This window comes from Nocardioides sp. SYSU D00065, from assembly GCF_017916425.1.
Taxonomy (GTDB): domain Bacteria; phylum Actinomycetota; class Actinomycetes; order Propionibacteriales; family Nocardioidaceae; genus Nocardioides.
The window spans coordinates 1-56,316 of sequence record NZ_JAFMSX010000002.1; the positions used below are offsets into that span (position 1 = coordinate 1).

Consider the following 56,316-nt stretch of genomic DNA (forward strand, 5'->3'; position numbering starts at 1 on the left):
GTACAACCACCACCGGCCCCACACCGCAATCGGCGGGTCAGCACCGATCACCCGGTTGACCAACCTCACCGATCAGTACAGCTAGCCGGGGATTCCAACGTCCGCCCCGCCCCGGCCCCCGGACAACGGGGCGGACGAAGCCCACCGAGCGAGCCCCGACGAACAGCTCAGACCCGGCGGTCGTCGCCCTCGTGACCGTCCGAGCGGCGATCGGCCTCGACCCGGTCGAGCTTCGCGTTGAGCTCGGTGAGCTCCTTGCGCTCCTTGCGGTGGGCCAGGCTCCGCTTGGTGCCCCACTTGAGGATCGAGAAGCCCCACAGGATGGCGGCGCCGGCCGCGACGCCGACGAGGAACGACCCCAGGGTGGAGACGTCGAAGCCCAGCAGCTCGCCCCCCGTGCCGGGCTCGCTGAAGATCGCGGCGAGGATCGCGATGCCCCCAAGGAGGATGAGGGCCAGTCCGAGGATCACCATGGAGGGAATCTAGCCCCTCGGCTGCCGCGGCGCCCCCGCCAGCAAGGCGTCGAGGAGGACGACGGCGCCGTCCTTGTCGAGCGGGTTGTTCTGGTTGCCGCACTTCGGCGACTGGATGCACGACGGGCAGCCGCTGGCGCACTCGCAGCTCGCGATCGCCTCGCGGGTCGCCGACAGCCACTCGACGGCCGTGCGGAAGCCGCGCTCGGAGAAGCCGGCGCCGCCCGGATGACCGTCGTAGACGAAGACCGTGAGCACCCCGGTGTCGGCGTGCCGGGCGGTCGAGACGCCGCCGATGTCCCACCGGTCGCAGGTGGCGAAGAGCGGAAGGAGCCCGATGGAGCAGTGCTCCGCCGCGTGGGCGGCTCCCGGTACGTCGAGAGCGGCCAGACCGGCCTCGGCCACCACGTCGTCGGGCACCGTCCACCACACCGCCGTCGTGCGCAGGGTGCGTTCGGGCAGGTCGAGCGGCTCCTCCGAGAGCACCTCGCCGCCCGGCTGTCGCCGCTTGAGGAAGGACACGACCTGGTGGGACACGTCCACCTCGCCGAGGAACAGCTCGCAGCCGCCCCACGAGGCGCGCTCCCGGGTCGAGACGATGCTGATGTCGGTGACCTCGCGCGCCGTCGTGCCGTACGCCGGCTCGTCGCGGCGCATCATCGCCACGTGGTGCTCGAGGTCGAGGTCCTCGACCAGCCAGGTCTCGCCCTGGTGGACGTACACGGCGCCCGGGTGGGCCTGGTTGTGGGCGCCGCCGGCGTCCACGGTCCCGACCACGCGTCCGGTGTTGGCCTCGACCAGGGACACCGGCGAACCGCCGGCCGAGCGGATGTCCGCGAGGTCGGCCGCCCGGCCGCGGTCGGTCCAGAACCAGCCGCGCGGCCTGCGCCGCAGCAGGCCCAGCGCGGCCAGCTCGTCGACCACCTCGCGCGCCGTCGGCCCGAACATCGGCAGGTCGGCCTCGGTGAGGGGCGACTCCTGCGCGGCCGCGCACAGGTGGGGACCCATCACGTGCGGGTTGGCGGGGTCGAACACCGACGCCTCCACCGGTGCCCCGATCAGCGTCTCCGGATGGGTGACGAGGTAGGTGTCGAGCGGGTCGTCCTTGGCGACGAGCACGCCCAGTGCGTCCTGCGCGCCCCGGCCGGCGCGTCCCACCTGCTGCCAGAACGCGGCGCGGGTGCCCGGGAAGCCGGCGATGAGCACCGCGTCCAGGCCGCTGATGTCGATGCCCAGCTCGAGCGCGTTGGTCGCCGCCAGGCCGACGAGGTCGCCACGGCGCAGCGCTGCCTCCAGCGCGCGCCGCTCCTCGGGCAGGTAGCCGCCACGGTAGGCCGCGATCCGCCCCGGCAGGGAGGGGTCGACCTCGGCGAGCAGGTCGGCCGCGGTGGACGCCACCTGCTCGGCGCCGCGCCGCGACCGGATGAACGCGAGCGTCCGGACGTCCTCCGCCACCAGGTCCGCGAGCAGGTCGGCCACCTCCGAGGAGGCGGCGCGGCGCACGGGCGCGCCGTTCTCCCCGGCGTGGGACGTGAACGGCGGCTCCCACAGCAGCAGCGAGACGCGGCCGCGGGGCGAGTCGTCACGGGTGAGCGCGCCGACGTCGAGCCCGGTCAGCCGGCACGCCGTCACCTCCGGCTGCGCGACGGTGGCCGAGGCGAGCACGAACGTCGGGTGCGCGCCGTACATCGCGCAGACCCGGCGCAGCCGGCGCAGGACGTGCGAGACGTGGGCTCCGAAGACCCCGCGGTAGTGGTGGCACTCGTCCACCACGACGTACTGCAGGGAGCCGAGGAACCGTGCCCACCGGTGGTGCGAGGGCAGCAGGGAGCGGTGGAGCATGTCGGGGTTGGTGAGCACGTACTCGCCGAAGTCGCGCGTCCAGTCGCGCTCCTCACGCGAGCTGTCGCCGTCGTGCGCGGAAAGGCGTACGTCGAGCCCCAGCGACGCCAGGCTCGCGAGCTGGTCGTGGGCGAGCGCCTTCGTCGGCGCGAGGTAGAGCACGGACGCGCCGCGCTCGCCGCGAGGGCCGCGGCCCGACCGGATCGCCGACAGGGCCGGCACCTGGTAGGCCAGGGACTTGCCCGACGCCGTCCCGGTCGCCACGATCACGTGGTCGCCGGCGTGCGCGGCGTCGGCCGCGACGACCTGGTGGCGCCACGGCCGGGCCACCCCCTGGGCGGCGAACGCGCCCCGCACGTCGTCGGGCACCCACGCGGGCCAGTCCTCGTGGACCGCCTCGCGCGCCGGCAGCTCCTCGAGGTGCCGGAGGCGCTCCTCTCGACCCGGAGCCGCGGTCAGCCGACGCACGAGCGTGTCGACCGGGGGCAGGGCGCGGGAAGGGGAAGGACTCACTCCGTGAAGTCTGGCAAACGGCACGGACGGTGGCCGAGGCGGTGAAGTGGTGGGGATCCTGCGCAACCCTTGGGACTCGTGGTTTGATACCACCCGGAAAGACAAGGGGCACGTGGTGTGCCCGCAGACGCACTGTCCGAACGAGTTCGGGGACCGGGGAGCAGTCGTGGATCTCACCCTTGCGACACGCGAGGTGGATGGTCGAGCCATCGTGGCCGTCGGCGGAGAGATCGACGTCTACACCGCTCCCAAGCTGCGCGACTGCATCACCGAGCTCGTCGGTGGCGGCACCTACGACATCGTCATCGACCTCGAGGCCGTCGAGTTCCTCGACTCGACCGGGCTCGGCGTGCTCGTCGGGGGCCTCAAGAAGGTGCGCGCCCACGACGGGTCGCTCGACCTCGTGTGCACCCAGGAGCGCCTGCTCAAGATCTTCCGGATCACCGGCCTGGCCAAGGTGTTCGTCATCCACGACTCGGTCGGCCTCGCCCCCGGCGCCTGAGCCCGCGTCTTTCACCCCTTCGGGTCTCCCCGGAGGGGCTTTCTCGTGCTGCTCGCGAACACCGGGTGTGGCGCGGGTCACCCTGCCCCGTGATGGGGATCACGTCTGCGTAGACTCCGGCGCGTTCGAGGATCAATTCCAGTCCTAGGAGGACGCGCATGACGGGGATCTTGCCCGCGGTCGTGGAGCCGGAGCTCGATGGTGGAAATCTGGTCCTGGTCGTCGTCGTCGCCCTGATCGCGCTCGGCGCGCTCGGGATGGCCGCGATGTTCAGGTCCCAGGTGATGGCCGCCGGCGAGGGCACCGACAACATGAGGACCATCGCCCAGGCCGTGCAGGAGGGCGCCAACGCCTATCTGACCCGGCAGTTCCGGACCCTGGCCATCTTCGCGGCGATCGCGTTCTTCGCGCTGCTCGTGCTGCCGGCCGACGACATGGTCGTACGCATCTTCCGCTCCGTGTTCTTCATCGTCGGAGCCGGGTTCTCCGCCGCCGTCGGCTACCTCGGCATGAACCTCGCCGTACGCGCCAACCTCCGCGTCGCCGCCGCCGCCCAGACCACCGGACGCGAGCCGGCGATGACGATCGGCCTGCGCACCGGTGCCATGGTCGGCATGCTCACCGTCGGGCTCGGCCTGCTCGGCGCCAGCCTGGTGGTGCTGTTCTTCCAGGACGAGGCGCCCCACGTGCTCGAGGGCTTCGGCTTCGGTGCGGCCCTGCTGGCCATGTTCATGCGCGTGGGCGGCGGCATCTTCACCAAGGCCGCCGACGTCGGCGCGGACCTGGTCGGCAAGGTCGAGCAGAACATCCCCGAGGACGACCCGCGCAACGCGGCCACCATCGCCGACAACGTGGGCGACAACGTGGGCGACTGCGCCGGCATGGCCGCCGACCTGTTCGAGTCGTACGCCGTCACGCTGGTCGCCGCGCTCATCCTCGGCTCGCAGGCCTTCGGCGACAAGGGCCTGGTCTTCCCGCTGCTGATCCCCGCCATCGGCGCCCTGACAGCCGTCGCCGGTGTCTACCTCACCAAGCCGAAGTCCGGCGAGAACGGCCTCACGACGATCAACCGCTCGTTCTACCTGTCCTCCGCGATCGCCGCGGTGGCGAGCGTCGTGCTGGCCTACGTCTACCTGCCCAGCAGCTTCTCGGAGTTCACCAACATCGCCGACGGTCTCGCCGGCGCCCAGGGCGACCCCCGGTTCATCGCCGCCTCGGCGGTGGTCATCGGCATCGTGATGTCCGCCGGCATCCTGGCGCTCACCGGCTACTACACCGGCACCGAGTACCGCCCCGTCAAGGACGTCGGCAAGACCTCGCTCACGGGTGCGGCCACCGTCATCCTCTCCGGGCTCTCCGTCGGCTTCGAGTCGGCCGTCTACACCACGCTGGTCATCGGGGCGGCGGTCTTCGGCGCCTACCTGCTCGGCGGTGCCGCGCTCACGGTGTCGCTGTTCGCGGTGGCCCTGGCCGGCTGCGGGCTGCTGACCACCGTCGGCGTCATCGTCGCGATGGACACCTTCGGCCCGGTCTCCGACAACGCCCAGGGCATCGCCGAGATGTCGGGCGACGTCAGCCCCGAGGGCGCGCAGATCCTCACCGAGCTCGACGCGGTGGGCAACACCACCAAGGCGATCACCAAGGGCATCGCGATCGCGACGGCCGTGCTGGCCGCGACCGCGCTCTTCGGCTCGTACGCCACGTCGGTGTTCGAGTCGCTGGAGGAGGCCAACATCGGCGCCGACGAGGCGCACCTGCTCGACTTCAGCGTCTTCAACCCCGCGGTCATCGTCGGCGTGCTGATCGGTGCAGCCGTGGTGTTCCTCTTCTCGGGTCTGGCCATCAACGCCGTCGCCCGCGCCGCCGGCGCTGTCGTCTACGAGGTGCGCCGCCAGTTCCGCGAGATCCCCGGGATCATGGAGGGCACCGGCCGCCCGGAGTACGGCAAGGTCGTCGACATCGTCACCAAGGACTCGCTGCGCGAGCTCGTCACCCCCGGCATCCTCGCCGTGATGGCGCCGATCGCCGTCGGCTTCGGCCTTGGCGCGACCGCCCTCGCCGGGTTCCTCGCCGGTGCCATCGGCGCCGGCACCCTGATGGCGGTGTTCCTGGCCAACGCCGGTGGTGCCTGGGACAACGCCAAGAAGCTCGTCGAGGACGGCAACCACGGCGGCAAGGGCTCCGAGGCCCACGCCGCCACCGTCATCGGCGACACCGTCGGCGACCCGTTCAAGGACACCGCCGGTCCGGCTATCAACCCGCTGATCAAGGTGATGAACCTGGTCTCGCTGCTGATCGCGAGCGCCGTCGTGTCGTTGAGCGTCGGCGAGGACCAGAACGACGTGCTCCGCGTCGTCATCGCCCTCGTGGCCGTGGCGATCATCGTCGCCGCCGTCGTGATCTCCAAGCGTCGCGAGGTCACCATCTCCGACGACACGCCCGCCGCGGTGGCCTGACCGGCGTACGCCCCCGCACGCACGTCGCGGCGGCTGGTTGCTCCGGCAACCGGCCGCCGTGGCGCGTCCGGGGTCTGCGAGGCTGGATCCCATGTCCTCGGACCTCGACTTCACCGGGCCGCTGCGCGACGCGCTGGTCGCCGCCGACTTCACCTACGATCGGGTCGCGGAGGCCCTCGGCGAGGAGGCGCACCGCGCGCTCGGCCGCAACGAGACCCTTCCAGCGCTGCGGCGTACGACGTCGGGCGGCCCGCTCGACACGCTCGTACGGCTCTTCCTGCTGCAGACGACGGTGCCGCGCGCGCAGGCCGACAGGGCTCTCCCCGGCCTCGTCGACCGGCTGTGCACCGCCGGTCTGCTCCAGCAGAGCGTCGGCGAGGTCGCCGCGCGCACGGACTGCCGCCCCTACGCCGCCACCGAGGCGGGCCGGGACCACGACCTGTGGGTCGTCTCGGACCTGACGCCCGGCCTCGACGGGGCGCCGGTCGCCGTCGGTCCGGACCACGTTCTCGGCATCTCCAGCGCCTCCACGAGCCTGGCGCAGCTCACCATGCGCGAGCCTGTCGGCTCCGCCCTCGACCTCGGCACCGGGTGCGGGGTGCAGGCCCTGCACCTAGCCGCCCACGCCGAGCGGGTCGTGGCGACGGACGTCAACGCCCGCGCGCTGTGGATGACGCGGCTCAACGCCGCCCTCAACGAGGTCGAGGTCGAGACGCGCGACGGCTCGTTCTTCGAGCCGGTCGCCGGTGAGCGCTTCGACCTCGTGGCGACGAACCCGCCGTTCGTCATCTCCCCGGCGACGGGCGAGCGGCTGGTCTACCGCGACTCGGGCCTGCCAGGCGACCGCGTCGTCGAGCACATCGTGCGCACCGGGCCCGATCACCTCGCCGACGGTGGCTGGCTGCAGGTGCTGGCCAACTGGGCGGTCGTCGACGGGCGCCCGTGGGACGAGCGACTCGGCTCGTGGCTGCGCGAGGACTGCGACGCGCTGGTCGTGCAGCGCGAGACGCTCGACCCGTCGGCGTACGTCGAGCTGTGGCTCAAGGACAGCGGCCACCACGGCGGGCCCGACTACGCCCGACGCTACGACACCTGGCTGTCGTGGCTGGAGCAGCAGGGGGTCCGCGGCGTCGGGTTCGGCTGGATCAACGTGCGGCGCCGGGGCGAGGGGGAGCGCGCCGCCTCGCACGAGCTCCTCGAATGGCCCTACGACGTCGAGCAGCCGATCGGACCGGCGATCCACGACTGGGGCGAGGCGGTCGACGGCCTGCGCGACCTCGCCGACGACGAGCTGCTCGCTCGTACACTCCGCGCGCGCGACGACGTCCAGCAGGAGACCGTCGGCCGGCCGGGCGCCGAGGATCCCGAGGCGATCGTGCTGCGCCAGCAGCGCGGCTTCCGCCGGGCCCGCACCGCCGACACGGTCGAGGCGGCCTTCGTCGGCGCCTGCGACGGCGACCTCGCCGTCGGCCAGCTGCTCGCCGCCCTGGGTGCCCTGCTGGAGCGCGACGCGGAGGACCTGCGGGAGGCGTACCTGCCCGTCGTGCGCGACCTGGTGAGCGAGGGATTCCTGGTCCTGGGCTGACCCCCGACCCGGGGGATGCGGCCGGGACCATCGGGTACTAGCGCCGCATGACGACACCCAGGATGGCCCCACTGTCAGCGCTTCGCCCCGCGGCGGACCTCTACGGCGACGTCGTCACGGCGTACGTCGACGTCAGCCGCACCAACGAGAACGCCGCCCAGGAGATCGAGCTCCGCGCCGACAACCTGCGCCGCGAGCTGCTCGACGCCGGGGCGGACGAGGCGACCGTCGAGGCGGTCGCCGCCAGGATCGTGGAGCCGACCGGACACGGCGGCGAGACCTCGCGCGTGGTCGTGGCACGTGGCGCCGAGCTCGTGACCGACATGCTGCTCGCCAGCGTGGTGGCCGCCCGGCAGCACCAGGGCCCGATCGCCAACCTGCTCGAGCTGGCCCGCGCCAAGGCCGACGACGTGCGCTACGCGCTGGTGCGGGTGGACCGCTCCGGAGCGGACATCACGGTCGCCGGCACCGTCAGCCCCGCGCAGCGCGAGATGACCAGCGAGGGCGACCACGACGAGCTGACCAAGGTCAAGGTCGGCGGCTGGTCGCAGCGGCGCTACCAGATGCGCGTCGAGGACTCGATCGAGCGCAACGCCGAGACCGTGGCCAAGGACCTCGACCGCCTCGCCGGCAACGAGCGGATCGACCTCGTGCTCCTCACGGGCGACCCCACCAGCGTCGCCAGCGTCCGCGACCAGGTGGGCACCCGCGTCGCCGACCGGCTCGAGGTCCTCGAGCACGGCAGCCGTGCCGAGGGCGCCTCCGACGACCTCCTCGACGACGAGGTGGCGGCCGCCGTCCAGCGCTGCCGCAGCGGGCGCATCGACAGCGTGCTCGACCGGCTCGGCGGCGGAGCCAGCGTGGCCGGCGTCGCCGAGACCGTCGAGGCGCTGCGGCGTGGCGAGGTGGAGACGCTCGTCCTGCTCCAGGGCGTGCTCGACGACCGCGAGGCGTACGTCGGCCCCGAGCCGCTCCTCCTCGGGCACACCGCCGACGAGCTGAAGGCGTTCGGCGTCGATGAGCCCGCACCCGCGCCGCTGGCCGAGGCGCTGGTCCGCGCCGCGATCGGCCAGGACGCCGACCTGCTGCCCCTGTACGCCCCGGTCGGCCTGCTGCCCGACGGGGTCGGCGCCGTGCTGCGCTTCGACACCCGTCCCGACCAGTCCGCGTGAGCCGATCGCGCCACGCCCCGACCACCCGCACGACCGACGAAGGAGTGACCCCTCATGGCTGAGAGCCTGGTGAGCGACGACCTGTGGCAGGAGTTCCACACGATCGTCAACATGACCTCGCGCGAGCTGTCCGACTGGATGCGCACCGAGGCGACGGGCGAGGACGGGCACCTCATCGAGCCGGACAGCGTGCTCCCCGAGCACGAGGTCGGCAACCAGGTGCTCGCCATCCTCGCCAAGCGCCGCACCGACCTCACCCCTGACGACGTGGACACGATGCGGCAGGTCATCGACCAGGTCCGCACCATCCGCGGCGAGGAGCTCGAGCCGGAGTCCTACGGCGACGACGTACGCCGGATGCTGATGTCGTTCGGGCACGACCCGCTGAAGCCGGCTTAGGGACGGCCGCCGCCTGCTGACTTGTGTCGACAGGCGGGCAAAAGTCGTCTGCTCGTTGACGTGACGGTCGTCACGCGCCTACGTTGCAAGTCGCTCCTACTCACTCGGAAAACAGGAGAATCCCCTCGATGAATCACCCCCTCCGCACAGGGCTTGCGGCCGCTGCCGGCGCCGCCCTCTGCCTGCCGCTGCTCGCGGCGACCACCGCGACCACCGCGGCGAACGCCCACGACGGGCACGACCACACCGCCCCACCGCCCTCCAAGGGGGCGTTCCAGAAGGTCACCCTCAACGACCGGCCCGGTGAGCCGGTGGACCTCGCCGTGCTGCCCGACGGCGACGTGCTCCACACCACCCGAGCCGGCGTCATCTGGCACAACGACGCCCAGACCGGCGTCAACCGCGTCGCGGGCCGCATCCCGGTCTACCTCCACGACGAGGAGGGACTCCAGAGCATCGCCCTGGACCCGGGCTATGACGGCAAGAAGAACAAGTGGATCTACCTCTACTACTCGCCGCCGCTGGACACCCCGGCCGACGACCCGACCACCGAGTCGATCAACGAGGGCGATGCCCCGGAGACCGGCACCAAGGCCGACTTCGCGCCCTTCCAGGGCCACCTGACGCTGGCCAGGTTCCGCTACTCCGGCGGGCAGGTGCAGCTCGGTTCCGAGCAGAAGGTGCTCGACGTCCCCGTCGAGCGCGGCATGTGCTGCCACGTCGGAGGTGACATCGTCTTCGACTCCAAGGGCAACCTGATCCTGTCCACCGGCGACGACTCCAACCCGTTCCAGTCCGACGGCTTCGTGCCGCTCGACGAGCGCGCCAACCGCAACCCGGTGTTCGACGCGCAGCGCACCGCTGCCAACACCAACGACCTGCGCGGAAAGATCCTGCGGATCAAGCCGAAGGCCGGTGGGGGCTACACGATCCCCAAGGGCAACCTCTTCCGCCCCGGCACCCCGAAGACCCGCCCCGAGATCTACTCGATGGGCTGGCGCAACCCCTTCCGCATCGAGATCGACCCCGACACCGACGACCTGTGGGTCGCCGACTACTCCCCGGACGCGAAGAAGCCCAAGGCCGGTCGCGGTCCCGCCGGTCACGGCAAGTGGGCGGTCGTCGACGAGCCGGGCAACTACGGTTGGCCCTACTGCGCCACCGCCCGGTTGCCCTACAACGACTACAACTTCGCCACGGACAAGAGCGGGCGACGGTTCGACTGCTCCGCGCCGGTCAACACGTCCGTCCACAACACCGGCAAGCGCAAGCTCCCGCCGGTCACGCAGCCGGAGGTCTGGTACACCTACGACAAGTCCGCGAGGTTCCCCGGACTGGAGAAGGGTGGCATCGGCCCGATGGCCGGCCCCGCCTACCAGTACGACCGCAAGGACACCCGCGGTCGCAACGCCGTGGCCTGGCCCAAGCGCTACGACAACACCCCGCTGTTCTACGAGTGGACCCGCGACTACATCAAGGGCTTCCACGTCAACGGCAACAGGGTCGCGATCGAGGACGTCGTCCCGGGCATCGTCACCGACAACCCGATCGACATGGAGTTCGGACCCGACGGCGCGCTCTACGTCCTCGAGTACGGCGACGGCTACTTCGCCGAGAACCCCGACGCCCAGCTGTCCCGGATCGACTTCGTCGGCACGGGAGGCAACCGCAGCCCCGTCCCGAAGATCGAGGCGACGCCGGCGGCCGGCCGCGCGCCGCTGACGGTGGAGTTCTCGAGCAAGGGCACGACCGACCCCGACGGGGACAAGAAGCTGCGCTTCGCGTGGGACTTCGACAGCGACGGCCGCGTCGACAGCCGCAGGCCCAACCCCACCCACACCTACACCGCGAACGGCAGCTTCCGGGCCAGCCTCAAGGTCACCGACCGTGGCGGCCGCCGGGCCTCGGCCGACGTGGACATCGTCGTCGGCAACCAGGCGCCGGTCGTCAAGTTCGTCACTCCGGTCGAGGACCAGGAGTTCCGCTTCGGCGACACGGTGGCGTACGAGCTGAAGATCACCGACGACGATCCCGTCGACTGCAGCCGAGTCACCGTGACCTACGTGCTCGGCCACGACACCCACGGCCACCCGCAGTCCACGGCCACGGGCTGCACCGGCTCCCTGGTGACCACGGTGCCCGGTGGCCACGACCCGGCGACCGACGACCTCGCCGCCGTCTTCGTCGCCGAGTACACCGACACCGGCTCCCAGCCGGGTCTGACCGGCTCGGCCGAGGTCGTGCTCCAGCCGGCCGGCTGACCACCGACACCCACCGAATCCCCCGAGAAACCCAGGAAGAAGGCACTCATGTGTTACGGACATGACGGCGACGCCGCGCTTCGCGAGTCGCTGGAGAGGAAGGGCGCCAGTCGGCGCGGGCTGCTCCGCGGCGCCGCTGCCGGCGCCGCCGGCGCCGCAGCGCTCGGCGCGGGCTCCACGGCGTTCGCGGCGACGCACCCGGGCAAGGGCCGCGGCCACGGCCACGACCGCAGGCGGGAGGTCCCGACCGACCTCATCAGCATCCAGCTCTACACCCTGCGCGCGGCGATGACGACGGGTGACTCCATCAAGCAGCAGCTCGACCAGCTGGCGAAGTTCGGCTACGAGCGCGTCGAGCGGGCCGGCCTGTACGGCGCCGGGACCGGGCTCGACACGGCGGCCAAGCTCAAGGCCGAGTTCGACGCCCGGGGCCTCTGGGCCTCGTCGAGCCACGACGGCATCAGCACCGTCGACGGTGGCACCGAGCTGGACCGGGCGAAGCTCAACAAGAAGCTGGACGACGCCAACACCTTCCGGCAGAAGTACATCGTGGTGCCCTACCTCAACTCCAACAGCAAGAGCGACTGGCAGAGGTGGGCCGAGCAGATGAACATCGAGGCGGCGGCCGCGCGACGTCGTGGGCTCCGCTACGGCTACCACAACCACGCCCACGAGTTCACGATCGACCTCGGCGGCGGGGTGACCCCGTGGGACATCCTCACCAGCGAGCTCGACCGTCGGCTGGTCCACTTCGAGATCGACCTCTACTGGGCCTACACCGGCGGCGTGAACACCGGTGCCGCCGACCCGCTGCAGTTCGCCATCGACGTGGTCCGCTCCGCGCCGCAGGAGGTCCGGCAGTACCACGTGAAGGACCGCCACGGCGACGCCGCCGCCGCGCTGTACAACCAGCAGCCCGGCGACATGGCCGACCTGGGGCTCGGCGTCATCGACTTCCCGGCCATCTTCAAGAGGCACCAGGTCGAGGAGTACATCGTCGAGAACGACACCCCGGACTTCCACCCGGCGGCCACCGCCAACACGGGCTTCCGCTACCTGGAGGGCTTGGAGTTCTGAGTCCCACCCCCACGGGCCCCACGTCCTCCCGGGCGTGGGGCCCGTGGCTCGTGTGACCACCGGCCGCCGGGTGCCCGCCCGCCGGTCCGCGGGGCGCCCCTGTGGACCGCGAGGAGTGGCGATCTCGGGATGTGGCGCTACGGTTGCGGCGCCGAGCAACACCAGGCAGCAACAAGAGGGAGCACATTCACGTGGCAAAGCTCGTCATCGTCGAGTCGCCTGCCAAGGCCCGCACCATCGGCGGATACCTGGGCAAGGACTACGTCGTCGAGTCCTCGATCGGTCACATCCGCGACCTCCCCAACAACGCCGCGGACACCCCGGCGAAGATCAAGGACAAGCCGTGGGGCCGGCTCGCCGTCGACGTCGACAACGGCTTCGAGCCCTACTACGTCGTGCCGCGTGACAAGAAGAGCCACATCGCCAAGCTGAAGAAGCTGGTCAAGGAGTCCGACGCCCTCTACCTCGCCACCGACGAGGACCGCGAGGGCGAGGCCATCGCCTGGCACCTGCTCGACGAGCTCAAGCCGCCGAAGGGCCTGCCGGTCCACCGGATGGTGTTCCACGAGATCACGCGGCCCGCGATCCTCGCCGCCGTCGAGAACCCGCGCTCGATCAACGACGACCTCGTCGAGGCGCAGGAGGCGCGCCGCATCCTCGACCGCCTCTACGGCTACGAGGTCTCCCCGGTGCTGTGGAAGAAGGTCATGTCCGGCCTCTCCGCCGGCCGGGTGCAGTCGGTGGCGACCCGCCTGGTCGTGGACCGCGAGCGCGAGCGGATGCGGTTCCGCCTCGCCTCCTACTGGGACCTCGACGCCACCTTCGACGCCGGCACCGGGCACGACCCCCGGATGTTCCCCGCCAAGCTGCACAGCGTCGACGGCGTGCGCGTGGCCCGCGGCGCCGACTTCGACAACACCGGCGAGCTCAAGTCCGGCTCGAGCGGCAAGGCCGAGCGCGTCCACCTCTCGCGCGCCGACGCCGAGGCGCTGGCCGCCGGCCTGAGCGAGGCGGCGTACGCCGTGCGCTCGGTGGAGTCCAAGCCCTACCGCCGCTCGCCGTACGCCCCCTTCCGCACCACGACGCTCCAGCAGGAGGCGAGCCGCAAGCTCGGGATGAGCGCCAGCGTGACCATGTCGGTCGCGCAGCGGCTCTACGAGAACGGCTTCATCACCTACATGCGCACCGACTCCACGACGCTCTCGGGCGCCGCGGTGGGTGCCGCGCGCGAGCAGGTGCGCGAGCTCTACGGTGCCGAGTACCTGCCGGACGCGCCGCGCACCTACGCCTCCAAGGTCAAGAACGCCCAGGAGGCGCACGAGGCGATCCGTCCCGCCGGCGACACGTTCCGCACGCCGGCGCAGACCGGCCTGTCCGGGGAGCAGTTCCGGCTCTACGAGCTGATCTGGATGCGCACCGTCGCCTCCCAGATGAAGGACGCGGTCGGCAACTCGGTGACCATCCGCATCGGGGGCGCGGCCAGCGACGGGCGCGACGTGGTGTTCAGCGCGAGCGGGCGCACGATCACCTTCCACGGCTTCCTCAAGGCCTACGTCGAGGACATCGACGACGCGTCCAAGCGGCGCGACGACGCCGAGACCCGCCTGCCCAACCTGACCGAGGGCGCCGCGGTCTCCGCGGCGACGCTGACGCCGGAGGGCCACGAGACCAAGCCGCCGGCGCGCTACACCGAGGCGACGCTGATCAAGGAGCTCGAGGACCGCGAGATCGGCCGGCCCTCGACGTACGCCTCGATCATCGGCACCATCCTCAACCGGGGCTACGTCTACAAGAAGGGCACCGCGCTGGTGCCGGCCTGGCTGGCGTTCTCGGTGATCCGGCTGCTCGAGGAGCACTTCCCGCGCCAGGTGTCCTACGAGTTCACCGCGTCGATGGAGGACATCCTCGACGAGATCGCCAACGGCCGGCGTGACCGGGCCACCGAGCTCGCGGAGTTCTACTACGGCTCCGGTGACGTCGTCGGCCTCAAGACGCTCGTCACCGAGCTCGGCGACATCGACGCCAAGGAAATGGCGACCTTCCCCATCGGCGCGCCGGAGGACGGGATCAACCTCCGCGTGGGCCGCTACGGCCCCTACGTCGAGGGCCCCGGTCCCGACGGCGGCGACGCCGCACCCGTGCGCGCCAACGTGCCCGACGACCTGCCGCCCGACGAGCTGACCGTCGCCAAGGCCAAGGAGCTGCTGGCCAACCCGGCCGGCGAGGAGCAGGTGATCGGCACCCACCCCGACACCGGGCTGCAGATCGTCGCCAAGAACGGCCGCTTCGGCCCCTACGTCACCGAGCTGCTGCCCGAGGACGCGCCCAAGTCGGCCAAGCCGCGCACCGGCTCGCTGTTCAAGTCGATGACGCTCGACACGGTCTCCCTGGAGGACGCGGTCCGGCTGCTCGACCTGCCGCGCGTGGTCGGCACCGACGACGACGGCACGGAGATCACCGCGCAGAACGGTCGCTACGGGCCGTACCTCAAGAAGGGCACCGACTCGCGCTCGCTCACCAGCGAGGACCAGATCTTCGACATCACCCTCGACCAGGCCAAGGCGATCTACGCCCAGCCCAAGCAGCGCGGCCGCGGCGCGGCCACCCCACCGCTCAAGGAGCTCGGCAACGACCCCGTCTCCGGGCAGCCGGTCGTGGTGAAGGCGGGCCGCTTCGGCGAGTACGTCACCGACGGCGAGTACAACGCGACCCTGCGCAAGGACGACACCGTCGAGTCGATCACCCTCGAGCGGGCCGCGGAGCTGCTCGCCGAGCGGCGCGAGCGCGGCCCCGCGAAGAAGGCCGGCGCGAAGAAGACGGCCGCCAAGAAGGCTCCCACCAAGAAGACGGCTGCGAAGAAGACGGCCGCCAAGAAGACCGCGGCGAAGAAGAGCACGTCGAAGAAGGCTGCGGCGAAGAAGTCCTGACGCCGCCCGCCTGTCGGCGTACGCGCTGCCGGCGTACGCGCCGCCTGTTGGCGTACGCGCTGCCTGTTGGCGTACGCGCTGCCTGTCCATCACGGTATGTCGCTAGACGGGCACTTCCCTGGGTCAACTCCGCACGGGAAGTGCCCGTTCGACGACGTACCGTGATCAAGCTGGGGCGGTTGGGGCTACTTGTGGCCAACCGGACCGGTCACCCGACGGGCAGGCCCGCGGCCCGCCACGCCCGAAAGCCGCCGACGAGGTCGGTGGCCCGGTGCACGCCGAGCTGCCGCAGGGTGGCCGCGGCCAGGCTCGAGGAGTAGCCCTCGTTGCAGACCACCACGACGTGGAGGTCGTACGACGCGAGCGGCAGGCGCGCCTCGCACGCCGGGTCGAGCCGCCACTCGAGGACCGTGCGCTCGACCACGACCGCGCCGGGAAGCTCGCCCTCGGTGACCCGGTTGGCCTCCGGACGGATGTCGACGAGGACGGCGCCGGCCGCCTGCGCGTCGTACGCCTGCGCGGGCGTCAGGCGGACGAGGTCGGCGCGAGCCTCGGAGAGCAGGTCGTCGATGGTCCTGGGCGCGGTCGCCATGGTCACCATCCGACCAGCAGGAGGTGCTGGGTCACCACCCCTGAACAGGCGGGCTCCCGTGAGAGCGTCTCTCCCGACCGCTCAGGCCTGCGGAGCTGCCCCGGACTCGGTCTTGGCGTCCTTGAGCTCGAGCACCGAGCCGACCACCCAGGCGATGCCGGCGAAGAGGGTGAGGTAGAGGCCGATGGCGGCTGCGCCGTTCATGTCGAGCAGGCCGATGAGGGCGACCAGCACCGCACACACCAGCGAGGCGATCAAGCCCGCCCGGGCGGGAATCCGCTGCTGCGGAAGGAGCCCGGTCCGCACGGCGAGCGCGACGCCGCCCACCAGCGCCAGGACGAGCGTGATGACGCCGTCACCCCGGATGCCGGCGACGCCGAAGCCGAAGACGGACACCCACGGCAGAAACGCCGCCACCGCGACGACGACGATGGCGATGCCGGAGATGCGCTGCGGCGTGGAGAAGCGGCTGAGATCCATGCGGCGAACGGTAGTGGCGGGTCGGCCGTCCGCGCGGCCGTTTCGCTGAACCGGCCGTGGAGGCGTCGCTGCGCCCTCGCTCACCCGGCCGGCCGTCGCAGACGCGCGGACATTGGTCGTCCGGAACCGCTGCGCCCCTGCGTGGCCACGCCTCGCCGGCGGGGGTTCTGTCCGCGTGTCTACGACTCCGCGCCCGGACAGGCACGAGCAGGCGACGGCTGGGGCCACCGGGTGTGGGCGCCCGCCCGTAGGGTGTGCGCGTGAGTGCAGGGGCGTATCCGGACCGCGGGCTCTTCGTCTGCTTCGAGGGCGGCGAGGGTGCCGGCAAGTCGACGCAGTCGCGCCTGCTGCGCGACTGGCTGGTCGAGCGTGGCCGCACGGTCTTGCTGACGTTCGAGCCGGGCGACACCCCGGTCGGCAAAGAGCTGCGCCGGATCGTGCTCGACCCGGCCACCGGTGACCTGTCCGACCGTACGGAGGCGCTGCTCTACGCCGCCGACAAGGCCGAGCACGTCGACCACGTCGTCCTGCCCGCGCTGGAGCGCGGCGAGGTGGTGATCACGGATCGCTACGTCGACTCGACCCTGGCCTACCAGGGCGCCGGGCGCACGCTCGACGTCGCTGAGGTCGAGGCGGTGGCCCGGTGGGCCACGCGCGACCTGCGACCGCACCTGACCGTTCTGCTCGACCTCGAGCCGCAGGCCGGCCTCGACCGCTTCTCGGGCCGTGACCGGATCGAGGGACAGTCGCTCGACTTCCACCGACGCGTCCGCCAAGGCTTCCTCGACCTCGCAGCCGCGGATCCGGACCACTACCTCGTGCTCGACGCCCGCGACCCGATCGACGAGATCGCCGACGCCGTACGAGCCCGCGTCGCGCCGCTGCTGGAGCGGGCGTGAGCACGCCCACGACCGCGTCGCCGGTCTGGGACGACCTCGTCGGCCAGCGCCCCACCATCGAGGTGCTCCAGCACGCCGCGTCGGGCCGCGGGATGACTCACGCCTGGCTCTTCACCGGACCGCCCGGGTCGGGCCGCTCCAACGTCGCGCGCGCGTTCGCGACCGCCCTGCAGTGCGAGCAGCGCACCGGGTGCGGGCAGTGCGAGGCGTGCCGGCTCGGCATCAGCGGCTCCCACCCCGACATCACCTGGGTGCGGTCGGAGACGTCGGTGCTCTACGTCGACGACATGCGCGACCTGGTGCAGGCCGCAGCCAAGTTCCCCGCGATCGGCCGCTGGCAGATCGTGGTCATCGAGGACGCCGACCGGCTCGGCACCCCGGAGAACCCGCGCACCGGCAACGCGCTGCTCAAGGCGATCGAGGAACCGACGCCCAAGACGGTGTGGCTGCTGTGCGCGCCGACCGTGCGCGACGTCCTGCCGACCATTCGCTCGCGCTGCCGCACCCTGACGCTCGCCACCCCCGGCACGCAGGACGTGGCGCGGTTCCTCACCCGCAACGACCAGGTCTCCGAGACGGTGGCCAGCTTCGCCGCCCGGGCCAGCCAGGGCCACATCGGGCGCGCCCGCGCCCTCGCGCTCGACGAGCAGACCCGTACGCGCCGGCGCGAGGTGGTCAGCATCCCCGCCCGGCTGACCTCGCTCGGCTCGTGCATGACGGCCGCGACCAACCTCGCCGAGCTCGCCAAGGAGGAGACCGAGGCGATCACCGCCGAGGCCGAGAAGCGCGAGCTCGCCGAGCTGCAGGCGATCTTCGGCAGCGAGCGCAAGGACCTGGCGAGCCGCTCCTACAAGGCGGCGCTGAGCGGGCTGGAGAAGCTGCAGAAGCAGAAGGCCAAGCGCCGCGTGCTCGACGTCATCGACCGGGCGCTGATGGACCTCGTCTCGGTCTACCGCGACGCCATCGCCCTGAGCGCGGGAGCCCCCGGGCTGCTGGTCAACGAGGAGCTGCGCGGCGACGTCGCCGTGGTGGCGCGCGCGGCCTCGCCCGAGCAGCTGCTGCGGATGATCGACGCGATCTTCACCGCCCGCGAGCAGATGCTGGAGTTCAACGTGCCGCCCCAGCTCGCGCTGGAGTCGATGACGGTCGCGCTCCGGCTGCCCGGAGGCCGGCAGTGAGGCGCGCCGTCGCCCTCGTGGTCGTCCTGGCGGTCATCCTGGTCACCGTGGTGGCGGTCGGGCTGTCCTTCCAGGGCGGCGGTGGCAGCGGCGACGACCGGCCGGCCGGTCGCCCGACGCCGTCGCCAACCACGCCGCCACCGCCGTCGGTCACCGCGGCGCCGCGCGCCGAGCTCGCCGACCTCTACTCCCAGCGCATCGACTGGCAGCCGTGCGAGAGCAACGCCGACCACGAGTGCGGCATCCTCACCGTGCCCGTCGACTACGCCGAGCCGCGCGGCGAGAGCATCGACCTGGCCCTGCTGCGGGTTCCGGCCACCGGCGAGCGTCTCGGCTCGATGGTGGTGAACCCCGGAGGCCCCGGCGCGCCGGGGACGTCGTACGCCGCTGCCGCCGGGCAGGTCTTCCGCGAGCCGCTGCGCCAGCACTTCGACGTCGTCGGGTTCGATCCTCGCGGAGTCGGCCGGTCCGCCCCCGTCGACTGCCTCAGCGACGCCGAGCTGGACGCCTACCTCGCGGCCGACCCGACGCCGGACACCGCCGCCGAGCGGGCCGACTACCGCGAGTCCGTGCTGACGTTCGGCGCCCAGTGCGTCGAGGAGTCCGGCCCGGTGGTCGGGCACGTGACCACCGTCGAGGCCGCGCGCGACATGGACGTGCTGCGCTCCGCGCTGGGCGAGGAGACGCTGACCTACTTCGGCGCCTCCTACGGCACCAAGCTCGGCGCGACGTACGCCGAGCTGTTCCCCGAGCGGGTCGGCCGCTTCGTGCTCGACGGCGCCGTGGACGTCTCGCTCGACTCGCGGGGGCTCTCGCTGGAGCAGGCCACGGGCTTCGAGACCGCGCTGCGGGCCTACGTCCAGAACTGCCTGGACTCCACCGACAACTGCTTCCTCGGCGACTCCGTCGACGAGGGCCTGGCGACGATCTCAGGGCTGCTGGACTCGATCGAGGACGAGCCGCTGCCGGCCGGCGATCGGGACCTGACGGTCGGCAACGCGTTCTACGGCATCATCACGCCGCTCTACAACCGCGACTACTGGTTCCTGCTGAGCACCGCCCTGGCCTCCGCCCTGGACGGCGAGGGCGCGGCGCTGCTGCAGCTGGCCGACGCGTACGCCTCGCGCAACGCCGACGGCTCGTACCTCGACAACTCCGTCGAGGCCAACTACTCGATCAACTGCCTGGACGACCCGGCGTCCGTGCCGTTCGCCCGGGTGCCGTCGCTGTTCGCGCAGTTCGAGGAGGCGTCGCCGACGTTCGGTCGCGTGTTCGCGTGGGGGATGACGACGTGCCGCGGCGTCGCGGTGACCTCCACCGAGGAGCCGTTGCGCGTCCGCGGCGAGGGCGCCGCCCCGATCCTGGTGCTGGGCACCACGCGCGACCCGGCGACGCCGCTGAAGTGGGCGGTCGCGCTGGCCGAGCAGCTCGAGTCGGGCGTGCTCGTCGAGCGCGACGGCGACGGCCACACGGCGTACAACGCCGGCAACGAGTGCATCGACCGCGTCGTCGAGGACTACCTCATCGAGGAGGCGGTCCCCGACGACGGGACGCGCTGCTGACAGGTTGGCTGAGGCTCAGCCCTCGAGGGACGCGTCGACCGTGATCGGCACGGCGAGCGCCTTGCTGACCGGGCAGGCCTGCTCGGCCTTCTCGGCGGCCTCGGCGAAGCCGGCCGCATCCAGGCCCTCGACCTCACCGCGCACCGTCAGCGCGATTCCGGTCAGCTTGAAGCCGCCGGCCTCCTCGTCGGGGCCGAGCGTCACGTCGGCGGACACGTCGAGCGAGTGCACGGTGCCGCCGCCCTGGGTGACGACGTTGGACAGCGACATCGCGTAGCAGGCGGAGTGTGCCGCGGCGACGAGCTCCTCGGGGCTCGTCGCTCCCTGCGCGTCGTCGGAGGCGCGCTTGGGGAAGTCGACGTCGAACGTGCCGGCGCCGGAGCTGGTGAGCTCGACCTGGCCGGAGCCGTCCTGCAGGCCGCCGTTCCAGGCCGTACGTGCGGTGCGAGTGGGCATGGTGCCTCCTGGGGTGGGGGTGGAGCGATCCCTGCCGAACCTAGCCGGTCCTGCCGACCCCGTGATTTCAGTCCAGATGAACGTCGTCCGTATACTCGCCCGCGGCCCTTCGAGCAGCCCTCGGCAGGCCACGCCGCCTTAGCTCAGTCGGTAGAGCGAATCACTCGTAATGATTAGGTCGTCGGTTCGATTCCGACAGGCGGCTCCGACTCCCCCGGGGACCCGAGACCCCGGGGGAGTCTCCATGTGCTCGTCCGGGACTCGCGACCTGAGACGAGTCGCCTCGTGGGAAGGCTCGCGGCTCAGGACGGTCGCAGGAGACCCCGGCCGATCGCGTCCTGCACGAGGGCGTCGGCGAGTGGGGCCAGAGTCGGCTCGAACGACGCGACCCTGGCTGCGATGGCCCGCTCCTGGTCGGCGGTGATGCCGCGGCTGGCCCACGCCTGTCCCGCGCCCGCCCAGTGCACCAGGATCGGTTGTAGCCGGTCCAGGGCTCGCGCGAACCGCGCATCGAGGGTGGTGCCGTCCTCGAACTCGGACCACAGCTCGTGCAGCGCAGCGCCGCTCGGGGCGGGCAGCTGGCCGAAGATCTCGCGGGCAGCGCGGCGCTCGAGCTCCTCTGCCTGGATGCGCGCCGACTCGTCGAAGATGACGGTGTCCCCGGTGACGACCTCCACGAGGTCGTGGACGAGCAGCATTTTCACGACCCGGTCGAGGCGGACTCCGTCGGGGGCATGATCGGCCAGGACGATCGCGGTGAGGGCCAGGTGCCAGCTGTGCTCGGCGCTGCTCTCGGGTCGGCTGTCGCTGACGAGCCGGTTGAGCCGGGCCACGTCCGCGAGCTCGTGGGCTCGGATGAGGAACCGAACACGGTCGCGCAGGTCGTCGCTGAGGCCGAGGGTCTCGGGGTCGCCGACAGGGCTCCGGACCGGGTCGTGGTCGGGCAAGGTCGCCTCCTTGCTGGGACGGATGCGGGGCGAGCAGGTGCGCGCAGGAGATTGTGTAACAATAACGCGGTGAGAATGGTCTCGCCCGCCGGGTGCGTACTGCTGGCCTCGGCGCTCTTCGGCAGTGCCGGGCTCGCGGTGCGGCTGGCCGAGGACGCCAGTGCGGCGTCCATCGGCTTGGGGCGCATCGTGGTGGGCGGCCTCGTGCTGGCCTTCCTCGCACGCGCTCGCCTCGCGGGGGAGCTGCGAGCGCACTGGCGCTCCCCGGGGCGACGAGGCGTCCTGGCCGCGAGCGTCTGCGCGATGATCGCCTACCAGCCGCTGTTCTTCTTCGGGGTGCAGCGCAACGGCGCCGCGATGGCGACGGTCCTGGCGTTGGGGTCGGCGCCGGTGTTCGCGGGGGCCCTGCAGGTCGTGTCAGCGAGGTGGAGGCCCTCGGGTTCGTGGGTGTTGTGGACCGGCGGCGCGGTGACGGGCCTCGCACTGTCGACCGGCGTTGTGACGGACCTCGGCCAGCTCGACGCCGCGGCAACGATGGCGTCCTTGGCGGCGGGGGCCGCCTTCGCTGGCTATGCGACGGGTGGTGCGCACCTCATCCGGCACGGCGGCACTGCCGCCACGACCATGACGCTCCTGGTCGTGGGGGCGGCGGGCATGGCGGCGCCCTGGTGGCTCACCACCGACCTCAACTGGGTGCTGACGCCGGGCGGCGCGGCCGGTCTGCTGTGGGTGGGGATCGTGACGACCGCCGCGGGCAACCTCCTCCTGGGCCGGTCGTTGGCTGGCATGGCCCCTGCCAGGGTTGCGACCCTGACCCTGGCCGAACCGCTGACGGCGGTGGCCCTGGGCGTCGTCGTGCTGGGTGAGCGCCTCGGCCCGGGGGAGATCCTGGGCTGCGTCGTGCTGATGTGCTGCCTGGTGGGGCAGGCCACTGGACAGGAGTCGAGGGAGCGCCGCCCGATCGATTGGCGCCCGGTCGAGGCGCCGACGCCCGCGCCCTCACGCTCGTCCTCCCGGCCGCGTCGAGCGCGAGCGGCAGCCCTGGACTAGCGTTGCCGCGTGCAGGAGGTGCGCCGGGAGACAGCGGTCGAACGCGTTGCGGCGTCCATCAGGAGCGAGATCCTCGGTGGCGTACGAGCGCCGGGGTCCGCGATCCGCGAGGAACAGGTCGCCGACGACCTGGCCGTGTCCCGACACACGGTTCGAAGCGCCATCGGCGAGCTGCGCGTCGAGGGCCTGGTCGAGACGCAACGATTCCGGGGCGCACGGGTCGTACGCTTCGACTTCGCGCAGGCGTCCGACCTCCAGCTGGTGCGTACCGCACTGGAGGCCGAGGCGGTGCGCATCCTGTGCGAGCGGCACGGGCAGGCGCCGTGGCCGCCGGCCGTCCTCGATGCGGCCGCAGGGGCCGTCGACGCGTTGGAGGCGACGTCGTCATCGGACGTGGTCGCGGTCCAGTCGGCGCACAGCCGGATCCACCACGCGATCGTCGACGCCGCGGGATCGCCACGTCTCAGTCGGCTGCACGCGCAGCTCAGCACCGAGGTGCAGCTCCTGCTCAGCGCGGACAGGCGGCAGTACTCCGTGGCGGAACTGGTGGGACAGCACCGGGCCTACCTCGCCTCCTTGCCAGAGCAAGGCCCTGAGGCGGTGCGGGGCCACATGCAGGCATCGCTGTCCCGCTTGTACGGCGACGAGGCCGGCGCAGACGAGCCGGGCGGCAGCTGAGGACGCTTTCGGCGCGAGTCCCGACGACCGGGCGTCCTCTGCGGTCCCGTGACCGACCGAGAGCCGCCCCCGCGACGGGGGCGGCTCTCAACTTTGGCGGCGGGCGACCGCCGCGCCAGAGGCGTCAGCGGGTCGCGACCGCGATGCCCTCGATGACGACCGGACGCTTGTTGCTCTTCACCTCGATGGTCACCTTTCCGGACCAGGGGGTGGCGAAGGCAGGCACGCGGATGATGCGGTGCCGCTGCGTGGACCTGCTCTTCAGCCGGACGGTCTGCTTCTTGCCGGCAGCGGTGAGGATGATCGTTCCCCCTCGCTTGGTGGTGGTGACCACCAACGCGACCCAGCGAGCGTCCGTGACCGAGTGGCTCAGGCGTGCGCCGCGCTTGGTGGCGCGCGCCTCCACGCCAGCCCAGGCCCTGGTGCTTCGCTTGATGCCGAACCCCTTCCTCTTCATCGCCTTCGCCGAGGCGGGCACCGTGAAGGTGCGGGCGGCGGGCGTCGCATCGACGTGTCCAGCGCCGTCGATCGCTGCGACTTCGAAGGTGTGGGTTCCGGGCGTGACGACGTCCAGCGCCACTGCGCCGTTGCCGCAGGGAAGCGACTGCCCGTCGAGGGTGCAACGCCACGCGTGCGCGGCCTCGTCGCTTGCGTACGTCAGCTCGACGGACCGTCCGAGGACGATCCCATCCTCCTCAGGCCCGCCCGTGATGGCGGTCTCCGGCGCTCGAGCGTCGGGGCCCGGGCCGGGGTGGGGGCCGGGGTTGGGGCCGGGATTGGGGTTCGGGCCCGGATCGGGGTCACCAGGGTTCGGGTCACCAGGGTTCGGGTCACCAGGGTTCGGGTCGCCGGGGTTCGGGTCGCCGGGGTTCGGGTCGCCGGGGTCCGGATCCGGGTCGGGCTGGCCTCCGCTGATCTCCCACGTCCGTGACTCGGGGGTCGGGTCCGGATTGCCGGCGGCGTCGACCCCGCGCACCTCGAGACGGTAGGCACCTGCGCCGAGGCCGTGCACTGCATGCGGTGAGCTGCAGGCTCTCCAAGCCGCCGGCGTGCCGTTCGTCGTGAGTCGGCACTCGAACGTGTCGGCGTCGTCGCCCACGAACGCGATGCGTGCACCGTCGTCGGTGGCGTCGAAGCTCGTGATGGTCGTCTCCGGCGCGATGGTGTCGATGCGCCACTGGTACTTGGCCGGCAGCTGGTCGACCGCGCTCCCGTGGCGGGCGCGGACCGCGAGCTCGTGCAGCCCGCCGCTGAGGGCGGACAGGGTGGTCGTCGGTGCCGCGGAGGTGGCACACGGCCATTCCGCTCCGCCGTCGAGGCTGCACACGTAGTCCTCGGCGTGTGCGCTGGAGAACCGGAAGGTCGGGGACGTGCTGTTCGAGATCTTGCTGGGTGCACCGACGATCTCGGTGTCGACCACGTCGAACGTCGCCGAATGCACGGCGCTCCGGTTGCCGGACGGGTCGACCGCCCGGACGTTGAACTGGTGCTCCCCCTCAGCGAACTGGCCGATCCTGGGCGACGAGCAGGCCAACCACGCACGCTCGTCGAGCTGACACTCCGACGTTGCGCGGTCGGTGGTCCACGTGAAACCGTACGTCCGCTCCAGCAACGGGTGCTGGAGCACGTCGACGGCAGTGATCTCGGGAGGACGTACGTCGACGAAGCGGGCCGTCACCTCGGCTTCGACGCTGTTGAAGGCCTCGGAGTGCACCCCGCACTCGACGAAGCCGTCGACCTCGCGGGTCTCGTGGCATCCGGTCCAGCCGCCGAAGACCCAGTTGTCTGCCGGTGTCGGCGAGGGCTGGGCTCGCAACCACAGCCACGCCTCGAGGATCTCGGAGTTGCGCACGCGCATGCAGGTACGCGTCACCCGGTCGTCCTGCTGGCTGTTGAAGCCGCAGAACGTCGGGCCATCGTCCTCGACGTCCCCTTCGACGATGGTCACTGACCCGGCGCCGCGGATGTGGGTGGTGAGCCCGACCTGGCCGGCGCTCGCGGACCCGGCAGCCGCGAGCTGGCCGCACAGCGTGGCCATGAGGAGTCCGGCCGCGGCGAGCAGCCGCCCGCTCCGACGCGTAGGGCGGCGGCTCATGCGTCTGCCTCCGCGTCGTCCTCGGCGAAGATGACCCACGCCGCGGCCGCCCAGAACGCGGCGACGAGTACGCCGCCGCCGAAGGACGACAGGGGAATGGTGCCGACCCACGTGATGGGAAGGGCGATGGTCAGCGGCCGGGGAAGGCGGGTGAACCGCTTGCTGGCGACAGCGAGTGCGACCAGGCCGCCGAGCCAGAGCAGGTTGGCGGGTGCGGCGATGGCGGCGAAGTAGGCGGGGTCCTCACCTTGCACGTTGGAGACGGTGGCTACCGCGGCGAGGGGCACCATGCCGAGGGCGGCGACAAAGACAGGCCATGTCTTCGTCTGGGAGCCGAGCCAGTACAGGAAGGGCAGCTGCGCGACGAGGAGCACGCTGAGCCCCCCGATCAGGACGTGCTCGACGCCGACGATGGCGACATCGCTCGAGGGCTCGTGAACGACTTGCAGGATGCCGGTCACGGCGGACACCGCGGAGGCGACCGCGGCGGAGGCCACGGCGAGTCTCGACGAGATGGGCGATCGGGTCTGCCCGCTGATCGGCACGGTCGAGGGCTGGGGAGAAGCAGGAATGGAAGTCATGCCGTAATCGTCTGGTCAACGAGCGGTCCACGGCGTCGCCCGTGCTGCTCCTGTCATTCGCCGGTGAATCGGACGTCGGTCATACCTGAGATGGACGTCCGTCACCTTCTCGACCGACGTGGACGGGTCCGTGCCGCACGCCGATAGGCACGCCAGACAAACCGGCCGGGAATTCCCGTCGACGCAATTGGAGGATACGACGAAAAAGGCCCACGCGATAACATGGCCGGTTATGAATAACCGGCCAGAGAACAATGAAGAAGCATTCGAGATCAATTCTATCGGTGCTATTCAAGTGAACGGCGAATGCAGCGATGCCTTGCTGGTCCGGCGTGCCGCGGCGCGTCGCGACTGCGTGCGCAAAGAGACCGAGTCGGCGCTCGCCGACGTCTTGGCCCGCACGACTCACGGAGCAGCAGACGTGGTGGAACGGGAAGCCGACATCGCTCGGCTGCGTTCGAGGCTCGCGGGCCTGACGGCCGCGCTGGGCAACCCAGCTTTCGGACGCCTCGACCTCGTGGACGGGACTCGGGTGTACGTCGGCAGGACGGCCATCACGGCCGACGACAAGACACCCGTCGTGGTCGACTGGCGTGCACCGGTCGCACGCTCCTTCTACACCGCGACAGCCGCGCGTCCGTTCGACGTGCGTCTGAGACGCCATCTCGTCGTCAGGGACGATCGTCTCGTCGCACACGACGACGAGTGGCTGCAGCTCGACGGCGACGCAGCTGTGGACCCGTCAGGTCAGGAGCGAGGGACGCAGCGTGTGGCCCAGCCGGGTCGCCACCTGCTGGACGCCCTGTCCGCCCCCAGAACTGGCCGCATGAAGGACGTCGCCACCACGCTTCAGGCCGAGCAGGACGCCATCATCCGGGCAGACCGGCGTGGAACGCTCGTGGTCCAGGGGGCGCCGGGGACCGGCAAGACCGTCGTCGCGCTCCACCGGGTGGCCTACCTGCTGTACGAGAACCGGGAGCGCTACGCCCGAAGCGGGGTGCTTCTCGTCGGCCCCACGCGCCACTTCCTCCAGTACGTGTCCGAGGTCCTCCCGGCGCTGGGGGAGACCGCTGTGGTCCCTGCGACCATCGGCGACCTGTTTCCCGGCGTGGTCGCCGACGGTACGGAGCGGCCCCAGACGGCGACCGTCAAGGGCGAGCTCGTGATGGTCGAGGTGCTCACCAACGCCGTGGCCGCTCTGCAGCGCGCGCCGCGCAGCGACGTGGAGATCGTGTTCAACGGGACACCGTTGCGGCTCGGACGGGACCAGCTGCGACGCGCACGCGACCGGGCTCGGGCAACCGGCCTGCCGCACGAGCTGGCGCGAGCGACGTGCCGCGACGGCGTCGTCGACGTCGTGACCGATGCGTGGGCGCGTGCGATCGGCACGGATCCGTACGACGGTACGTCGTGGCTCGACGACGACGATCGAGCTGCCTTGCGGGCGGAGGTCGAGGAGTCGGAGGAGCTCGACGGCCTCCTGGACCACATGTGGCCCCGCCTGACGCCGCTCGCGCTGCTGCGCCTGCTGTGGTCCGACGCCGAGCTGCTGTCGACTGCCGCGAAAGACTTGCTCACGCCGCAGCAGCAGGCGTTGCTGCGGCGGGAAGCGGACGCACCGTGGACTGCCTCGGATGTGGCGCTCCTCGATGAGGCGGCGGAGCTCGTGGGGCACGACGACACGGCGCAGCGGTCCGCTGAGGCTCGAGCGCGTCGCGAGCAGGAGGCCTACGCGCGAGGTGTGCTGGAGATCCTCCACGGGTCGCGTGCCCTGGAGGACGATGACGTTGCCGACGAGATCGACTGGGATGATGCGGCCCGCGTGGGCGCGCTCGAGGCGGCGGCGTTGGCCGACCGCTTCACCGAGGAGGACCACCGGACCCTGGCCGAGCGAGCGCTGGCCGACCGGGACTGGGTGTTCGACCACGTCGTGGTGGACGAGGCGCAGGAGCTGACACCGATGGACTGGCGCCTGATCGTCCGCCGTTGTCCATCGCGTTCGATGACGGTGGTGGGCGATCTCGCGCAGACGTCACGGCAGCCCGAGCCGCGCTCGTGGGCCGAGGCGCTCGAGCCGGCGCTGGCGGGGCGGTGGCGCCTGGCCGAGCTCGATGTGTCGTACCGGACGCCCAAGGAGGTCCTCGACGTGGCCGCGCAGGTGCTGGCGGGGTGGCGCCCGGACCTGCGCGCCCCGCGCGCGCTTCGCCGCTCGGGCCGTCCGGTGCAGGTCTGGCGCGCCGTCGACGACGCGGCCGCATCGACGTCGGTCGCGGTGGCTTCGATGCTCGATGACGCAGGATCCGGAACGACGGCGGTGGTCGCGCCGCGGCACCGCATCGCCGACTGCCGGGCGGCGACGGGCGAGCGAGACGTCACCGTGCTGACGCCTCGTGAGGCGAAGGGACTGGAGTTCGACCAGGTCGTCCTGGTGGCGCCCGAGGACATGACACCGGCCGACCTCTACGTCGCACTCACGCGCTGCACGGCACGACTCACGGTCGTCACCGAGGCGCCCGAGCTGCCGTGGGAAGGACCGCGGAACGTGCGGTGATCGGGGTCAGCCGAGCTCGGTCGTCCGGCTGGGGCCGGGGCGGTCCTGGACGTAACGCAGCAGCACGTCGGACCCGTCCTTGTGACCAGCCTCCCGGAACCCGAGCTTGGTGACCATGTGGCGCGAGGCAGCGTTGTCGACGTCGATGTGAGCGACCACCGACTGCAGAGGAAGCTGAGCCCACGCGACGTCGAGCAGAGCCGCGACGGCTTCTGTCCCGTAGCCGCGGCGGTGCCGGTCGCGAGCGAACGCATAGCCCACCTCGGCGACGCCGTGCGCGCTGTCACTGCGACACAGCAGGACCTCCCCGATGACACGGCCCGAGTCGAGCTCCTCGACGGCGAGACTGAGCCAGGCTCCGTCACGATCGAGAGCCGTCTGGTCGACCTTCGTGGCCAACGTCTCCTGCACGGCCTGGAGGTCACGCACGGGCCACGGGAGGTAGCGGGTCACCTCCGGGTCGGAGTGGAACCGCAGCAGGTCGGCAGCGTCGCCGAGGTCGTGCCGGCGAAGGAGCGTGCGGCGCGTGCGGATGCGCAGGGGGAACGCCCATGGGCTCTCCCCACGCGGGTGGTCGGGACCGCCGTCGGACCTGGTCGTCTCTGCCGGGGGCGTGGTGCGCGCGGCAGCGGTTTCGTCGTGGTTCGTCATGCTGCTCTCGTTGATAGTGCGTGAGGTGCCGGTCGGACGAGGCGACACGCGGCCGTTGCCGCGCGTCTCGTCACCGACCACGGGCAGTGAGCGGACCCCCGCTCCGTCCCGGGTGTGGGGGAGACCGGGACGGAGCGGGGGTGGTCAGCGGTGCGCGTCGGGATCAGCGCTTGACGCGGCGCGCGGCGGAGACGGCAGTCGCCGTCTTGTAGCCGTCCCGTCGCACGGTGACGCGTACGGCGATCCGGGCACCGCGGTCGGCGCGCTTGACCGTGTAGGTCCGCGCGGTGGCGCCCTTGATCACCTTGCCGTTGCGCAGCCAGGAGAAGGAGATGCGCTGCGGCTTCACGTTCCAGGTGCCGACAGTGGCCTTCAGGCGAGCGCCGACGACGAAGCGCCCGGCGACCTTCGGCTTGGACTTGGACTGGAACGTCTTCTCCGGAGCGTGCGGCTGCGGCTGCGGGTTCGGCTGCGGGTTGGGCTGCGGCTGCGGGTTCGGCTGCGGGTTCGGCTGCGGCTGCGGGTTGGGCGCCGGAGCAGTCAGCGTGGCGGGGGACCATGCGGGGTCGTGGGCGTTCGGCACGATCTTGGTCATGGTCGTCGACGCGTCGCACGCCGAGATGCCCTGCAGCACCCACAGGTCGCCGGCCTCCTCGTAGGCCACCGAGTCGCTGTCCGGGCCGAAGGCCGGCGACTCGATGACGTTCCTCCCGTTCTGGGCAGGGATGTCGGAGCTGATCCAGCACTGTGGTTCACCGTTGGCCGGACCGGGGCGGCCCGTGGCGGGGTCCTGCCGGGTGGCCGCGGACCCGAAGGACACCGGCCCGAAGCGGAACAGCACACGGTGGCGGTCCGGAGACACGCTCGCGTCGCTGAACCCGACGAAGTCGAACGGGTCGGTCGGGTCGTTGGGGATGAAGTCGTCCTGCCGGAACCAGGGGAAGCTCGACGACGAGCCGAGGTCGTGCAGGTGGACGTCGCCGTTCCGGTTGATCGTGACGCGCTGGTCCGTGACCCACGAGGCGGGGCCGCCGACGACGATGCCGTACTTGTCGACGTCGCTGATCTGCGAGCTGTCCGTGAACGCGGTCAGCGTCTCCGTCACGATCTCGCCGCCGTAGGACTCGGCTCGGCTCTGGGAGTAGGCGATCTTGGAGCCGTCCCGGGAGATGGCCGGGTCGAAGACCGGCGTGATGAACACCGTGTCCTCGTTGGGGACGAAGAGGTCCTTCGCGTCCAGGACGCCCAGGTGCGTGCCGTCCTGGCCGACCCGCACGATGTCGCCGTTGCGGATGGCCACGATGACGCCGGCGTCACTGATCGACGGGTCCTCGTAGGGCGAGGTGGCGGTGCCGTCGGTGGTGACCGCGCGGACGCCGGTGCCGTCGGCGCGGGTGACCCACAGGTTGTGGTCTCGGACGAAGACGATGACGCCGCCGGCTGCGGCGGCCTTCTGCGCCGGCGCACCCGCCTGCCGGGCGGCGGGCGTGGTGAGGTCGGCGGAGGACGCCGCCGCCTGGGCGGGTGCGGCGGCGATGGACAGGGCGCCGCTGAACGCCAGGGTCGCGGCGAGCGAGCAGATCGAGGTGCGCGAGGGCACGGGAGCCTCCTAGGTGACGTGGTTGACGGCTCCAGCCTCGGCGGTCGCGGCCCGCAGACGCATCGACCGCGCGGCGGACGCTCGTGCGACCGAGGTCGTGCTCCCGCGCGACGCGAGGCTCACGCGGCTACACGTCGGCGTTGCCGGGACGGACGAGTCCGGTCTCGTACGCGAGGATCACCGCCTGGGTCCGGTCCCGCAGTCCGAGCTTGGCGAGCACTCGTCCGACGTGCGTCTTGACCGTCGCCTCGCTGAGGTAGAGCGAGGACGCGACCTCCGCGTTCGTCAGGCCCCGCGCGAGCAGCTTCAGCACCTCGACCTCGCGTTCGGTGAGCTCGGCGAGCTGCTGCGTGGCGGCCTCCGGGTCCGGCCCCTCGACGTACCGTTCGACGAGCCGCTGGGTGAGCGTCGGCGCCAGCAGCGTCTCGCCGTCGACCGCGCTGCGGATCGCGTGCGCGATCTCCGAGGGCGGCGCGTCCTTGAGCAGGAAGCCGCTGGCGCCGGCACGCAGGGCGCGATAGACGTACTCGTCGAGGTCGAACGTCGTCAGCACCAGGACCCGGACCTGGGGCTGCTCGCTGGTGATGAGGCGGGTCGCCTCGATGCCGTCCATGCCGGGCATGCGGAGGTCCATGACCACGACGTCGGGGGACAGCTCGCGAGCGGCGGCGACGCCGGCCCGGCCGTCGACTGCCTCCCCCACCACCTCCATGCCGGGTTGCGCACCGAGGATCGCCGAGAGGCCCTCGCGCGCCAACGCGTGGTCGTCGACCACCAGGATCCGCGTCATGCGGCACCCCCGGCGTAGCAGCGGTCGAGGGGTCGTGGTGTCCTCATGCGGGTGATGCCTCCAATGGCAGCTCGGCGCGAACGTGGTAGCGGCCCTCGCGGGGGCCGGCGACAAGTGAACCGTGGTGCAGCCGGGCGCGCTCCTTCATCCCAGGAAGTCCCCGGCCGCTCCCCTCAGCGGCGAGGGGGGTCTCGGGGAGATCGTTGACGACCTCGATGACCACGCGGTCGTTCGCGTAGCGGATGTCGACGCTGGTCGGTACGTCGCCACCGTGCTTGCGCACGTTCGTCAGTGACTCCTGCACGATCCGGTAGGCCGCGAGGCCCAGTCCGGCCGCGAGTGCGGGGCGAGGCTCGTCCTCGTGCAGCGTCACCGGCAGCCCGGTCAGGCGGTGCTGCTCGATGAGCTCCGAGATCTGGCCGAGGTCCGGCACAGGGTCGCCGTCGCGGGGGGTCTGGTGCAGGACGTCGAGCAGTCGGCGCATCTCCACCAGGGCTTGACGCGACGTGCGCCGGACGGCCTCGAGATGGTGGTCGGCCTTGTCGATGTCCACTCGCAGCAGGCTCTGGGCAGCACCGGCTTGCATGGTGACGATCGACAGCGAGTGCGCCACGACGTCGTGCAGCTCTCGGGCGATGCGCTCTCGCTCGGCCGTCACCGCGTCGCGCACGGTGAGCCGTGCCAGCTCGTTGGTCGCTGCCAGCGCGCGCCGCTCGGCCTCGACTCGACGGCGCAGCAGCCAACCCGCGGACCACGTCGTGGCGAAGATGAACGTGATCACGGCGTAGTCGGCGAGGGTCGGGTCCCCGATGTAGTAGTTCAGCTCTGCGGCGGTCGAGATGGCGATCAGCGGGATGGGGAGACCGACGACGGCGTGGACAGGTGGAGCACGGAACGCGCAGGTGAAGGCCGTGATCAGCAGAGCAGGGAGGGGCGTGGCCCCTTCCTCGGGCACCCCGGCCTCCCATGCTCGTGCGACGAGGACGACGGAGACGACCACGAGAACAGCGGTGGGCCACCGCCGGCGCCACAGCAGCGGCGCGGTGCAGCAGAAGGCGAACAGCAGACGCTCTTCGGTGGTACCCGGGCCCTGGAGGAAGACCGCCTCGATCGCGGCCCACGCGCCGACGCCGCTCAGGAGGAAGATGTCTGCGCGCCGAGGCGCAGCAGGCACGTCCGCTAGTCGTTGCCAGGCGTCCATGGCTGCAGGTTATTGAAGGATCAAGCTGCGGCGCGTCATCCCCGAGGGGAGGCCGCATCAGCCTTGCGGCGTAGGCACTCGGTCCCGCCTCCGCCGCCCCGACCGTCCCTCTCAGGGATCACCTCGATCAGTCGCGAGGTTGACCGCCGTCGCTTCCGGGTCCACTTCAGCCGCGCCCCGCGGGCGATGCGTCGGTCCGACGTGGCTCCCGAGACTGGGACATGCGAGGCCGCCGCGAGGCGCGCCTCTCACGCACCCACCTCGAAGGAACCCACATGGAACACCGCGACTCACCGACCACGGCAGTCCTGCCACTCACCCTCGACCACGCACGTGCGCTGCTGGCAGGGCCCGACACCTTCCGCGACACCTTCGGCCTGTCGGTGGCGGAGGGCTACCTCGCCTTCCCCGAGGCGCTCGGGCACATCGTCGAGGCGCTCGAGAGCGGGATGGCACCGCAGTGGTTCAGCCACCTGATCGTCGACGAGCAGCGTGGAGCGGTCGTCGGTCTCGGCGGCTTCACGGGCCCGCCCGCTGACGACACCGTCGAGGTGGGCTACAGCGTGGCGCCCGAGGCGCGCGGCCAGGGCCACGCGACCAGGGCGGTCCAGGCATGGCTGCGGTTCGCGCAGCGGCACGGGGTGGGGTCGATGACCGCGACCACCATGCCCGAGGAGAACGCCTCGACCGCGGTCCTGCACCGATGCGGGTTCGAGAAGGTCGGCGAGGTCGCCGACCCGAACGACGGACCCACCTGGCGCTGGCGCCTCGACCTCCACGCCGAGGGCGTCTCCAGCGCCACGTGACCGGCGACTGTCGAGCAGCACGACCGGCCGCGACGCCCCGCGTACCTCCCACCACCAACTCACCCATCGAAGAAGGATCACCACCTTGATCGCCAGACTCCTGACGGCCAGCACCGTCGCTCTCGTCGCACTCTCGCCGCTCGCGCTGCAGGAGACGGCGTCCGCGGCACAGCCGAAGTGCGACGGCAAGAGGGCCACCATCGTCGGCACCAACAAGAGCGACGTCCTGCGCGGCACAGCGAAGAACGACGTCATCGTCGCCAAGGGCGGCAACGACAAGATCCTCGGGGGAGGCGGCAAGGACGTCGTCTGCGCCGGCGACGGCAAGGACGTCGTCGACGGCGGCGCGGGCAAGGACATCGTCCTCGGCGGGCCGGGCAACGACCGGCTGGACGGCGGAGCCGGGGACGACCGCCTGCGCGGGGAGGACGGGAACGACCGCCTCAACGGCGGGGGTGGCTCTGACCGGCTCTACGGGGACGAGGGCCGAGACACTCTCCACACCGGCGGCGGCACGAAGGACTTCGCATCCGGCGGTGACGACGATGACGACATCACCGTCGCTGCGGCACAGGCCTTCGCCGACGGCGAAGCCGGTGACGACTCGCTCGTCGCCACGGCCTCGGGCACCCACCTCGTCGGTGGCGACGGCAACGACTCCCTCACAGGAAGCCCTTACGACGACCGGCTCGACGGCCTCGCCGGCGACGACCTCATCGAGGCCGGCGAAGGTGCTGACACCTGCACGGGCGGGCCCGGCAACGACCTGTGCGACGGCGGAGCCCCCGGAGGCACGGAGAACACCCCGACCGATCCCGACATCTGCGACGACACGGTCGAGGAGAAGCAGTCGTGCCGTTCGGAGCGCCCGCAGCACCCGGAGCCCCCGGAGCACTCGGAGCACCCGGATGCCTATGTGGGCACCATGTCGGGCTACAACATGGAGTCGGTCGCGGAGGACGAGGGCACCTGGTCGATGCAGGTCCGCTTCACCTACAGCGCCGACACGGGTCAGCACCTGTGGTACACGCTCGAGTCCGGGACGGTCAGCTGGTCCCTCAAGGGCGACAACGGCTACTGCACATGGGCGCAGGACGCCGCCGCGGTGCCGCTCGACCCGCGGTCCGGGCACATCAGCATCGACACCGCCAGAAGGGCCTACGAGGTGAACATGGGATACAACAACCCGCTGCCCCAGTCGATCTGGCAGTGCGAGGACTCGAGCTTCCCCCACGCCGAGTCCTGGCGCCCGGGCAACGTCGTGATCGACGTGCCGTGGGGCGCCTCGCACCCGAGGCTGACGGCTGACCTCGTCGTGCCCGACGCCATGGGCGACCCCGACACCATCAAGTGGGACCTCGAGCCCGTCTACAACTGAGCAGCCACCCGGAGGCCGGAAGGCACGGCGAGGTCCGTGCCTTCCGGCCGATCTCGGTGTGTCCACGACACACCGAGACCGTCTCGGATGCCCCGGCCCGTCTCCGCACCGCACACCCATAGAAGGTGACTCGACATGCGTTTCGTCAGTGTCCGCAACATGGCCCGATGGATCGGCGAGCAAGGACCCGAGCGCATCATCGCTGCCCTCGTCGACGACCTCGAGGACGACTTCCTCCGCTGGCCGGAGTTCGCCAAGTCGCCCAGGCTCGCCGCTCACTCCCCGCTCGGAGTCATCGAACTGATGCCGGTCCACGACCCCGAGCACTACGCCTTCAAGTACGTCAACGGGCACCCCGGCAACCCGACGCGCGGACTGCAGACTGTCACCGCGTTCGGCGTCCTCGCCGATGTCGCCAGCGGATACCCGGTCTTCGTCTCCGAGATGACGCTGCTGACCGCCCTGCGCACCGCCGCTGTCTCAGGACTGGCCGCTCGCCACCTCGCGCCGCCCGGCGCGAGCCGCGCGGCGTTCATCGGCGCCGGATCGCAGTCGGAGTTCCAGGCGTTGGCGCTCCGCTCGGTCACCGGCATCGACGTCGTCCGTGTCTTCGACGTGGACCGGCTGGCCAGCGAGAAGTTCGCGCGCAACCTCGCGCCGCTCGGCTTCCAGGTGAACGTGTGCTCGTCCGCCGCGGAAGCGGTGTGCGACGCCGACATCATCACCACCTGCACCGCCGACAAGGCCAACGCGGTCGTCCTCGACGACGCGGCGGTGGGGCCCGGCGTGCTCATCAACGCCATCGGTGGCGACTGCCCCGGCAAGACCGAGCTCGACCCCCGCACCGTGCAGCGTGCCAGGGTGGTCGTCGAGTTCGAGCCGCAGACCCGCATCGAGGGCGAGATCCAGAACCTCGCGTCGGACTTCCCGGTCACGGAGCTGTGGACCCTGCTCGATCGCCGCGGCGTCGCCCGCGCACGACCGCACGAGGTCGTGGTCTTCGACTCGGTGGGTTTCGCGGTCGAGGACTTCACCGCCCTGCGGTACGTGTCACGAGCTGTGTGGGGGACTCCGTTCGAGGAGGACATCGATCTCGTCGCTGAGCCGGACGACCCGCGTGACCTGTTCGGGATGGTCCCGGCGCCCGTCCCTGCGCGGTAGACGGCACGCCGCCGACGTACGCACACACGGCGCCCCGCCGCGTACGCCCACCGAAGTGGGTGCGCGGTGCGTCTACCTCAGCGAGAGGGACGCACGTCCTCCTCGGGCTGCGGGTCCGTGGACGTGCCGGGCGAGACGGCGGAGTCTGTTCGCGAGGCTGACGCTGGTGCGTCCAGGCTCTGCTCGATGCAGAGGCGGAGGCCGACGAGGGCTACGACCGCCCAGGAGCAGGCGAGCGCGATTGCAGCGGTTCCCAGGCTGGTGGTGTCTGCGACGGCTCCGGTGATCAGCAGTCCCACGGGCAGGGCGGCAAGGGCGGCTGCGTTCTGCCAGGCGAAGACCCGGCCGCGGAACTCGTCGGGGATGCGCTCAGCCATGAGGACCGGCAGCAACGGCGCTGTCAGGCCGGTCCCGAACCCGACTGTCGCCATCGCTGCGATGACGACCGCGGATCCTGCCAGCGTCGCGAGGACGGCGAAGCCACCCGTGGTGACGGTCAGGCCGGCGACGACGAAAGCCCGGCGCGACAGCCTGGCGCGCAGGCCGGCGAAGGTCAGCGCGCCGAGGACCGATCCGGCCGCCAACGCGCTGGTCGCCACTCCGAGTGACGCCGGTGAGTCCCAGGCGGTGAAGATCCCGGGGAGCACCAGCGACTGGATCGGCCCGATGACGGCCGCCGTGCCGGCGCCGAGGAGTGTCAGCGTCCAGACCACTCGGTCACGCCACAGTGCGCGGATCCCCTCGGGGACCGACTGCAGGAGGCCGGTCGCATCGTCGGCCACGCTGGTGTCCGTGCGGGCGTCGTCCCGGGGAGGAGCGCTGGGCGTGAGCGCCGTGAGGACGGCCGCGAGGAGACTGGCCGCCGCGCTCACCCATAGCACTGTGCTGGTCGTCATCGTGGCCAGGAGCACGCCGGCGAGGCCGGGGCCGACCAGGATGGCCGTCCCGGCGATGGCTTCGCGGGCGCCGGCGAATCGCTCCAGGGACCACCCGGACGCGGTGGCCACGTCGTGGAGCATGGTGTCACGGGCGGTCACGCCTGGTCCGTCGACGACGGCACCAAGGACGGCCAGGGCGACCAGCCATGCCAGATCGAGCCCGACGGCGGCATCGACGATGGGCAGCGCCGCCAGCGAGACGGCGCTCAGGACGTCGGCACCGACCGCGATCCGACGTCTGCCCAAGCGGTCGATCACGTGTCCGCCGACGATGGTCGCGAGGAGAGCTGGCACGGCGGCCGAGGTGGCGACCACCCCTGCCTGCCCCGCACTCCCGGTCACGGTGAAGACGAGCCACGGGAAGGCGATTGCAGCAATGGCGTTCCCGAACAGGCTGACGACGTCGGCTGTGAGGAAGATGATGGCGGGTCGCACGTCGAAGTACCGTCCGGAGTCGTTGGGGGTGCACGGGTCTGACGGCGTCGCGCCTACTCGTCGGCGCGCCACCGGGTGCCGACGACCTCGTCGTAGGCGTTGACGCTGCTGGGTGCGTCCGGAAGGCCGGCCCACTCCTGCTTGAGCTCGAGGATCCGGAGCCGCTGCTCGACCGACAAGCAGTCGCGAAGGCGCTCGTGATGTCGAGCGACGTTGCGGTGGTCGTCGTGCAGGAACAGGGACAGGTCGAGGCGCCAGACCCCCTGCGGCCGCCTGAGGTGGAGGTCGACGTGGAAACGGTCGTCGCGTGCACCGGAGTCGCCCGGACGGGCGACCTCGTCCTGGAACGTGATCCCACAAGCACCCGGCAGCGACCACAGCTCGCCTGCGACCTCGATCGCGTCGGCTCGCTCGAAAGCCGGTCCGACCACGAAGGCGATGTCGATCTCGCGACGCACCATCAGGTTGGACACCACACTGCCCAGCAGGACGGGCTCACCGATCTCCTGCAGTGCGTCCCGCACCCTCGGTTCGGCGAGCAGTGCGAACGCGTCGGCCTGCAACGCGTCCGCGCGGGCGCAGGGAGCAGGGTCGAGGGACGACACGTCCGGTCTCCTTCCGTTGTCGCGCCGGAGGGCGAGCCGGGCCTCCCAAGCGTCGTCCCCACCATGCCAAGACTCGGCGTTCCGGTCTGTACGCCGAGAGGCTCGAGGTCGCGACGCTCCCGTCGCAAGGGGATGCGACCTCGGTCGCACGAGCGTCCGCCCCGCGGTCGATGCGGAGGGGCGCGGCGAGCGCCGGTGGTGCCCGGAACTGATGAGGTTCGGAGTCCGCGCCGGTCGGCGCGGACACACTCAGTGCGGCGACGTCCCGCCCGAGGACCGCGCAGCCCTGCTGTCGCGCAGCTGCTCGAGGTGGGACCTGAGCAGGTCGATCGCCACCTCAGGGGTGGTCACCGTGCTGCCGCCGACGAGGTGGAACGCGAGGCCGTCCAGCAGGACGTGCAGGCGGGTCGTCTCTCGTTCCAGGTCAGCGAAGTCGGGAAACACGCCCTCGTGGGCGCCGTCGACCAACACCGACCTGCAGGCCTCGCGCAACCCGGCAGTGCCCTCGTCCCTGATGCCCCGCAGACCTGGATGAGCCGCCGATTCCGCTGTGAGTGCGAGCTGGATCTCCATCTCGACCCGCCGCTCTTCGTCGAGGGGCAGCAGCTCGCTCAACCACTCGACGGCTCGCTCGACTGTCGCGACGCCCTGTGCCGCGCCGATGAACCGCGCCGTAGCCCTGTCGATGGTCAGTCGCATCGCCGCAGCCAGCAGCTCGCTCTTCGTCGGCAGGACGTGGCGGAGGGAGCCCGCCGAGACCCCGGCCTCCGCTGCGACGGTGCGCACCGACACGGCGCCGACGCCTTCGCGTGCGATGACCCGCCACACCGCGAGGGCCAGGTGCTGCCGACGCTCGTCATGGTCGATCAGTCGCGGCACGCCGCCATGGTAGCACGAGCGTGCTAGCATCTTGGCGACACAATCGTACTAACAAGGGTATCTGATGTTCTCCTTCTTCGCGGACAACCCCGTGGCCGCCGTGATCGTCCTGTGCGAGGTCGGGCTCTGGATCCTCCTCGGAGCGGGTCTGGTGCTGCGCTACCTCGCGCGGCTGCGCCTCGCCGGGGCGGTCGTGCTCGCCGGCATACCGCTCCTGGACGTCGTTCTCCTGGTCGCTGCCGCCGTCGACCTCCACCGAGGCGCGGAGCCCGACGCCATCCACGGGCTGGCCGGGATCTACCTCGGCGTCAGCGTCGCCTTCGGGCCGTCGATCGTGCGCTGGGCCGACGTCCGGTTCGCTCATCGGTTCGCGGGCGGTCCTGCGCCGGTCAAGCATCCGAAGGGGTCGCCCGAGCGCGTCGCGGCGCTCTGGCGCGAGTGGAACCGCGTCGTCCTGGCCGCGGTCGTCGCCTCAGCGGCCCTGCTGGGTCTGGCCTTCGTGTTCGCCGAGCCTGCCCATCGGGATCCGCTCGTGTGGTGGGCGGGGCGCGCGTGGCTCGTCGTCGGGATCTGGCTGCTCGCCGGCCCCGTCTGGGAAGGGGGTACGCGGTCCAGCGGCGCCTCGCGGGACGAGGACAGGGTGCGTCGCTAGGGCGGCTCTGCGGTCCTAGCGGCTCGCCGACACCACCGGCCGGACCTCCGAGCTGGCGGCCGGTCTCGTCCGCCGCCCGCGCGGACGGCGCAGGGCGACCAGCACGCCGGCCACCAGCACCAGTCCGCCGCCGGCCTCGGCTGCGTTCGGCGCCTGCTCGAGCAGCAGCCAGGCCGACACCATCGCGACGACCGGGGCCAGCAGGACCCACGGGACGACGGCGGCGGACGGGTTGCGCGACAGCAGCGTGTTGAACACGCCGTACCCCACGAGGGACGCCATGCCTGCGGTGTAGAGCGTCGAGACGGCTGCCTGCCACCCGAACGCCGCCAGGCCGCCGGCCACCGCCGCAGGCCCGTCGACGACGAGCGACAGCGCCAGCATCGGCACCGGCACGACCACCGCCGACCACACGGTCAGCCCGAGACCCCCCGGCACCGCCGCGGCCCGCGACACGACGTTGCCCACTCCCCACGACAGCGCTCCCAGCAGGCACAGCAGCAGCGCGCTCAGCGGGACGTGACCTCCCCGTCCGAGCGCGACCACGAGCAGCCCCAGGGCGCCCAGCGAGACGCCGACCACCTGCGCGCGGGTCGGCCTCTCGCGCAGCACCCCGGCGGCGATGACGATGGTGAACACCACCTGTGCCTGCAGCACCAGGGCGGCCAGGCCGGGCGGGAGCCCCGAGGCCATCGCGACGTAGAGGAACCCGAACTGCCCCAGCGACATGAAGGCGCCGACGGCGGCCAGGGTCCCCCACGGCACGTCCGGGCGACGGACGAGGAACACCGCCGGCAGCGCGACGGCGACGAAGCGCACGGTGCAGAACACCAGCGGCGGGACGTCGCCCATGCCCCAGTCGATGACGACGAAGTTGAAGCCCCACACCGACGCAACCAGGGCGGCGAGGAGGCTGTCTCGGCGGCTCACGCAGACAAGCCTCGCGGTCGACGACCGTGCAGCACCAGCGATGTTGTCTGCATCGAACGCGGTAGCGTCGCTGCATGATCGACCTGACCGCCCTGGCGGCCCTGCGGGCCGTGGCCGCTCACGGGTCCGTCGTCTCGGCCGCTGCCGCGCTGGGCTTCACGCCGAGCGCCGTCTCGCAGCAGGTCAAGCGCCTGGAGCGGCAGACCGGCGTCCCGCTGCTGGAGCGGGTCGGGCGCGGCGTCGTGCTGTCCCCGCACGGGCGCCACCTGGTCGAGGCGGGTGGCCGGCTGCTGGCGGAGCTCGAGCACCTCGAGGCGGGGCTCCACCAGCACGCCGGCGCGGTCGCCGGCCACCTGCGCATGACGGCGTTCTCGACCGCGGTGCGCGGCCTGGTCGCGCCACGGGTGCGCGAGCTGCTCGACGCACACCCCCGCCTGACGCTCAGCCTCCACGAGTGCGATCCGTGGGACACCGTCGACATGGTGGCCTCGGGTCAGGCCGACGTCGGCGTCGTCCACCGGTGGGGCGACGTGCCGCTCGCCGTGCCCGACCACCTGAGCACCACCCACGTCGCCGAGGACGTCGCCGACGTGATCGTGCACCGAGACCACCGCCTCGCCGGTCGCGAGGTCGTCACCGCGCGCGACCTGCTCGGCGAGGGCTGGATCGCCACGCCGGAGAACACCATCTGCCGTCAGTGGCTCAACCGGATGCACGACGGCACGGGTCAGGTGCCCCGGATCGCCCACCAGTCGATGGAGTTCGACTCCCACCTGGCGCTGGTCCGAGCCCGGCTCGGGATCGCCCTGGTGCCCCGGCTGGGCCGCCAGCCCCTCGGCGACGAGCTGGTCGCGGTCCCGGCCGTCGACCCCGTGCCCACGCGCGCGGTGGTCGCGCTGCACCGGCGCAGCATGACCGCATCACCGGCGGTCGCGGCGCTGCTGGCGGTCCTGCGCCGCTGACGGGCCGCACGCGAGCGCGCGTCCGGTGGACCTCAGCGCCGGGCGAGGGCGGCGTCGACGGCGCCGGGGGAGAGCACCGACTCGAGCGCGAGCCGGATGCACCCGACCAGGCCGGCCCGGTCGCCGTACGTCGCCGGCACCACCTGGAGGTCGCGTCCCGCGAGCGCGGTGGTGGCGCCGAAGAGCGCCTCGCGCAGCCCCGCGGAGAAGGTGTCGAAGGCGCCCGCCATGTCGCCGCCGACCACGACGACGCGTGGGTTGAGCACGGTGACCGTCGCGGCGAGCGCCTCGCCGACGTGCCGGCCGGACTCGCGCAGGACGGCGCGGGCCCGGCCGTCGCCGCGCACCGCCTGGGCGACCAGGTCGCGCACGTGGTCGACCTGGACGTCCGCCTCCCGCAGGCGCTCGACCAGGGCCCAGCCGCTCGCGACCGTCTCCAGGCAGCCGGTCTCGCCGCACCGGCACACCAGGCCGGCGGCGGCGGGCACCTTGACGTGGCCGAGCTGCCCGGCCGCGTCGCGGTGCCCGCGGACCAGCCGGCCTCCAGCGACCAGGCCCACGCCGATCCCCGTCGAGGCCTTCAGCACGAGCGCGTCGTCGTCCTCGTGCAGGGACGGCTCGGCGTCCGCCGTGCGGGAGACGGGCAGCTGGGACAGGGCCATCACGTTGATGTCGCTGTCGAGGACGAGGGGTGCGGCGCTCACCTCGGCGAGGTACGGGCGCAGCGCGACGCCGTCCCACCCGGTGAGTGCCGGTGAGTCGACGCTCGTGCCGGCGACCGGGTCGACCGTGCCGGCCAGCGACATCGCGACTCCCCGCACGTCGTCGCCGGTGCGACCGAGCTCCCCGAGCATCCGGGCGAGGTGGGCGACGACCACGGGCATCAGCACGTCCGGGCCCTGGCCCGTCTCCTGGTCGACGCTCACCGCCGCCAGCTCGTTGCCCCGCAGGTCGCACACGGCCAGCTGCGAGCGGCTGCGGCCCACGGCCACGCCCAGCACCAGGCCGGCGTCGCCGTTGAGGACGAGGGTGGTGGCGGGACGACCGCCGGTCGCGGACTCCTCGTCACCCTCCAGCACGAGCCCGGCGTCCGCCAGCGCCGCCAGCCGGGCGTTGACGGCGGTGCGGGAGAGCCCGGTGAGCCGCCCGAGCGCCCCGCGGGTGGTCGCGCGGCCCGAGCGGATGTGGGCCAGGAGCTCACCCGCCGTCGCGGGCGAGCCGGACGGCGGTGCGGTGGCGGTCGGCATGGTGCTCTGCATTCTGGCACCCGCAGATATGTCCGTGAAAGTCCTAAGTTCGGTTGCCGCCGTCCCGAACTGTCCGTACCGTACGGCGCATGGACATCCACACCGCGGCCGCGACCGACGGCCAGCCTGCCGTCCTGCCCGTGGACGCGTGCGACTTCACCGTCTTCGGCGGCACCGGCGACCTGGCGCTGCGCAAGCTGCTGCCCGCCCTCTACCTCCGCGACCGGGACGGCCAGCTGCCCGACGGCTTCCGCGTGATCGGGGTCTCCCGGGCGACGATCGACGACGACGGCTACCGCAGCCTCGTCGCCGACGCCCTCCGCGAGCACGTGCTGCCGGCGGACCTCGACCAGCGCGTCGTCGACCGGCTGCTCGCCCGCCTGCACTACGTGACCCTCGACGTCGAGGACGTCACCGCCTGGCACCGGCTGCACGACCGCCTCAAGGACGGCGCCGCCAGCGAGGACGTGACCCGGGTGTTCTACCTCGCCGTCGCGCCGGGGCTGTTCGGGACCATCTGCGAGCGGCTCGACCAGGTCGGGCTGGCGACCGAGCATGCGCGAGTGGTGCTCGAGAAGCCGCTCGGCACCGACCTCGCGACGGCGCGTGCGGTCAACGAGGCCGTCGGCCGCGTCTTCGACGAGTCGAGCATCTTCCGCATCGACCACTACCTCGGCAAGGAGAGCGTCCAGAACCTCCTCGTCACCCGGTTCGCCAACACCTTCCTCGAGCCGCTGTGGAACAGCCGCTGGGTCGACCACGTGCAGATCACCGTCGCGGAGTCGATCGGCGTGGGGGAGCGCGGCTCCTACTACGACCGCTCCGGCGCGCTGCGCGACATGGTGCAGAACCACCTGCTCCAGCTCCTGTGCCTGGTGGCCATGGAGCCGCCGACCTACGTCGACCGCGAGACGGTGCGCGACGAGAAGCTCAAGGTCCTCCAGGCGCTGCAGCCGATGACCCCCGAGCTGGTCGACCGCGACACGGTCGCCGGTCAGTACGGCCCGGGCCTCTGCGCCGGCAAGGCCGTGAAGTCGTACGCCGACGAGGTGGGCCACCCGAGCAGCACCGAGACCTTCGTGGCACTGCGGACGGAGGTGCAGAACTGGCGATGGGCCGGCGTGCCGTTCTACCTCCGCACCGGCAAGCGGCTGCCCGAGCGCGTCTCGGAGATCGTCGTGGTCTTCAAGGAGCCGCCGCACGCGATGTTCCCGCACAGCGAGGGGCGCACCGAGGCCAACCGGCTGCACATCCGCGTCCAGCCCGACGAGGGGATGCGGCTGCACATGACGGCCAAGGAGCCCGGTCCCGGCGGGATCCGGCTGCGCCCGGTCTCGCTCGACCTCAGCTATGCGACCGCGTTCGGGGCGCGCTCGCCCGACGCCTACGAGCGGCTGCTCATGGACGTCGTGCGCGGCAACACCACCTTGTTCATGCGCCGCGACGAGGTCGAGGCCGCCTGGGCGTGGGTGGCGCCGATCCTCGAGCGCTGGTCGCAGCCCACGCACCGACCCCGCCGCTACCCGGCGGGGACCCACGGACCCGTCGCCGCCGCCACGCTCCTCGAGCGCGACGGCCGATCCTGGCAGGAGACAGAATGAGCCGCCCCAGCACGAACCCGGTCGTCGCCGAGGTCACCGAGCGCATCACGCGGCGCAGCGCCGCGACCCGCGCGGCCTACCTCGCCCGCGTCGACGCCGCCCTCGGCGAGGGCCCCGCACGCGGCCGGCTGGCCTGCGCGAACCTCGCGCACGGCTTCGCCGCGGCCGACGAGCCGATGAAGGCGGGACTGCGGGCGAACCGCAAGCCCAACGTGGCCATCGTGTCGTCGTACAACGACATGCTCTCGGCCCACCAGCCGTTCCGCGACGTGCCCGAGGTGCTCAAGAAGGCCATCGTGCGCGCCGGCGGGCTGGCGCAGTTCGCCGGCGGCGTCCCGGCGATGTGCGACGGCATCACCCAGGGCCGGGCCGGGATGGAGCTGTCGCTGTTCAGCCGCGACCTCATCGCGATGTCGACCGCGGTCGCGCTCTCGCACGACATGTTCGACGCGGCGATGATGCTCGGCGTCTGCGACAAGATCGTGCCCGGCCTGCTCATCGGGGCGCTGTCCTTCGGTCACCTGCCGACGATCTTCGTCCCGGCCGGCCCGATGACCTCGGGCCTGCCCAACGGCGAGAAGGCGCGCGTGCGCCAGCTCTACGCCGAGGGCAAGGTCGGCCGTGAGGAGCTCCTCGACGCCGAGGCGGCGTCGTACCACTCCAAGGGCACGTGCACGTTCTACGGCACCGCCAACAGCAACCAGATGCTGATGGAGGTCATGGGGCTGCACCTGCCCGACGCGACGTTCGTCAACCCCGGTACGCCGCTGCGCGCGGCCCTCGACCGCGCGGCCGGGGAGCGCGCGGTCGCGATCACCGCGGCGGGCGGGGAGCCGACCCCGGTGGGCCACCTCGTCGACGGGAAGGCGATCGTCAACGCGTGCGTCGCCCTGCTGGCGACCGGCGGGTCGACCAACCACACGATGCACCTCGTCGCCATGGCGGCCGCGGCCGGCATCACCCTCACCTGGGACGACCTCTCGGACCTGTCCGCCGCGGTCCCGCTGCTGACGCGGATCTACCCCAACGGCTCGGCCGACATCAACCACTTCGTCGCTGCCGGCGGCACGCCGTTCCTGGTGCACACCCTGCTCGAGCACGGCTACCTCCACGACGACGTGCAGACCGTGTCGGGGCGTGGCCTGTGGCGCCACACGCGCGAGGCCCGGCTCGACGGGGACTCCGTGGTGTGGGAGGAGGGACCGCGGACCTCGCTCGACACCGAGGTGCTGCGACCGGCCGACGACCCGTTCGCGCCCGACGGCGGCCTGCGGATGCTGGCCGGCCGGCTCGGCCGGGCGGTGATCAAGACCTCCGCCGTGCGCCCCGAGCACCGCGTCGTCACCGCCCCGGCGATGGTGTTCGACGACCAGGCCGACTTCCTCGCCGCCTTCGCCGAGGGTCGCCTCGACGGGCGCGACCTCGTCGCGGTCGTGCGCTACCAGGGCCCGGCCGCCAACGGCATGCCCGAGCTGCACAAGCTGATGCCGGCCCTCGGGGTCCTGCAGGACCGCGGCCAGCGCGTCGCGGTCGTCACCGACGGGCGCATGTCGGGCGCCTCCGGCAAGGTGCCGGCAGCCATCCACGTGACGCCCGAGGCGGCGCTCGGAGGCCCGCTCGCGCGGGTCCGTGACGGCGACCTGGTCACCCTGGACGCCGAGCGCGGGCTGCTCGAGGTGGACCTCTCCGACGCCGACCTCGACGGCCGCCCGACGACCGGCCGCGCCCCCTCCGACGCGGAGTGGGCCGGCACCGGGCGCGAGCTCTTCTCCGGCTTCCGCGCCATCGTCGGCACCGCCGAGACCGGCGCCAGCGTCATCCGTCCCCTGCCCGCCGCCACCCAGGAGGCCTCCGTTGTCCAGCCCGTCTGAGTCACTGCTCTCGCTCGTCCCCGTCGTGCCGGTCGTCGTCATCGACGACCTCGCCCACGCCGTGCCGGTGGCCCGGGCCCTCGTGGCCGGCGGGCTGCCCGTCATCGAGCTGACGCTGCGCACGCCGGTCGCCCTCGACGCGATCGCGGCGATCGCCGCCGAGGTGCCCGACATCCTCGTCGGCGCCGGGACGGTGGTCGCGCCGGGCCAGGTGCAGCAGGCGGCCGACGCCGGGGCGCAGTTCCTGGTCTCCCCGGGAGCCACGCCCACCCTGCTCGGGGCGATGGCCGACTCCGGGCTGCCGTTCCTGCCCGGAACGGCCACGGTCTCCGAGGCGATGGCCGTGCTCGAGGCGGGCCACACTGAGATGAAGTTCTTCCCCGCCGAGGCGTCCGGCGGCGCGGCGTACCTGAAGTCGCTGGCCTCGCCGCTGCCGGCGGCGCGGTTCTGCCCGACCGGCGGGATCACGGCCGCCACGGCCGCGTCGTACCTCGCGCTGCCCAACGTCGGCTGCGTGGGCGGCTCGTGGCTGACGCCGGCCGACGCGCTGGCCGCCGGCGACTGGGACCGCGTGACCGCCCTGGCCGGCGAGGCCGCCGCGCTGGGCACCGCCGCCTCCTGACCAGCGCGTCCCCCGCCGGAGATGTGAGACTGAGCGACATGTCTTCGATGGAGCAGCGCACCCTCGGCAGGACCGGCCGCGAGGTCTCGGTCGTCGGTCTCGGCACCTGGCAGCTCGGCGCGGACTGGGGTGACGTCAGCGAGGAGGACGCGCTGGCGGTCCTGGAGGCCTCGGCTGAGGCGGGCGTCACGTTCTTCGACACGGCCGACGTCTACGGCGACGGCCGCAGCGAGCAGCTCGTCGGCCGCTTCGTCGCCGCGCACCCCGACGCCGGCCTCACGGTCGCGACCAAGATGGGCCGTCGCGCCGAGCAGGTGCCGGCCAGCTACGTCGAGGCCAACTTCCGCGAGTGGCTGGACCGCTCGCGCCGCAACCTCGGCACCGACCGGATCGACCTGGTGCAGCTGCACTGCCCGCCGAGCGAGGTCATCGACGCCGACGCGACGTACGACGCGCTCGACCGGCTGGTCGACGAGGGCGTGATCGCGGCGTACGGCGTCAGCGTCGAGACCGCCGCGCAGGCGCTCAGCGCGATCGCCCGCCCCCGCGTCGCCAGCGTGCAGATCATTCTCAACGCGTTCCGGATGAAGCCGCTCGACGAGGTGCTGCCGGCGGCCGCCGCGGCGGGCGTGGGCATCATCGCCCGGGTCCCGCTCGCCTCCGGTCTGCTGTCGGGCAAGTACGACCTCGACACCTCCTTCGCCGAGGACGACCACCGCAGCTACAACCGCGACGGCAGCGCCTTCGACGTGGGCGAGACCTTCTCCGGCGTCGACTACGCGACCGGGGTGGAGGCGGCTCAGGAGTTCTCCGCGCTGGTGTCCGCCAGCGGGCTCGACGGCGTGACGCCCGCCCAGGCCGCCATCGCCTGGGTGTGCCAGCAGCCCGGCGTCTCGACCGTCATCCCCGGTGCGCGCAACGTCGACCAGGCCCGGTCGAACGCCGCGGCCGGTGCCCTCGCGGCGCTGCCGGCCTCGTTCCTCGAGGGTGTGGCCGAGCTGTACGACCGTCGGATCCGCGCGCAGGTGCACGCGCGCTGGTAGCCGCCGCGGGTGGGCGAGGCCGCCGTGGGTCGACGGTCCCGCCGACCCACGGCGCCTGGCTCACCGCACGCGGATGGTGCCTGACAGCGAGGTGTCGGCCGAGGACTCGCCGACGTGGATCGGCACCTGGCCTCGCGGCGTCACCCACCCGTCCAGCTGCTCGTCGAAGTACGACAGCGAGCGCTGGTCGAGGTCGATCGTGACGACGCGCGACCGGCCGGGCCGCAGGGTCACCCGCTCGAACCCGGCCAGCTGGCGAGGCGGGGTCTCCACCTCGTCGGTGGGCAGCGTCCCGGCGTAGGCCTGGACGATGTCGGTGCCGCGCCGGTCGCCGACGTTGGTGACCCGCACCCGCACGGACGCGTTGGACCCGTCGCTGCGGCCGCTGTCCGTCACCAGCCGGTCGTACTCGAACTCGGTGTAGGACAATCCGAAGCCGAACGGATAGCTGGGCTGCACCCGGTCGGCGAGGAAGCCGCGGTACCCCACGAACACGCCCTCGCTGAACCGGGCGACACCGGGCGTGATCTCCGGGACCTGACGCTCGTTGCGGGGGATCGTGACCGGTAGGTGGCCGGACGGGTTGACGTCACCGAACAGGACGTCGGCGATCGCGGCGCCCTGCTCCTGCCCCGGGTACCAGGCCTGGAACGCCCCGGCGACCCGGTCGATCCAGGGCGCCACCCGGCTGGGAGCGCCCGTCTCCACGAACACCACCGTGCGCGGGTTGGCTGCGGCGACCTGCCGGATCAGCTGCTCCTGCTCCTTGGGCAGGGCGAGGTCGGGGCGGTCGACACCCTCGGTCTCGTAGTTGCGCACCACGACCACCGCGACGTCCGCCGCCCGGGCGGTGTCGACCGCGGCCCGCATCGCGGGAGCGAGCACCGACTCGGGGTGGCGCCAGAAGAGCCGGACCTGTCCGCCCTGGTACGACGACTCGGCCGGGGCGGCGTACTCCACCCGCACGTCGACCTGCTCGCCCTCCTCGAGGTAGATCTGGCGCGACTGCGACGACAGCGCTCCGGTGTGCTGCACGAACACCTCGCCGTCCACCCACAGCGTGGCGTCGCCGCGGGCGGTCAGTCCCAGGGTGTAGCGGCCGTCCGCGGGGGCGGTGAGGGTGCCCGACCAGCGCGCGGAGAGGTCGCCGGTGAGGGCGAAGTCGCCGCGGGAGGTGGGAATCTTCGGCGAGGCGGCGTTGAAGCCGGGGAAGTTCTGGAAGCCGAAGTTGACGTTCACGTTCGGGTCCACCTGCCGCAGGTGGGCGTCGCCGGCGAACGTCGTGTTGGACCAGTACTCGGCCCACAGCCCGTCGCCCTCGCCCTCTGCGGGAGTCAGCACCGACGACGGCACCGGGTGCGGTCCCGGGAGCAGGTCGCCCTCGGAGATGCCGTCGGTGCCCGGCGAGTAGGTCACCCGCGCCCCCGCCCCGGCGCGTGCCCGGATGCCGTCGAGCGGGCTGATCGCCGCCGTCGTGATGGAGACCTGCGAGGACCCGCCGCCCTGGGCCGAGATGTTGTCGGCGTCGGGACCGATGACGGCGATGCGACGCGCGGAGCGGCGCAGCGGCAGCACGCGGTCGTCGTTCTTGAGCAGCACCATGGACCGCGCCGCGACCCGGCGCGCGAAGTCGCTGTTGCGGTCGCGGTCGAAGGTGCCGGGCGTGGGGAGCTCGTCGAAGAGGCCCAGACCCACCATGGGACGCAGGATGCGGCGCGCCATGTCGTCGAGACGCTCCTGCGAGACCGTGCCGGCCGCCACCGCCGCCAGGAGGCGCTCACCGAAGTTGGCCGAGCCGGGTCCTTGGTCGCCGGGCTGTTCCTGGTCGAGCCCGGCATTCGCCGCGCCCACCGTGCTGGGCGTGGCGTTGTAGTCGCTCATGATGAACCCGCGGAACCCGAGCTGTTCCTTCACGATGGTGTTCATCAGCGGGCTCTCGCAGGCCTTGGTGCCGTTGATCCGGTTGAAGGAGCACATCATCGCCCCGGGCCGAGCCTCCTCCTGGGCCTGCTCGAAGGGGCGCACGTAGATCTCGCGCAGGGTCCGCTCGTCGACGCGGGCGTCGACCTCGAACCGGTCGGTCTCCTGGTTGTAGGCGAACGGGTGCTTGAGCGTGGCGATGACCGGGTGCTCCTGGATTCCGTCGGTCACCGCGCTGCCCATGGTCCCCGACACGAGCGGGTCCTCCCCGAACCCCTCGAAGGCGCGGCCCCACAGGGGCGTGCGGGTGATGTCGAGAGTGGGGCCGAGCTGGACGTTGTGCCCGGTGGCGAACGTCTCCTCGCCGAGCAGGCGCCCGTAGCCGAGGGCGAGCTCCTCGTCGAAGGTGGCGGCGAGCGCGGTGCCGGACGGGAGCTGCGTGGTGGCGCGGTCCACGGCCGGGTTGGCGACGCGTACGCCGACCGGGCCGTCGGCCATGGTCTGGGCGGGGATGCCGAGGCGTTCGATGGGGTTGTTGTAGAAGCCGAAGTTGTTGTTGATCTGCCCGGTGGCGAGGTCGGCCTTCTCCTCGTTCGTCATGCGTTCGAGGATCTGCTGCACGCGTGCCTCGACGGCCACGGAGCTGTCCCAGCCGGGCGTGCGGATGGGCCGCTCGGTGGCGTAGGGCGTGATGGTCGGCGGCTGGAAGCGCGGGCCGGTGAACCGGCTGCGCGGGTCGTCGCCGGGGTCGGGTCGTGCCTCGACCGGAACGGTGCCGAGCGCGAGGAGCGCGCCCGTGAGTGCGAGTACCAGGGTCGTGCGTCGTGGTGCCATGGGGTTCCCTCAGGTCCGAGAAGGCACCGGCCGCTTCGTGCGCGCCGAGATGAGCCGGGCGGAGTCAGGGCCGGCCGGTGTGGGTGGTGAGGTGCGTCGTGCCGTTGAACGGCCCTCCGCCTGTCGTCGTTCGGCCGCTGGTCGCGGCAGCGCCCCTCCCGGGCGCCACGAGTCCCGTACCCGGCCCGGCCGAGCCGATCCCCACCGCGCGACCGTGGTTAGGTCTGATCTCCCGCAGGCGGGCGCCACGAGTCCTCGTCCCGGATGGCCCGCGCGATCAGACGGCTGATCTGGTGGAGCTGGCGCTTCTGCGACTGCGTCAGCGGGTCCAGCACCAGCCGGTGGACGACGTCCACGTGGCCCGGGGTCGCCGATCGCACCTTCTCCTGCCCGAGGTCGGTCAACGTCGCCAGGGTGTAGCGGCCGTCGGCGGGATCGGGCGCCCGACGCAGCCACCCCTTGGCCTCCATGCGGGTCGCCGCGCGGGACAGGCGCGACAGGGTGCTGTTCGCGTAGCCGGCCAGCACGCTCATCCGCAGCGTGCAGTCCGGCGCCTGGGCCAGCGCGTACAGCATGCCGTACTCGAAGTGCGTGAGCTGGGAGTCGCGCTGCAGCTGGCCGTCGAGGGCGGCGGGCAGCCACTCCAGCACGGTCGCCATCGCGGCCCAGGTCTCCAGGTCCTCGCCCGTGAGCTCGGCGCTCGGGTCGGGGGTCGCGCCAGCGCGTCGGTCGGGGTCCGGCATGCCGGTCAGCGTACGCAGGTTGGCAGCGAGGCGGTGAGTTGCCCAGGCAAGTCACTGGCCGTACTGTGACTTTCCTGAGCAACTGAAACCGGCCGAACGGCTGGTGCGGAGAGGCGAGAACATGGACCTGGACCTGGCGGGCAAGCGGGCCTTCGTGAGCGGGGCGACGCAGGGCATCGGCTTCGCGATCGCCGAGACGCTGCTGGTGGAGGGCGCGGCCGTCGTCATCAACGGGCGCACCGCCGACCGCGTCGAGGCGGCCGTCGAGAGGCTGCGGGGCACGAGGGCCGGCGCGGAGGTCGACGGGATCGCGGCCGACTTCGCCGAGCCCGACGAGGTGCGGCGGCTGCTGGCCTCGCTGGGCGAGGTCGACGTCCTCGTCAACAACGTGGGCATCTTCGAGGTGAAGCCCTTCGGCGAGGTCTCCGACGCCGAGTGGAAGCGCTACGTCGACGTCAACCTGATGAGCGGCGTCCGCCTGTCGCGCCACCTCCTGCCGCAGATGCTGGCTCGCGGGTGGGGCCGGATCATCTTCATCAGCAGCGAGTCCGGCGTGAACGTGCCCGGCGACATGACGCACTACGGGACGACCAAGGCCGGCATGCTCGCCCTGGGCAACGGCCTGGCCAAGCTCACCCGCGGCACGGGCGTCACGGTCAACACGATCCTCGGCGGACCGACGTACTCCGACGGGGTCGCGCAGACCGTCGCGGAGATCTCGCACGCCCAGGGGACGTCCCCGGACCAGCTGAAGGGCGCCATCGCGGCGGGCCACCAGACCTCGCTCCTGCAGCGCTTCATCGAGCCGAGGGAGATCGCCCACCTCGCCGCGTACCTCGCCAGCCCGCTCGCCTCGGCCACCAACGGCGCGGCCGTCCGGGCGGACGGGGGAGCGCTGACGGCGATCCTCTGAGGCCTGGTCGCGCCGGCCCGCGCTGCTGCTTCATCACGGTATGTCGGTGAATGGGCACTTCCCGTGCCGAGTTGACCTGGGGATGTGCGGGTTCGGCGACATCCCTTGATGAATGCCCCGGGCCGGGCCGCGGCGTCGCTCCACCAAGGTATGTCGGTGAATGGGCACTTCCCGTGCCGAGTTGACCCGGGGATGTGCGGGTTCGGCGACATCCCTTGATGAATGCCCCGGGCCCGCGCCCGCAGCGCCGCTTGATCACGGTACGTGGCTAACTTGTGCACGTCCCGTGCCCGAGCCGACCCGCTCGTAGTTGCCCGCCGAGTGGCGAAGCGGTGCACACTGGTGACCACCATGACGATGCAAGCCGACCGCGCGGGGGAAGTCAGCGACGTCGACCTCATCGTCCGAGCCCGCGAGGCGGACCAGGCGGCGGTGGCTGCGCTGTTCGAGCGCCACCACCCCGCCGCGCTGAGGCTCGCCCGGATGCTGACCGACCCGGTGACCGCCGAGGACGTCGCGTCCGAGGCGTTCGGCAAGGTGATGCGCGCCCTTCGCGAGGGCAAGGGGCCCACGGAGGCATTCCGGCCCTACCTCCTCACCGCGGTGCGCAACGTCCACGTCGATCACGTGCGCGCGGACCGTCGTTACGTCTGGGACGACGAGCCCGAGTCGCCGGAGGCGGCACCGCCCGCGAGCGTGTCGGTGGAGGCACGCGAGGAGGCTGCCCTCGTGGCCCGGGCCTTCAGCACGCTGCCCGAGCGCTGGCAGAGCGTGCTGTGGCACACGGTGGTGGAGAACGACGACCACGTCACGATCGGGCGCCTCCTGGGGATCAAGGCCAACGCCGTCGCGGCACTGGCGTTCCGCGCGCGCGACGGGTTGCGCGAGGCGTACCTCACCGCCCACCTCGGCGAGCTGCGGCCCGCGTGCCGGCCCACCCGCGGCTCGCTGGCTGCCTACGCCCGCGGCACGCTTCGGGCACGGCGCCGCAGCGCGGTCGAGCACCACCTCGAGGAGTGCCCCGAGTGCACCGCCGCCGTGGCCGAGCTGCGCCGCATGGGCCGCGGGACCGCACTCCTCCTCGGTCCCGGCGTGCTGGGTGCCGCGGGCGCGGCGTACGTCGCCTCGGCGTGGCGCGGAGCCGGGGTGGACCCCGCCGACGTGGAGCTCTCCTCGGGACCGCGCCGCGGGCCGCGGCACGCCGCTGTCGCCGTGGCGGCGGTGAGCGTGCTGGCTCTGGGCGCGGCCGCCGTCCAGGCTGTGCCCGAAGCCGACACGCCGGGCGTCACGGCGTCCCAGGGCCGGGCGCCGGCGACGACCGGTCCCGCCCCGGACGGCGACTCGGGCGCCGGTACGGACGCGCCGTCCACCGGAGCCGAGACGGGCGATCCACGACCTCCGCGGCCGTCCGGCTCGACGCCGTCGCGCCGACCGACGCCCGGCGACGAGGCGGACCCCGGCAGCGACGGGAGCAGCCCCACGCCCGACTCCGTGACGCCGCCCCCGACGCCGACCCCGACGCCGACACCCCGCCCCACGCCCAGCCCGACCGAGACGCCGAGCGCGTCCCCGACCTCCCGCCCGACGCCTGAGACGTCGGCGCCGGAGCCGACCGAGCCAGCACCCGCGATCCTCCGGGACAAGGACCTCTGGTTGGAGGCGCCGATGACCGAGGACCTGGTGGACTTCCGGCACGTCGAGGTCCGGGTCGGCACCGGCGGCCTCGCGTCGGTGCAGGTCGTGCTCCGCTTCCAGGGCATCACCTCCTGGACGTTGCACGAAGGACCGTCCTGGGCCGTCGCCACGTGCCGCGAGGCCGACGGCGCGGTGTCGTGCGAGGTCTCCTCGGCGCGGGGTCCGCTCGGCCTCGACGTCGTCGCTCCCGACGGGTTCGTCGTCGACGCCGTCGTCAGTGCGCCCGGCAACAACGACCCGCGCCCGGAGAACAACCGGCTCAGCTTCCGCGGCTGAAAAAAAGTTCGCGGAAGTCGCGTAAGCGCGGGTGCTCGGCCCCCGTCTTTGGAGGGCAGCACGGATACCAAAGTGTTGCTTCTCTGCGTTCGCCTGACTTCGGCCAGCGTGTTCCTTAACTTTGCGAGCGCGTTGCCGCCGGAGCGCACGATCCAGATGACCGCCACGACCGAAAGATGCGCATGAACCCAAGAACGTCCACACGTCGTCACAAACTTGCAGCGGGCATCTCCCGCGCCGGCCACGCGGCCGTCGCCGCGGCCGTCGTCCTCTCCACCGGCGTCGTCGCTGCCGTCGGCGTCGCGTCGCCCGCCGCCGCCGCACCGGCCCTGGACTGCGTCGGCGCCCTCTACCTCACCGACTCCGCGGACGGGCGGGTGCTGCGACTGGGCCTGGACGGCAGCCTCGGCACCACGACCGTGTACGACCCCACCACGGGGACCGCCGGCGACCCGAACCAGCTGGGCATCGGCGCCGGCGGGTCGCCTGTGATCAACATCGACCGTGACTCCGGACGGATCGTGAAGTACGTCCCCGGCACCGAGGAGCGCACCGACGTCGCGGCGCGCGCGAACGGCAACATCGCGGGCGCGATCAACCCCGCCGACGGCCTGTTCTACTACGGCGGGTACTCCAACGGGGACCTGGTCCTCTACTCCTACGACCCGGCGACCAACACCGCGTCGTCCGGCGCCGTCGCCGCCATCGACGTGCCCAACCCGCCCTCGAACGGCACCAACGGTGACATCACGTTCGACCCCGCGGGCAACCTCTACTTCGTCGCCTCCTCCAGCAGCGAGTTCGCGCTCTACTCCTTCGGCGGACCGGCTCCGGTCAACGGCACGGCGACCCGCCTCGCCGGCGACGACGGCCTGGGCAACGCGGCCGTCAACGGCATCGCCTTCGGCAGCGACGGGATGCTCTACCTCGGCCAGGCCACCCAGGTGCGCCAGGCCAACCCCATCACCGGCGACCTGACCGGCACGAACCTGACCCTCGGTGGCGGCGTGAGCAGCAGCGACCTCGCGTCGTGCGCCGAGGCGCCGGCCAGCCTGACCGTGAAGAAGAACGTCGCCGGACGACGCGCGACGACGGACCAGTTCGCCGTGACCGCCACGCGTCCCGCGGCAGACGGCACCACGGAGTTCCCCGTGGGAACGACGGCGGGCACCGACACGGGCCTGCAGAACTCCCCGGCCGAGGTGGCCGGGCCGGCCATCATCTTCCCCGGCCGCACGTACACGATCTCCGAGGAGGCCAGGGGGACGACCAACCTGGGCGCCTACACCAGCTCGTGGGAGTGCCGCAGCCGGACGGGCGAGCTCATCGCCGAGGGCTCCGGCTCCAGCGGGACGTTCACCGCTCCGACCACCGGTGCTCTCTCGATCACCTGCACGTTCGTCAACACGCCTGTCCTGCCCCGCGTCGGTCTCGCCAAGAGCGTGAACCCCACCCGGTTCAGCACGGCCGGCGAGACGCTCACCTACTCGTTCGCGGTGTCCAACTCGGGCAACACGGCGCTGCGCGACCTGGCGATCAACGACCCCATGCCTGGCCTGTCCACGCCGGTCTGCGCTCCGGTCGCCCTGGGTGGCACCCTCCCCGCTGGCGAGTCCACGACGTGCACGGCGACCTACACGGTCACGGCCCAGGACGTCGCGAACGGCGCTGACAAGAACAACACCGCCACGGCCACCGGTACGCCCCCTGCGGGCACCGGGCTGCCGCCCGTCACCTCCCCGCCGGCGACGGCGACCGCCGCGTTCGTGGAGCGGCCCGTCGCGAACGACGACTCGGCGAACACGCCGTTCAACACGCCGGTGACGCTGCCGGCTGTGGCCGACGACACCGCAGGCAGGACCGCGCCGCTGGTTCCGGGTGCGACGGTGTTCACCAGCTCTGCTGCGACCAACGGTGGCAAGACGCTGGTCACGCCCGAGGGCACGTGGCAGGTCAACGCGAATGGCACGGTCACGTTCACCCCGGCGCCGGGCTACACCGGCACGACCCCGGCGGTGGAGTACCGGATCACCGACGACAACGGCACGACCGACACCGCCGACCTGGTCGTGACGGTCCGACCTGGTCCGCAGGCTGAGCCCAACACCGACACGACGCCGCAGGACGTGAACGTGACGGTGGACCCGCTGGTCAACGACGTCCCGGGCCGGTTGGCCGATGGGACCCCGGGCAGCTGGGACGAGTCCTCGGTGGTGTTCCCGGTCGGTCCGAACCCGGGCACCGTGTCCGACGACGGCAAGACGCTGACCGTGCCCGGTGAGGGTGT

Annotated in this window: 45 protein-coding genes and 1 tRNA gene; 27 read left to right on the plus strand and 19 right to left on the minus strand. The window is 72.0% G+C overall.

Annotated elements, in window-relative coordinates; all coding sequences use genetic code 11:
• Positions 1 to 167: 167 nt before the first annotated feature.
• Both J3P41_RS08100 and J3P41_RS08105 read right to left on the minus strand, forming a co-directional pair.
• Positions 168 to 473 carry a hypothetical protein gene (locus J3P41_RS08100; protein WP_210649823.1) on the minus strand — a complete coding sequence of 102 codons (306 nt, stop codon included), beginning with the start codon at positions 471 to 473 and terminating at the stop codon, positions 168 to 170.
• Positions 474 to 482: 9 nt separating this feature from the next.
• Positions 483 to 2,828 (minus strand): DEAD/DEAH box helicase, encoded by a 2,346-nt coding sequence (locus tag J3P41_RS08105; RefSeq protein ID WP_307861894.1) that lies wholly within the window; start codon positions 2,826 to 2,828, stop codon positions 483 to 485.
• A gap of 166 nt (positions 2,829 to 2,994) precedes the next feature.
• Between J3P41_RS08105 and J3P41_RS08110 the strand changes: the two genes are divergently transcribed.
• The 8 genes from J3P41_RS08110 (at position 2,995) to topA (ending at position 15,207) form a co-directional block, all read left to right on the plus strand.
• Positions 2,995 to 3,330: an anti-sigma factor antagonist gene (locus J3P41_RS08110; protein WP_210649825.1), complete on the plus strand. Its 336-nt coding sequence runs from the start codon at positions 2,995 to 2,997 to the stop codon at positions 3,328 to 3,330.
• 158 nt (positions 3,331 to 3,488) lie between these two features.
• Positions 3,489 to 5,786, plus strand: coding sequence for a sodium-translocating pyrophosphatase (locus J3P41_RS08115; RefSeq protein WP_210649826.1), 2,298 nt, complete (start codon positions 3,489 to 3,491; stop codon positions 5,784 to 5,786).
• Positions 5,787 to 5,877: 91 nt separating this feature from the next.
• Positions 5,878 to 7,371, plus strand: a complete 1,494-nt coding sequence (locus J3P41_RS08120) for a class I SAM-dependent methyltransferase (protein ID WP_210649827.1) — start codon at positions 5,878 to 5,880, stop codon at positions 7,369 to 7,371.
• A 47-nt stretch (positions 7,372 to 7,418) separates the two neighbouring features.
• Positions 7,419 to 8,543 carry a Vms1/Ankzf1 family peptidyl-tRNA hydrolase gene (locus J3P41_RS08125; RefSeq protein WP_210649828.1) on the plus strand — a complete coding sequence of 375 codons (1,125 nt, stop codon included), beginning with the start codon at positions 7,419 to 7,421 and terminating at the stop codon, positions 8,541 to 8,543.
• Between the two features lie 54 nt (positions 8,544 to 8,597).
• Complete coding sequence (locus J3P41_RS08130) at positions 8,598 to 8,942, plus strand: DUF3140 domain-containing protein (RefSeq protein WP_210649829.1); 345 nt, start codon at positions 8,598 to 8,600, stop codon at positions 8,940 to 8,942.
• A gap of 128 nt (positions 8,943 to 9,070) precedes the next feature.
• A complete protein-coding gene (locus J3P41_RS08135) occupies positions 9,071 to 11,203 on the plus strand; it encodes a PQQ-dependent sugar dehydrogenase (RefSeq protein ID WP_210649830.1) in 2,133 nt (710 codons plus the stop codon).
• Positions 11,204 to 11,251: 48 nt separating this feature from the next.
• Complete coding sequence (locus J3P41_RS08140; protein ID WP_210649831.1) at positions 11,252 to 12,280, plus strand: sugar phosphate isomerase/epimerase; 1,029 nt, start codon at positions 11,252 to 11,254, stop codon at positions 12,278 to 12,280.
• Positions 12,281 to 12,471: 191 nt separating this feature from the next.
• A complete protein-coding gene (gene topA / locus J3P41_RS08145) occupies positions 12,472 to 15,207 on the plus strand; it encodes a type I DNA topoisomerase (protein ID WP_210649832.1) in 2,736 nt (911 codons plus the stop codon).
• A 208-nt stretch (positions 15,208 to 15,415) separates the two neighbouring features.
• Here the strand turns inward: topA and J3P41_RS08150 are convergent, their stop codons facing one another.
• Both J3P41_RS08150 and J3P41_RS08155 read right to left on the minus strand, forming a co-directional pair.
• The gene (locus J3P41_RS08150) at positions 15,416 to 15,799 is read right to left on the minus strand and encodes a rhodanese-like domain-containing protein (RefSeq protein WP_210649833.1); all 384 of its coding nucleotides are present in this window, start codon (positions 15,797 to 15,799) and stop codon (positions 15,416 to 15,418) included.
• A gap of 81 nt (positions 15,800 to 15,880) precedes the next feature.
• Positions 15,881 to 16,279: a hypothetical protein gene (locus J3P41_RS08155; protein WP_210649834.1), complete on the minus strand. Its 399-nt coding sequence runs from the start codon at positions 16,277 to 16,279 to the stop codon at positions 15,881 to 15,883.
• A 260-nt stretch (positions 16,280 to 16,539) separates the two neighbouring features.
• Between J3P41_RS08155 and tmk the strand changes: the two genes are divergently transcribed.
• From tmk to J3P41_RS08170, 3 genes are read left to right on the plus strand one after another with little or no spacing between them, the layout of a single operon-like run.
• Complete coding sequence (gene tmk, locus J3P41_RS08160; RefSeq protein ID WP_210649835.1) at positions 16,540 to 17,178, plus strand: dTMP kinase; 639 nt, start codon at positions 16,540 to 16,542, stop codon at positions 17,176 to 17,178.
• A complete protein-coding gene (locus J3P41_RS08165) occupies positions 17,175 to 18,356 on the plus strand; it encodes a DNA polymerase III subunit delta' (RefSeq protein ID WP_210649836.1) in 1,182 nt (393 codons plus the stop codon). Before tmk ends, J3P41_RS08165 begins: the two co-directional genes overlap by 4 nt.
• Positions 18,353 to 19,918 carry an alpha/beta hydrolase gene (locus J3P41_RS08170; RefSeq protein ID WP_210649837.1) on the plus strand — a complete coding sequence of 522 codons (1,566 nt, stop codon included), beginning with the start codon at positions 18,353 to 18,355 and terminating at the stop codon, positions 19,916 to 19,918. Before J3P41_RS08165 ends, J3P41_RS08170 begins: the two co-directional genes overlap by 4 nt.
• 15 nt (positions 19,919 to 19,933) lie before the next feature.
• Here the strand turns inward: J3P41_RS08170 and J3P41_RS08175 are convergent, their stop codons facing one another.
• Entirely contained in the window at positions 19,934 to 20,374 is a 441-nt protein-coding gene (locus tag J3P41_RS08175; protein WP_210649838.1) for an OsmC family peroxiredoxin, read from the minus strand.
• A gap of 132 nt (positions 20,375 to 20,506) precedes the next feature.
• Here J3P41_RS08175 and J3P41_RS08180 point away from each other — a divergent pair.
• Positions 20,507 to 20,579, plus strand: a tRNA-Thr gene (locus tag J3P41_RS08180).
• Between the two features lie 97 nt (positions 20,580 to 20,676).
• On the opposite strand, the gene J3P41_RS08185 is transcribed toward J3P41_RS08180, so the two are convergent.
• Positions 20,677 to 21,321, minus strand: a complete 645-nt coding sequence (locus J3P41_RS08185; RefSeq protein WP_210649839.1) for an HD family hydrolase — start codon at positions 21,319 to 21,321, stop codon at positions 20,677 to 20,679.
• Positions 21,322 to 21,396: 75 nt separating this feature from the next.
• On the opposite strand from J3P41_RS08185, the gene J3P41_RS08190 reads away from it, so the two are divergent.
• Positions 21,397 to 22,371 (plus strand): DMT family transporter, encoded by a 975-nt coding sequence (locus J3P41_RS08190; RefSeq protein WP_246861968.1) that lies wholly within the window; start codon positions 21,397 to 21,399, stop codon positions 22,369 to 22,371.
• A 9-nt stretch (positions 22,372 to 22,380) separates the two neighbouring features.
• Entirely contained in the window at positions 22,381 to 23,049 is a 669-nt protein-coding gene (locus tag J3P41_RS19250; RefSeq protein WP_210649841.1) for a GntR family transcriptional regulator, read from the plus strand.
• 124 nt (positions 23,050 to 23,173) lie between these two features.
• Here the strand turns inward: J3P41_RS19250 and J3P41_RS08200 are convergent, their stop codons facing one another.
• Both J3P41_RS08200 and J3P41_RS08205 read right to left on the minus strand, forming a co-directional pair.
• Entirely contained in the window at positions 23,174 to 25,144 is a 1,971-nt protein-coding gene (locus J3P41_RS08200; RefSeq protein ID WP_210649842.1) for a hypothetical protein, read from the minus strand.
• The gene (locus J3P41_RS08205) at positions 25,141 to 25,605 is read right to left on the minus strand and encodes a hypothetical protein (protein ID WP_210649843.1); all 465 of its coding nucleotides are present in this window, start codon (positions 25,603 to 25,605) and stop codon (positions 25,141 to 25,143) included. Before J3P41_RS08205 ends, J3P41_RS08200 begins: the two co-directional genes overlap by 4 nt.
• A gap of 250 nt (positions 25,606 to 25,855) precedes the next feature.
• Here J3P41_RS08205 and J3P41_RS08210 point away from each other — a divergent pair, with 250 nt between their 5' ends.
• Positions 25,856 to 28,276, plus strand: coding sequence for an AAA family ATPase (locus J3P41_RS08210; RefSeq protein WP_210649844.1), 2,421 nt, complete (start codon positions 25,856 to 25,858; stop codon positions 28,274 to 28,276).
• A gap of 6 nt (positions 28,277 to 28,282) precedes the next feature.
• On the opposite strand, the gene J3P41_RS08215 is transcribed toward J3P41_RS08210, so the two are convergent.
• From J3P41_RS08215 to J3P41_RS08230, 4 genes are all read right to left on the minus strand, one after another.
• Positions 28,283 to 28,927 carry a GNAT family N-acetyltransferase gene (locus J3P41_RS08215; RefSeq protein WP_210649845.1) on the minus strand — a complete coding sequence of 215 codons (645 nt, stop codon included), beginning with the start codon at positions 28,925 to 28,927 and terminating at the stop codon, positions 28,283 to 28,285.
• Positions 28,928 to 29,090: 163 nt separating this feature from the next.
• On the minus strand, positions 29,091 to 30,527 hold the full coding sequence (locus J3P41_RS08220) for a hypothetical protein (protein ID WP_210649846.1): 1,437 nt from the start codon (positions 30,525 to 30,527) through the stop codon (positions 29,091 to 29,093).
• Positions 30,528 to 30,654: 127 nt separating this feature from the next.
• The gene (locus tag J3P41_RS08225) at positions 30,655 to 31,317 is read right to left on the minus strand and encodes a response regulator transcription factor (RefSeq protein ID WP_210649847.1); all 663 of its coding nucleotides are present in this window, start codon (positions 31,315 to 31,317) and stop codon (positions 30,655 to 30,657) included.
• A gap of 43 nt (positions 31,318 to 31,360) precedes the next feature.
• Positions 31,361 to 32,491, minus strand: coding sequence for a sensor histidine kinase (locus tag J3P41_RS08230; RefSeq protein WP_210649848.1), 1,131 nt, complete (start codon positions 32,489 to 32,491; stop codon positions 31,361 to 31,363).
• 302 nt (positions 32,492 to 32,793) lie between these two features.
• On the opposite strand from J3P41_RS08230, the gene J3P41_RS08235 reads away from it, so the two are divergent.
• The 3 genes from J3P41_RS08235 (at position 32,794) to J3P41_RS08245 (ending at position 35,863) form a co-directional block, all read left to right on the plus strand.
• Positions 32,794 to 33,324: a GNAT family N-acetyltransferase gene (locus J3P41_RS08235; RefSeq protein ID WP_210649849.1), complete on the plus strand. Its 531-nt coding sequence runs from the start codon at positions 32,794 to 32,796 to the stop codon at positions 33,322 to 33,324.
• A gap of 85 nt (positions 33,325 to 33,409) precedes the next feature.
• Positions 33,410 to 34,702: a hypothetical protein gene (locus J3P41_RS08240; RefSeq protein WP_210649850.1), complete on the plus strand. Its 1,293-nt coding sequence runs from the start codon at positions 33,410 to 33,412 to the stop codon at positions 34,700 to 34,702.
• Positions 34,703 to 34,837: 135 nt separating this feature from the next.
• Positions 34,838 to 35,863: an ornithine cyclodeaminase gene (locus J3P41_RS08245; protein WP_210649851.1), complete on the plus strand. Its 1,026-nt coding sequence runs from the start codon at positions 34,838 to 34,840 to the stop codon at positions 35,861 to 35,863.
• A 77-nt stretch (positions 35,864 to 35,940) separates the two neighbouring features.
• Here the strand turns inward: J3P41_RS08245 and J3P41_RS08250 are convergent, their stop codons facing one another.
• The 3 genes from J3P41_RS08250 to J3P41_RS08260 form a co-directional block, all read right to left on the minus strand.
• Positions 35,941 to 37,236, minus strand: a complete 1,296-nt coding sequence (locus tag J3P41_RS08250; protein ID WP_210649852.1) for an MFS transporter — start codon at positions 37,234 to 37,236, stop codon at positions 35,941 to 35,943.
• Positions 37,237 to 37,289: 53 nt separating this feature from the next.
• Positions 37,290 to 37,841 carry a hypothetical protein gene (locus J3P41_RS19255; RefSeq protein WP_210649853.1) on the minus strand — a complete coding sequence of 184 codons (552 nt, stop codon included), beginning with the start codon at positions 37,839 to 37,841 and terminating at the stop codon, positions 37,290 to 37,292.
• Positions 37,842 to 38,090: 249 nt separating this feature from the next.
• Positions 38,091 to 38,720: a TetR/AcrR family transcriptional regulator gene (locus tag J3P41_RS08260; RefSeq protein WP_210649854.1), complete on the minus strand. Its 630-nt coding sequence runs from the start codon at positions 38,718 to 38,720 to the stop codon at positions 38,091 to 38,093.
• A 64-nt stretch (positions 38,721 to 38,784) separates the two neighbouring features.
• Here J3P41_RS08260 and J3P41_RS08265 point away from each other — a divergent pair, with 64 nt between their 5' ends.
• On the plus strand, positions 38,785 to 39,372 hold the full coding sequence (locus J3P41_RS08265; RefSeq protein ID WP_210649855.1) for a hypothetical protein: 588 nt from the start codon (positions 38,785 to 38,787) through the stop codon (positions 39,370 to 39,372).
• Positions 39,373 to 39,387: 15 nt separating this feature from the next.
• Here the strand turns inward: J3P41_RS08265 and J3P41_RS08270 are convergent, their stop codons facing one another.
• A complete protein-coding gene (locus J3P41_RS08270) occupies positions 39,388 to 40,302 on the minus strand; it encodes an EamA family transporter (protein ID WP_210649856.1) in 915 nt (304 codons plus the stop codon).
• 74 nt (positions 40,303 to 40,376) lie between these two features.
• Between J3P41_RS08270 and J3P41_RS08275 the strand changes: the two genes are divergently transcribed.
• On the plus strand, positions 40,377 to 41,264 hold the full coding sequence (locus tag J3P41_RS08275) for a LysR family transcriptional regulator (protein ID WP_210649857.1): 888 nt from the start codon (positions 40,377 to 40,379) through the stop codon (positions 41,262 to 41,264).
• A gap of 32 nt (positions 41,265 to 41,296) precedes the next feature.
• On the opposite strand, the gene J3P41_RS08280 is transcribed toward J3P41_RS08275, so the two are convergent.
• Entirely contained in the window at positions 41,297 to 42,511 is a 1,215-nt protein-coding gene (locus tag J3P41_RS08280; protein WP_210649858.1) for an ROK family transcriptional regulator, read from the minus strand.
• 89 nt (positions 42,512 to 42,600) lie between these two features.
• On the opposite strand from J3P41_RS08280, the gene zwf reads away from it, so the two are divergent.
• From zwf to J3P41_RS08300, 4 genes are read left to right on the plus strand one after another with little or no spacing between them, the layout of a single operon-like run.
• Positions 42,601 to 44,112: a glucose-6-phosphate dehydrogenase gene (gene zwf, locus J3P41_RS08285; RefSeq protein WP_210649859.1), complete on the plus strand. Its 1,512-nt coding sequence runs from the start codon at positions 42,601 to 42,603 to the stop codon at positions 44,110 to 44,112.
• The gene (gene edd, locus J3P41_RS08290) at positions 44,109 to 45,983 is read left to right on the plus strand and encodes a phosphogluconate dehydratase (RefSeq protein WP_210649860.1); all 1,875 of its coding nucleotides are present in this window, start codon (positions 44,109 to 44,111) and stop codon (positions 45,981 to 45,983) included. The genes zwf and edd overlap by 4 nt, the downstream gene beginning before the upstream one ends.
• Positions 45,967 to 46,605, plus strand: coding sequence for a bifunctional 4-hydroxy-2-oxoglutarate aldolase/2-dehydro-3-deoxy-phosphogluconate aldolase (gene eda / locus J3P41_RS08295; protein WP_246861911.1), 639 nt, complete (start codon positions 45,967 to 45,969; stop codon positions 46,603 to 46,605). The genes edd and eda overlap by 17 nt, the downstream gene beginning before the upstream one ends.
• 38 nt (positions 46,606 to 46,643) lie before the next feature.
• A complete protein-coding gene (locus J3P41_RS08300; RefSeq protein ID WP_246861912.1) occupies positions 46,644 to 47,648 on the plus strand; it encodes an aldo/keto reductase in 1,005 nt (334 codons plus the stop codon).
• Positions 47,649 to 47,708: 60 nt separating this feature from the next.
• Here J3P41_RS08300 and J3P41_RS08305 read toward each other — a convergent pair whose 3' ends face one another.
• Together J3P41_RS08305 and J3P41_RS08310 are read right to left on the minus strand one after the other, a co-directional pair.
• Positions 47,709 to 50,402 (minus strand): glycoside hydrolase family 3 protein, encoded by a 2,694-nt coding sequence (locus J3P41_RS08305; RefSeq protein ID WP_210649861.1) that lies wholly within the window; start codon positions 50,400 to 50,402, stop codon positions 47,709 to 47,711.
• A gap of 218 nt (positions 50,403 to 50,620) precedes the next feature.
• Positions 50,621 to 51,145, minus strand: coding sequence for a MarR family winged helix-turn-helix transcriptional regulator (locus J3P41_RS08310; protein ID WP_210649862.1), 525 nt, complete (start codon positions 51,143 to 51,145; stop codon positions 50,621 to 50,623).
• A 121-nt stretch (positions 51,146 to 51,266) separates the two neighbouring features.
• Between J3P41_RS08310 and J3P41_RS08315 the strand changes: the two genes are divergently transcribed.
• From J3P41_RS08315 to J3P41_RS08325, 3 genes are all read left to right on the plus strand, one after another.
• Positions 51,267 to 52,058, plus strand: a complete 792-nt coding sequence (locus J3P41_RS08315; RefSeq protein WP_210649863.1) for an SDR family NAD(P)-dependent oxidoreductase — start codon at positions 51,267 to 51,269, stop codon at positions 52,056 to 52,058.
• Positions 52,059 to 52,409: 351 nt separating this feature from the next.
• Complete coding sequence (locus J3P41_RS08320) at positions 52,410 to 54,029, plus strand: sigma-70 family RNA polymerase sigma factor (protein WP_210649864.1); 1,620 nt, start codon at positions 52,410 to 52,412, stop codon at positions 54,027 to 54,029.
• Between the two features lie 182 nt (positions 54,030 to 54,211).
• Positions 54,212 to 56,316 (plus strand): Ig-like domain-containing protein (locus J3P41_RS08325; RefSeq protein ID WP_210649865.1); only part of this gene is annotated, 2,105 nt, incomplete at its 3' end.

Excerpts from the sequence above, each read along its gene's own strand:
- J3P41_RS08310 (WP_210649862.1), bottom strand. The coding sequence starts at position 51,145 with ATGCCGGACCCCGACCGACGCGCTGGCGCGACCCCCGACCCGAGCGCC.
- J3P41_RS08245 (WP_210649851.1), top strand. The coding sequence starts at position 34,838 with ATGCGTTTCGTCAGTGTCCGCAACATGGCCCGATGGATCGGCGAGCAA.
- J3P41_RS08275 (WP_210649857.1), top strand. The coding sequence starts at position 40,377 with ATGATCGACCTGACCGCCCTGGCGGCCCTGCGGGCCGTGGCCGCTCAC.
- J3P41_RS08235 (WP_210649849.1), top strand. The coding sequence starts at position 32,794 with ATGGAACACCGCGACTCACCGACCACGGCAGTCCTGCCACTCACCCTC.
- J3P41_RS08315 (WP_210649863.1), top strand. The coding sequence starts at position 51,267 with ATGGACCTGGACCTGGCGGGCAAGCGGGCCTTCGTGAGCGGGGCGACG.
- J3P41_RS08300 (WP_246861912.1), top strand. The coding sequence starts at position 46,644 with ATGTCTTCGATGGAGCAGCGCACCCTCGGCAGGACCGGCCGCGAGGTC.
- J3P41_RS08175 (WP_210649838.1), bottom strand. The coding sequence starts at position 20,374 with ATGCCCACTCGCACCGCACGTACGGCCTGGAACGGCGGCCTGCAGGAC.
- J3P41_RS08130 (WP_210649829.1), top strand. The coding sequence starts at position 8,598 with ATGGCTGAGAGCCTGGTGAGCGACGACCTGTGGCAGGAGTTCCACACG.
- J3P41_RS08200 (WP_210649842.1), bottom strand. The coding sequence starts at position 25,144 with ATGAGCCGCCGCCCTACGCGTCGGAGCGGGCGGCTGCTCGCCGCGGCC.
- J3P41_RS08305 (WP_210649861.1), bottom strand. The coding sequence starts at position 50,402 with ATGGCACCACGACGCACGACCCTGGTACTCGCACTCACGGGCGCGCTC.
- J3P41_RS08125 (WP_210649828.1), top strand. The coding sequence starts at position 7,419 with ATGACGACACCCAGGATGGCCCCACTGTCAGCGCTTCGCCCCGCGGCG.
- J3P41_RS08115 (WP_210649826.1), top strand. The coding sequence starts at position 3,489 with ATGACGGGGATCTTGCCCGCGGTCGTGGAGCCGGAGCTCGATGGTGGA.
- J3P41_RS08140 (WP_210649831.1), top strand. The coding sequence starts at position 11,252 with ATGTGTTACGGACATGACGGCGACGCCGCGCTTCGCGAGTCGCTGGAG.
- J3P41_RS08155 (WP_210649834.1), bottom strand. The coding sequence starts at position 16,279 with ATGGATCTCAGCCGCTTCTCCACGCCGCAGCGCATCTCCGGCATCGCC.
- J3P41_RS08100 (WP_210649823.1), bottom strand. The coding sequence starts at position 473 with ATGGTGATCCTCGGACTGGCCCTCATCCTCCTTGGGGGCATCGCGATC.
- zwf (WP_210649859.1), top strand. The coding sequence starts at position 42,601 with ATGGACATCCACACCGCGGCCGCGACCGACGGCCAGCCTGCCGTCCTG.
- J3P41_RS08150 (WP_210649833.1), bottom strand. The coding sequence starts at position 15,799 with ATGGCGACCGCGCCCAGGACCATCGACGACCTGCTCTCCGAGGCTCGC.
- J3P41_RS08190 (WP_246861968.1), top strand. The coding sequence starts at position 21,397 with ATGGTCTCGCCCGCCGGGTGCGTACTGCTGGCCTCGGCGCTCTTCGGC.
- J3P41_RS08135 (WP_210649830.1), top strand. The coding sequence starts at position 9,071 with ATGAATCACCCCCTCCGCACAGGGCTTGCGGCCGCTGCCGGCGCCGCC.
- J3P41_RS08265 (WP_210649855.1), top strand. The coding sequence starts at position 38,785 with ATGTTCTCCTTCTTCGCGGACAACCCCGTGGCCGCCGTGATCGTCCTG.
- J3P41_RS08320 (WP_210649864.1), top strand. The coding sequence starts at position 52,410 with ATGACGATGCAAGCCGACCGCGCGGGGGAAGTCAGCGACGTCGACCTC.
- J3P41_RS08280 (WP_210649858.1), bottom strand. The coding sequence starts at position 42,511 with ATGCCGACCGCCACCGCACCGCCGTCCGGCTCGCCCGCGACGGCGGGT.
- edd (WP_210649860.1), top strand. The coding sequence starts at position 44,109 with ATGAGCCGCCCCAGCACGAACCCGGTCGTCGCCGAGGTCACCGAGCGC.
- J3P41_RS08225 (WP_210649847.1), bottom strand. The coding sequence starts at position 31,317 with ATGACGCGGATCCTGGTGGTCGACGACCACGCGTTGGCGCGCGAGGGC.
- J3P41_RS08120 (WP_210649827.1), top strand. The coding sequence starts at position 5,878 with ATGTCCTCGGACCTCGACTTCACCGGGCCGCTGCGCGACGCGCTGGTC.
- J3P41_RS08215 (WP_210649845.1), bottom strand. The coding sequence starts at position 28,927 with ATGACGAACCACGACGAAACCGCTGCCGCGCGCACCACGCCCCCGGCA.